The following is a 57,172-nucleotide window of genomic DNA, read 5'->3' as shown; positions in this document are numbered from 1 at the left end:
CACGAACTCGGCGCTGTGGCCGCGCGGTGCCAGCCAGGCCTCAAGAATAAAGGCGGCAATGGCAATCATCGAGCCGACAAAGGCAACGCGCCAGACGGCAAAGGCATCCATCACGTGCTGGCCAGTTTTACGCGGCGGCCGGTTCATTACGTTACGCTCAGCGGCTTCAAAAGCGAGGCCGAAGGAGAGCGTGGCGGAGGTTGCCATGTTCATCCACAGAATCAACACTGGGGTCAGCGGGATGATGTTCCCTGCCAGCAGGGCGATGATAATCAGCAGCCCCTGCGCCAGGTTGGTCGGCATGATGAACAGAATCGTCTTCTTCAGGTTGTCGTAAACGCGACGCCCCTCTTTGACCGAACTGGCGATGGTCGCGAAGTTATCGTCGGTCAGGACCATATCGGCGGCCTCTTTGGTCACCTCGGTGCCTTTAATACCCATCGCGATACCGACATCTGCCTGACGCAGCGCGGGCGCATCGTTTACGCCGTCGCCGGTCATGCCGACGATTTCGCCGTTCTCCTGCAGGGCTTTCACCAGGCGCAGCTTATGCTCCGGGCTGGTGCGGGCGAAGATGTCGTACTCCACCGCCGCTTTTGCCAGCTCGGCGTCATCCATGTGCTCCAGCTGGTAGCCGGTCATTGCTTCGCTGCTGTTGCGGATCCCCAGCATCTGGCCAATGCTCATGGCGGTTTGCGGGTGATCGCCGGTGATCATTTTCACGCGGATCCCGGCATTCTGGCAGGTGTGGATCGCCTCTACCGCTTCCGGACGCGGCGGGTCCATCATCCCGGCAATGCCGAGGAAGATAAGGCCTTCCTGCAGGTCGCTATGGTCGAGGGTTTTCGCCCCCGGCGCGGCGGGCTTGGTCGCCGCGGCCACCATACGCAGGCCCTGGCTGGCAAAACGCGCCATCTCCGCTTCCCAGTAGCCGCGGTCAAACGGGGCGACGCCGCGTGCGGTTTGCTGCTGCTGGCAAAGGGCGAAGAGCACATCCGGAGCGCCGGTCACCATCACCACTTCTTCATCAGCAAGCTGGAAGTGGGTGGACATGTATTTGTACTGCGAGTCGAACGGGATCTTCGCAATCAGCTGGGTACGCATCGGCTCAAGGTTGGCCTTCGCTGCCAGCACTTTAAGCGCACCCTCAGTTGGACCGCCGGTAATGCCCCAGTGGCCCTGCGCATCCTGAATCAACTGGCTGTCGTTGCACAGGTCGATGGTGCGCAGGTATTTCTCCAGCACGGTGTACGGCTGTACGTTGACCGGCTCGTTGCTGCCTTCCAGATAGATATTGCCGTGCGGCTCGTAGCTGTTGCCGTCAACGCGGTAGCAGCTGTCGGCGGTAATGATCGCTTTAACGGTCATTTCGTTCATGGTCAGGGTGCCGGTTTTATCCGAGCAGACCACGGTCATCGCGCCCAGGGTTTCAACGGTCGGCAGCTTGCGGATAATCGCCCGCTTACGCGCCATCGCCTGCACGCCCAGCGACAGAATAATCGAGATAATCGCCGGCAGACCTTCCGGTACCGCGGCAACCGCGAGGCTAATCAGCGACAGCAGCAGCTCGCCCAGTGGAATGTCGCGTAGCACCATGCTGAAGACAAACAGCGCGCCCATCATCGCCAGGATGATGGCGAAAATCGCTTTGCCGAGCTTGTCCATCTGCACCAGCAGCGGCGTGCGGTGCTTTTCAATACCGGCCATCATCTGGTTGATGTGGCCCAGTTCGGTCTCCTGCCCGGTCGCCACGACCACGCCCACGCCGCCACCGGCGCTGACGGTGGTGCCAGAGAAGACCATATTAGTACGGTCGCCCAGCGGCAGTTCGCCGTGCAGCACGTCGGTGTGCTTATCAACCACGGTGGATTCGCCGGTGAGGATCGCCTCTTCCACGCGCAGGTTGTGCGCTTCAATCAGGCGCATGTCCGCCGGAATACGGTCGCCCGCACGCAGTACCACGATATCACCCGGCACCAGGTCGGTGGTCGCCACCGTTTTATGGCTGCCGCCGCGAATGGCGCGCGCGTCGCTGGAGAGCATATTGCGGATGCTTTTCAGCGATTTCTCTGCGTTACTTTCCTGAATGTGGCCAATCAGGGCGTTAATCACCGTGACGCCGAGAATGACAAAGGTATCGACCCAATGGCCCATCACGGCGGTCAGCGCCGCCGCGGCCAGCAGGACGTAAATAAGGACATCGTTAAAGTGGGCAAGGAATCGCAGCCACGCGGGTTTGCCTTTTTTCTCCGGCAGTGCGTTCGGGCCGTAGGTGTTCAGACGCGCGGCGGCGTCGTCCATGCTCAGACCGTCAGGCTGGCTGTTCAGGTGTGACAGCACCTGCTCGGAGGTCTGCTGGTAGGCGTGCTCATGCGGGTCGTGACCCGCGTGCGGCACATTCTGGGCGTTCATCATTTTAGACACAATAAGGTTTCCTTTTAAATTCCTGCGAACGGAAAGCCCGAATTCCATTTCTGGCCAAGGCGATATCACTGAATAATATTTTCGAGCAAAAATATTTATTGAATCACAATATTTTTTGCTTTTTAAATTTTCAGAATGACATTAAGCTGAATTACTAATATTAATATTACAGAATGTTCCTAAACCCCATCTAAACGAGGTCATTATGTTTGGAATCTACAAAGGGCGCCGCCTGGCGCTGTACGTAGCGCTGGCTATCGTGATTGCCACGCTGGTTGGATATAGTACTTATACTTTTGTAAAAATATTATCTGGAGCATGACGTTAATTTACGAAAGCTATATTTAATTTAAACCAGAACATTATTTCATTTATCAATGTACGATTATTATCGTAGGTCTGGTGATTTATATTAATTATTCACTAAGGGATTTGTTTAATTAGAAACATTGCGTTCTATTAAAAATTACCGGACAATAATATCTTTAACCAAAGATTAACATTATATGAAGCATCCGCTCGAATCCCTGATGACCGCTGCCGGTATTTTATTGCTGGCGCTCCTCTCCTGCCTGCTGCTGCCTGCGCCGTCGCTGGGGCTGACGCTGGCGCAAAAGCTGGTTGAGACCTTCCATTTTATGGATCTGAGCCAGCTGTACACCGTACTGTTCTGCGTGTGGTTTCTGGCGCTGGGGACGATTGAGTATCTGGTGATTCGTTTCGTATGGCGGCGCTGGTTTTCGCTGGCGGATTAATGGCCGTGATTCCCCGGCGTCGCTGCGCTCGGCCGGGCTACGGGGTATGAGATGGTTGGGTAGCCCGGGCGAGGCGTTTACGCCGACCCCGGGGCCGAATCAATGCGTCTGCGGACGATGATTCTCTTTGCGGTAGGCACCCGGCGACTGATGGAACGTGCGGGTGAAAATGCGGGTAAAGGTCTGCTGGGAATCAAACCCGTACTTCAGGCAGATGTCGTAAACCTTTTGATCGGTCGTACACAGCTCATCGGCCGCCAGATTCAGCTTCCGGTGGCGAATGTAACGCCCCAGACTCTCCCCTTTGTGCTGCAGGAAAATACGCTGTAAATGCCATTTTGAGTACCCTGCCCGACGGGCAATTTCATCAATACGCAATGGCTGATGCAGATTGTCGTCAATCCATTCGACCAGTGTGTCGACAACCTGAGTGGCTAATTCGGTCATACACCCTCCCCTCGTTTAACGACTGCCGGTGGTTATTCCCACCAGGCACCAAATGTTTGTGCGGTATCAGCAAGCCACACCGGCTCGCCCTGCATCGGCGTCAGCAGCCGATACGCTTTGTCTTTGCTGGCCTGCGCCAGACGTTTGTACGGATCATCCCAAGTGTGTTTCGCCAGCACGAAGCGCCCGGCGTGGCCCGGCAGCACACGGCGAGCGTTGAGATCCGCCGCCGCCTGCGCCGTCTGTTCCGGCATCATGTGGATGTAGCGCCAGTCCTGGTCGTACTGACCGTCTTCCATAATGGCGACGTCCACATGACCAAACTGCTCGCCAATCGCTTTAAAGTGCGGGCCATAGCCTGTGTCGCCGCTGTAGTAGATATTCTGCGTCGGCGTCACGAACATAAAGCTCGCCCATAGGGTCTGGTTACGCTTCAGGCCGCGGCCAGAGAAGTGACGCGCGGGCAGCACGTGCACGCTCAGCGCATCGCTGATGGTGACGCTCTGCTGCCAGTCAGCTTCGGTAATCAGCTCATCTTTCATCCCCCAGTAACGCAGGTGTGAACCCACGCCAAGCGGCACCACGGCATGTTTGATCTTCGGCATCAGCCCCTTGATGGTGGCGTAATCCAGGTGATCGTAGTGGTCGTGAGAGATGATCAGCAGGTCTATCTCCGGCATGTTCTCCGCGCGCCACGGGTAGTTGCCCTCAAACGCCTTATTCAGAAACGAGAACGGCGCGGCATAGCTGCTGAACACTGGATCAATCAAAATACGTTTGCCTGACAGCTGCAGGTACCACGAGGAGTGGCCGAGCCAAATCATGGTGTCCTGCCCCAGCGGTAGGCTGGCAAGATCGGTCGGCACCATCGGCAACGGCTGCATCGGGCGGGCATTTTCGCGTTTGGCGGTTAAAAACTCCCACCACGCCATCACCATGTTTTTGTCACCGGTAAAGCCAGGCGTTGGCAAGGCGTTCTGGAACGCGCCGTCACGATAGTTCGGCGAACGTTCAATCTGACTTTTCTCAACCCCTTGCGGCGCCTGACCAAAACCGGCGTTCAGGACAAAGGGTAAACTTGCAGCACTGGCAATAAGCATGATGGCAACCACACTGATGATAAAAGGTTTCATATCCTGACCCTGGACCGGCTTCATCCAGGAAGCCACACTAAAAAGGTTGATTATGAGTGAGTAGGCACTCATTATAGAAAGGCGGGGAAAAAATCGTCAAGCAATTTTCAAAATTTGACAATCGACGTTGAAGTCCCTGGGGTCGGCATGTTTCAATCACGTTTTTTACAGTCAGAGAGGTAAAGTGTAGTGGCTCGTCCGAAGAGTGAAGATAAAAAACAAGCGTTACTGGACGCTGCGACCAGCGCCATTGCCCAATCCGGCATTGCCGCATCGACTGCGCTAATTGCACGCAGTGCGGGGGTTGCTGAGGGTACGTTGTTTCGCTATTTCGCCACCAAAGACGACCTGCTTAATGCGCTTTATCTGCATCTGAAAACCGGCCTGTGCGAGGCGATGAAAGCCGGGCTGGTGGATACCGAAGTACCAAAAGACTTTACCCATAGCATCTGGAACAGCTACATCGACTGGGGCGTACGCAACCCGACCGGACACCACGCGCTGCGACGCATGGCGGTGAGCGAAAAAATCACCGAAGAGACCACCGCTCAGGTGAAAGCGATGTTCCCGGAGCTGCAAAAGCTCTGCCAGCGCTCGGTGCGCCCGGTCTTTATGTCCGATGACTTCCGCGCCTTTGGCGATGCGCTGTTCCTGTCGCTGGCGGAAACCACGATTGAATTTGCTAGCCGGGAACCGCAGCGTGCCGATAAGTTCAAAGCGCTGGGCTTCGAAGCGATGTGGCTGGCCCTGGCGGAAGGTGAGTAATGGACGGTAAAACGCTGCATGAACGGGCGCACGAGTTTGCGCTAACCCTGCCCTTCTCCGACATCTACTGGCCTTTCGGCCCGGAGTACGATGTTTTTACGGTTGAGGGCAAAATGTTTATGCTCAAGGCCTATCTGCGCGGCGAACCTATCATCAACCTGAAGGTTGACCCGGAACAATCGTTGCTGCACCAGGCTATCTACCCGCACATCAAGCCGGGCTATCATATGAACAAAAAGCACTGGATTTCGGTTCATCCTGGCGATGAGATCACGGTCGATCTGCTCAACAGTCTGATTGAAGATTCGTGGAATCTGGTGGTGAACAAGCTGCCAAAACGCGTGCAACAGCGCGTGCGTCCCGTTTGATTTTGCGTTAAATGCGATAAGTGTTATCGCATTTTACACCCTTCTCATTTGTTAAATCGCGCGGTACCCTGCTTTGATACGACGCACCGATTTGCGGTGCTTTTTATCATTCAGGAGTGTTTATGGACATCGTTTCCGTTGCTAAAGCGCGCTATTCCACCAAAGCCTTTGATGCCAGCAAAAAGCTGACCACCGAGCAGGCTGCTGCTCTGAAAACCCTGCTGCGCTATAGCCCTTCCAGCACCAACTCCCAGCCGTGGCACTTTATCGTCGCCAGCACCGACGAAGGCAAAGCGCGCGTGGCGAAATCCGCAGCGGGCGGTTACGTGTTCAACGAACGCAAAATGCTGGATGCTTCCCACGTGGTGGTATTCTGCGCAAAAACCGCGATCGACGATGCCTGGCTGGAAAAAGTGGTGGATCAGGAAGATGCCGATGGCCGTTTTGCGACGCCAGAAGCCAAAGCCGCTAACCACAAAGGCCGCACCTTCTTCGCCGACCTGCACCGTAAAGAACGTCACGACGACGCGCAGTGGGCAGCTAACCAGACCTATCTGAACGTGGGTAACTTCCTGCTGGCGATGGGCGCAATGGGCCTCGACGCAGTACCGATCGAAGGCTTCGACGCCGAGATCATGGACGCCGAGTTTGGCCTGAAAGAGAAAGGCTTCACCAGCCTGGTCGTGGTGCCGGTTGGCCACCACAGCGTGGAAGACTTCAACAAAGCGCTGCCAAAATCTCGTCTGCCGGAAGAAGCGGTGATTACCGAGATCTAATTTAGCCGCCGTGCCTTCCCGGCGGCGCTTCGCCTGGCCGGGCTACAATATTCGAGTAGCCCGTCCAGGCGAAGCGCCGCCGGGGAATCTCAATACAGCAAGATCTGCGGATGTTTCACCCCGCAAGCTAGCGCATAACGCGTCAGCGTATCGAGGCTTGCTCGTGTTACGTTGGCTTCCATCCTGGACACCGTCGGGGCACTCACACCCATTCGCTGCGCAACCTGCGCTCGCGTCAGGCCCGCACGGCTACGCCACTGCGCCAGCATGTCTCGCAGACGTTCCTGCCGTTCCTGCGCATCAAACGCCGCCTTCACGTCTGACCGTTCCAGCATTTCGGCTCTCAGGTCATCCCAATCAATTACCTTCTTACTCATCCTGCATCTCCTGTAGCCGTTTTAATGCCAGACGGAGTTCCGCTGGAGGTGTTTTTTGCGTTTTTTTAATAAATACGCGCAGTAAGAAAATCGTCTTCCCCTGCTGAAAAGCATAGATACCGCGACAATGAATCATCCCTACCGTACGTATTTCAAAAAGGCCGTGAGGTAGAGGTTTACTGTCTGGCTCTCGTAGAGCAGTTGGATTTAGCCGAAGTTTTTCTATCTTGCCGATCATCTTCGCTTGCGCAGAAGCAGGCAATGCCAGCAATTCCTCTCTGGCATCTACATGAACAAGAATTCTGAACACGATTTTCGTCCCTGAATATTAGCATATAAGGCAAATTGCATTAAAGGTTAATTCACCCGTTTTGCATCACCCTACTCCTGCTAGCATCAAAGTTCAGATTCCGGTTTTAAACATGGATAGCGGATCGTAAAACGCATACACCAGGTAGCCCATCCAGGCAACGTGCCGCCCCCGTACTACAACCTCGCCAACACCCCTTCCCCTACCTCATCTACCGGTAAATAAACCAGCAGACGCGAGCCGTTGCGCGGCGCGGAGTACCAGTACATCTGCTGTAGCTGGAATTCGCCAAAATCAGGGTGGCGGAACGTTTTGATCTGGTTTTCGACGCCGCGTACTTCGTAGCGCTGGTGCCAGAGGGCTTCAAACTCGGCGGAGGCGGCGAAGAAGCGAGCAAGCTTGTTCTCCCACGCCGGTTCTCCCCGGTGTTCCGCCATCGCGGCGCGAAAATAGGAGACGAAGTTGCCCAGTACGTCAGGATTAGCCAGTCGACTACGCCAGCCGGGATGGGTCAGATACAGGTAGATACAATTTCGTTCATCTTCGGGAATGATGGAAAAATCGACGCCCATCAGCCGACAAAATGCCTCATTCCACGCCACGATATCAAAATTGGGCTTCTGAATACTGGCCGGTTGAGGCAGCAAACTGTCCAGCATACGGCGCGTGCCGGGGCTGATGCCCTCGCACTGAGGAACATTGGCGGACTCCAGCGGCGTCAGCCCCGCCAGCACGAACAGGTGGCGCGTCTCAAGTTCGCTGCACTGGAGCGCCTCGGCGACCGCTTGCATTACCGCCACCGACGGATTAACCTCGCGCCCCTGCTCAAGCCAGGTATACCAGGTCACGCCAACGTCCGCCAGCATCGCCACCTCTTCGCGACGCAGGCCCGGCGTGCGCCGTCGCCCGCTGCGCGGTAACCCCAACCGCTGCGGGTCGAGACTTTCCCGTCGCGCCCGAAGAAATGCACCCAGCTGCTTACGGTTATCCATCTGCCGTGTCTGCAATACGTCCATTTCACTGTGGCTGATGAGGCTCATGGTATCTCCAGCATAGTAGTGCCAGTACCAGTATAACCAGGAACTGGTACCCGTTTATTTAATCAGCGATGCTACGTCCAATCGCTGAATGACGCAATGGAGTCACCATGAAAACGTCTGCTGTTTCACCCGGTCGCGCAGGGCTTTTCCTGCTGCTGACCGGCCTGATGTTGCCCCAAATCGATACCTCGATTACCAACGTCGCGCTGGATTCCATCACCGAGTCTTTGCATGCCAGCCCCACCCAGCTAGAGCTCATTGTGGCGCTGTACGGCGTGGCGTTCGCCGTCTGCCTGGCGATGGGCAGCAAGCTTGGCGACAACTATGGTCGCCGCCGTCTGTTTATGTGGGGCGTGGCGGTTTTTAGCCTCGCGTCACTGCTGTGCGGAGTCGCTAACTCAATCACCGCCCTGCTCGCCGCCCGTACGCTTCAGGGCGCTGGCGCGGCGCTTATCGTGCCGCAGATCCTCGCCACGCTGCACGTCACGCTGAAGGGGACGGCGCATGCTCGCGCCATTAGTCTGTACGGCGGCATTGGCGGTATTTCGTTTATCGTCGGGCAGATGTTCGGCGGCTGGCTGGTGTCGGCGGATATCGCCGGGATGGGCTGGCGTAACGCCTTCTTTATCAACGTGCCCATTGGCCTGCTGGTGCTGGCGTTCAGTCGCCGTTACGTACCAGAAACCCGCCGTGATGAACACTCCACCATCGACTGGCAGGGCACCTTCAGCCTTGGGCTTATTCTCTGCTGCCTGCTGTTCCCGATGGCGCTGGGGCCGGAGCTGCACTGGCCGTGGTCGATGCGCCTGATGCTGCTGGCGATTATCCCGCTGCTGTTCTGGATGCGCGCCACCGCGCTGCGCAAAGAACAGCGCGGCGAGCATCCACTGCTGCCGCCGCGTCTGCTTCAACTGGCAAGCATTCGCTTCGGTATGGTGATTGCGCTGCTGTTTTTCAGCGCCTGGTCCGGGTTTATGTTCTGTATGGCGCTGACCATGCAGTCCGGCCTCGGCATGGCACCGTGGCAGTCGGGCAACAGCTTTATCGCCCTTGGCGTGGCCTATTTCCTGTCGGCAATGTACGCGCCGAAACTGATTGCACGCCACAGCATGGGGCGCATCCTGGTTGCCGGTCTGGTGGTACAAATTAGCGGCCTGCTGTTGCTGATGGAGACCTTTCATCATTACGGCCAGGCGACCACCACGCTGACGCTGGTACCCGCCACGGCGCTGATTGGCTACGGCCAGGCGCTGATTGTGAACTGCTTCTACCGTGTGGGAATGCGCGATATTACCGCTAACGATGCGGGCGCGGGCAGCGCGCTGCTGAGTACGCTGCAGCAGGCCACGCTGGGGCTGGGCCCGGCGGTATTTGGCTCGTTGCTGCTGATGCTGATGCGTAACCATCACGGCAGCTATCCGCAGGCGATGATCGGTTTTCTCGGCGTAGAGGCGGTGATGATGCTGCTGCTGGCGGTCATTGCCATTGGCCTGCGCCATCATTTAAACCGTAGCCCGACAATGGCAACTTCCTGATTATTAAGTTCCTGTATACCTGTTTGCATATTATAGCCAGCCTGGTCATTATTAAAGGCTGGCTATATAGGAGACGTTATGCAGGAACTCATTTCCCAGATAGAAGAGATGGGCATTGAAATAAACCATACCAATTCGCTGGTGATCATCTTTGGTATTATTTTTCTCACTGCCATCATTGTTCATCTGATTTTACACCGTCTGGTGCTGCGCACCTTCGAAAAGCGGGCGCAGGCCAGCAGCCATTTATGGCTGCAAATCATCACGCAGAATAAGCTGTTTCACCGACTGGCGTTTACGTTACAGGGGATCATTGTTAACGTGCAGGCCGTGCTGTGGCTGCAAAAAGGCAGTGAAGCAGCGGAAATATTAACCACGGTGGCGCAGCTGTGGGTGATGCTATATGCCCTGCTGTCGTTCTTCTCGCTGCTGGACGTTATTTTCAATCTGTCACAGAAGCTCTCCTTCTCCTCTCAGCTTCCGCTTAAAGGCATATTCCAGGGCGTAAAACTGGTGAGTGCGATTCTGATTGGCATCCTGATGATCTCCCTGCTGCTGGGGCAGTCACCGGCGATTCTGATAAGCGGTCTGGGGGCCATGGCGGCGGTACTGATGCTGGTCTTTAAAGACCCGATCCTCGGTCTGGTGGCCGGTATTCAGCTGTCGGCGAACGATATGCTGAAGCTCGGCGACTGGCTGGAGATGCCGAAATACGGCGCCGATGGTGCGGTCACCGATATTGGCTTAACCACGGTCAAAGTGCGTAACTGGGATAACACCATTACCACTATTCCCACCTGGTCGCTGGTCTCCGATTCGTTTAAAAACTGGAGCGGCATGTCGGCTTCCGGCGGACGTCGAATTAAGCGCAGCCTGAACATTGATACCACCAGCGTCCATTTCCTCGATGAGCAAGAGCAAGAGCGCTTAATTCAGGCGCGACTGTTAAAGCCGTATATGGACTCTCGTTATCAGGAAATTAGCCTGTGGAACCAGGAGTACGGCAGCGATGATTCGGTGCTTAACCTGCGCAAAATGACCAATATCGGCACCTTCCGCGCCTATCTCAACGAATATCTTCGTAACCATCCGAAAATTCGCAAGGATATGACGCTGATGGTACGCCAACTGGCACCGGATAATAACGGCCTGCCCATTGAGATATATGCGTTTACCAACACCGTTATCTGGGCGGAATATGAAAGTATTCAGGCCGATATCTTCGACCATATTTTTGCCGTGGTCGAAGAGTTTGGCCTGCGGATACATCAGTCGCCAACCGGTAATGATATTCGCGCCCTCGCGGGTGCTATCGGGCAGTAATCACGCCACCTCAGGCGTCTGAATCAGGGCGATAAACTTGTCAGCCAGCGGATTTTTCCGGCTGGCTGACCAGGCCACCGCCGTGGTGATCACCTCAATCGTCTGGTCGAGCGGCACCGTGACCACGTTGGCCGGTGACAGACGCTCCAGCGAGTCCGGCACCAGCGCAATCCCCTGCCCACAACCGACAAAAGCAATCTGCGAAGAGACCGAACGGACGTGGTGGATAATTCGCGGCGAGAAACCTTCGCTGCGACAGGCAGCGGTAATGCTGTCGAAATAGACCGGGCTCAGGTGACGTGAAAACATCACCCACTCTTCCTGCATCAAATCACGCAGCGCAATCCGAGGCTCGGCTGCCAGCCGATGCTGACGAGGCAGCGCCACCACCAGTTCGGCGCTGGACAGCGGCAACAGCGTAATCCCCTCGCCCATCTCCCCGGTGAGCCGTGCAAAGGCCAGATCGATCTCGCCGTTTTGCAGCGCCAGCACTGCTTCAGCGCTGTCGATCTCTTTAATGGAAATCACGATATCCGGGTAGCATGCCTTCATCTTATCAATCAGCGGCGGCAGCACGTCGAGCATCGCGGTGCTGATAGCGCCAATGGTCAGCATGCCGGTATGCCCGGCCACCGCTTCGTTCACCGCCAGCTCCAGCCGTTCAACCTGCTCGGCAAAACGTTTGACCGCCGGCAGAATGGCCAGCCCGACGGGCGTGAGCTGAACGTTACGCTTTGAACGGTCAAACAGCTGCACCTTTAGCGACTGCTCCAGCACCTGAATCTGCTGGGTTAAGGGCGGTTGCGTCATGCCAAGCCGCTTCGCCGCGCGGCCAAAATGTTTCTCCTCCGCCACGGCGAGAAACAGCCACATATGGCGAATAATGCGAAAATTGATCATCTCTGCATGGCTCCCTTCAATGCTTGCGCCAAACGATATTAAAAATATATCAGAGCATTACTTTAATACGATTTTACATATCAGAGAATCACGGCGACGATAGCCATCCCACGAATGAATAAGAAGAGTAACTATGCACCACGAATTTCACCGCGAGCGCCTTTCGCTAACGGTACAAGCGACGCCGATGCAGGTAGCCGCCATTCATCGCACCGGTAATCGTGAACCGATTGTATTTCTCCACGGCTTCGGTTCAACCAAAGAAGACTACGCCGATATCGTGCGTCACGCCGCCTTCGACGGGCAACCGTTTCTCGCCTACGACGCCCCCGGCTGCGGGGAGACGCAATGCCCAAACCTGCAAAAAATTTCGATTCCATTTTTAGTCGAGACGGCGCTCGCGCTGATTGACCAACTGGGCTTCCAGCGCTTTCACCTCGTCGGCCATTCCATGGGCGGCCTGACCGCATTGATGCTGGCGCACGCCCACCCCGAGCGGGTACTCAGCTTTGTTGATATCGAGGGTAATATCGCCCCGGAAGATTGCTTCCTGAGCCGCCAGGCGATTGATTATCCGGACGGTGACGATGAACAGTTCTTCGCCGATTTTATCGTCCGTACTCATCAGTCTCCGGCGTGGGCCAGCGCGCTGTATGCCGTCAGCCTCAAGCATAAAGTGCGAGCAGCGGCGGTCAGGCCCATTTTTACCTCGATGGTGGACTATTCCGACCACGGCGACCTGATGGCGAAGTTTTTAAATCTGCCCTGCCCGAAAATGTTTATGTACGGCGAGCAGAACAACACGCTGAGCTATCTGGCGGATATCGAACAGCGCGGCGTAACGCTTGCTGAAATTCCCCACTGCGGGCACTTCCCGATGTACTCCAACCCGGTACTGATGTGGCAAAAAATCAGCAAGCACCAGGAACAGGCACGGTGAAGCTGCATCTCACCTCCCGGGTCGCCGGGTTTTCGCTGGCGATACTCGCGGCGTTCGGCTTTTCGTTTAAAGCGATATTCGTCAAGCTGGCTTATGAGGTCGCACCGGTTGACCCGGTCACGCTGCTGATGCTGCGTATGTCGATGTCGCTGCCGCTGATTGCCCTCACCGCGCTGCCGGTACTGCGTAAAATACCCACGCTACATCGCCAGGATTACGCCCTGCTGGTGGTGCTCGGGGTGGCGGGTTATTACGCTTCGGCGATGCTCGATTTTATGGGCCTGCAGTACATTACCGCCGGTCTGGAGCGGCTGATTCTCTTTACCTACCCGATGCTGACCATCTTGATTGGCGTCTTTTTTCTCGGCAAAACCTTTGAGAAGAAGCTGCTGCTGGCAATGCTGCTCTCTTACGGCGGTATTCTGATTGCCTTTGTGCACGACCTCGGCCTTACCGCCGATAGCCATTCGGTACTGATCGGCGGGTCGCTGGTGTTTGGCTGCGCTATCACCTACGCCATTTACAACGCCGGGGCGGAGGTGGCTATCGGGCGCATGGGGGCGATCCCGTTTTCGATGCTGGCGCTGCTGGTGTCGATTGCGGCGACGCAGGTGCACTTTTTTGCCACCCGCCCCGTCGCTACGCTCAACCTGCCGTGGCAGATATATGCCTACAGCGCAGGGATGGCGGTATTTTCCACGGTGATGCCGATATTCTGGCTGTCGTCGGCTATTCACCGCATCGGGGCGGCGAAGGCGGTGCTGATTGGGTTAATCGGGCCGATTCTGACCATTCTGTTTAGCTGGTGGCTGCTGGACGAGCCGCTGTCGGTGGAGCAGTTGCTGGGGACGGGGCTGGTGGTGTGCGGGCTGCTGGTGGTTATCAGGCGGTAGGAGAAACATTGCCGGATGGCGGCGAAACGCCATCCGGCAACGCTAATATCAGGCACTGGCGCGAGGAATAAAACGCCACTCCAGCATCACCCGTTCCGGGGCAACGTCCGGGTTATCGATTTTATTGAGCAGCAACGTGACCGCTTTAGCGCCAATCTCCCTTGAGGGTTGCTGCACGGTGGTGAGCTGCGGCGAGACCATTTCCGCCAGCTCCGTGCCGTCGAAACCCACCACGGCGATATCTTCCGGTACGCGCAGTCCAGCCTGCTCGATGGCACGAATAGCGCCTGCTGCCAGTGAATCCGAGATGGCAAACACCGCATCCGGGCGCGGGTTCATCGCCAGCAGGTTTTTCATCGCCGCCTTGCCCGCCGCCGCGCTGAGATCGTCGGCATATTCCACCGCCACGAAACCGAGCCCCTGCTGTTGCCGCACGTCCTGATAGCCCTGCTCACGCAGGCGGGCATATTTATAGCTTAAATCATGGTTAATCAGAGCAATACGTTGATGCCCCTGCGCCGCCAGATAGCCTACCGCATGCTGGGCCGCATCAACGTCGTTAATACCCACGCAGGAAACGTCCCCCGCATCGGCATATTCGGCACACTGCACCCACGGCGCGTCGCCAATCACCGTGGTCAGTTCCGGCAAGCGAGCAAACGCATCCATGGTGATAATGCCGTCCACCATCTTGCCGGTCAGCAGACGCAGGCCAGACTTCGAACGTTCGATATCAGAGCCGGAATTACACAGCAGAATGCGATAGCCGTTTTTCTCCGCTTCCTCTTCAATGCCCTTTACCACTTCCGCACAGAACGGGTTGGCGATGTTTGACACCATCACCAGGATCATCGAGCTACGCGCCGTGCGCAGCTGGCGCGCCAGCAGGTTCGGTTGATAGTTACTCTCTTTGATAGCCTGAAGCACCCGCTCGCGGTTCTTCGCTTTCACCGTTTCGCTGTTGTTCAACACCCGCGATACGGTGGCTACCGACACGCCCGCCAACTGGGCGATTTTCTGAATTGACATGCTATGCCGTTCCCTGCAATTAACGCTTTGCGTGCAGGCTACCATAAAAACGGGCCCGGCGTACCGGGCGCACAGTTATTGTTCGACGCTGACCCAGCGCCGCTGCTGATGGCTTTTCACAATAGCGTCAATGAGATACATCACGTTCTCCCCCTCGCTGAACGACGCAAAGCGGCGCTCATGCTCCTGCGGCATCCTCCCTGCACGCACCGCCTGGTAGAAATTGAGCATCATGTTTTTAAACGCGTCCGGCCAGCCTTCGTTGTGCCCACCGGGGAAGTGCGCCTGCCCGGCGACGTCGCGGTTCAACAGACTGGGGTCATCGCTCAGCAACTGGTTGGGCTGGCTGCGGTGGCCAATCCACAGCTGCTGCGGCGTTTCCTGATCCCAGGCCAGTGAGCAGGCACTGGCGTTGATATCAAAGTGGAGGCGGTTTTTGCGCCCCGCGCTCACCTGCGAGACGCTAAAACAGCCTTTGCTACCGTCGTCAAAGCGGAACAGCACCGACCCCGCGTCTTCGGTGGTTACCGGCACGTCCTGGTATCCGGAGGAATCAGGCTGATCGCTGAAGGTTGCCTGCGACCCGAGGCTGGCTTTGCGCGTCGGCCAGACGATCGCGAGGTCGGCCATCACCTCGACGATGCGCCGCCCGGTGACAAACTGCACCGTATCGCACCAGTGCGAGCCAATATCGGCCACCGCCCGGGAAACCCCGCCCTGCTGCGCGTCCACGCGCCAGTTGAAGTCGTTTTCCAGCAGCATCCAGTCCTGATGGTAGCCACCGTAGGCGGAGAAAAGCCGCCCGGCACTGCCGTCACGCATCATGCTCGCCGCCTGCTGCACCATGGCAAACTGGCGATAGACGAAGCTCACGCCGTGCACCACGCCCGCTGCTTGCGCCATCTTAACCAGCTCGCGCGCCTCATCGGAGGTCATACATAACGGTTTTTCAGAGAAGACATGTTTCCCCGCCCGCAGGATCTTCCGGTTCACCTCGGCATGTAAAAAGTTCGGGGTGCAGTTATGCACCACCTGTAACCCAGGGTGCGCCAAAAGTGCATCAACGTCGCCATAAGCGTGCGGAATATTAAGCTGTCGCGCTTTCTCCTGCGCCTGCTCCAGCGAAGCGTCGCACAGCGCCACCACCTCAACAAACCCCAGGCGGCGCAGCGCTTCAATATGCGCCGGGCCAATAAAACCTGAGCCAACAATACCGACCTGAATCATCCGCGTACCTCGCTGCCCGCGGCAAAGTCATCAAAGGCCCGGGCGGATACGGGAATGATATGCCGTTTGATAAATTCGCTGCCTTCGCGCGCCCCGGTCTGCGCGTCCTTCAGGCAGCACTCCCACTCCATCACCGCCCAGCCATCAAAATCGTACTGGCTGAGTTTGCTGAAAATCTTTTTAAAATCGATATCGCCGTCGCCGAGCGAGCGAAAACGCCCGGCACGCTCCAGCCAGTTCTGATAACCGCCGTAGACGCCGCTGCGCCCGTTGCGCTCGAACTCCGCGTCCTTAACGTGGAACGCCCGAATGCGCGAATGGTAGATATCGAGATACGCCAGGTAGTCGATATTCTGTAGGTGCAGATGGCTCGGGTCGTAGAGCATGTGGCAGCGCGGGTGGTTATCCACCTTCGCCAGGAAACGCTCGAAGGTCACACCGTCGTGCAGGTCTTCACCGGGGTGAATTTCGTAGCACAGATCGACACCATGCTCGTCAAAGCAGTCCAGGATTGGCCGCCAGCGGCTAGCCAGTTCGTTAAACGCCTCGTCCAGCAGCAGCGCGTTATGCGGCGGCCACGGGTAGAAGTAAGGCCACGCCAGCGCCCCGGAGAAGGTGGCATGCGCCTTCAGACCCAGACGCGCCGACGCTCGCGCCGCATTTTTCACGCTCTCAACCGCCCACTGCTGACGCGCCGCCGGGTTACCGCGTAGCGCCGCTGGGGCAAAAGCGTCAAACGCGCTGTCGTAGGCCGAGTTCACGGCTACCAGCTGGCCTTCCAGGTGCGTAGAGAGTTCGCTAATGACCAGCCCACGCTCGGCAAGCCTTCCGGTGATGTCGTCACAGTAAGTCTGGCTGGTCGCCGCCTGCTGTAAGTCAAAAATTGCCGGATGGTTGCACGGCAGCTGTAGCGCCTTAAACCCCAGCCCTGCGGCCCATTCAGCTAGCCCATCGAGCGTATTAAACGGCGGCTCTGCGCCAATAAACTGCGCCAGAAAAATACCCGGTCCCTTGATGGTTTTCATACCCCCTCCTTTCAAAAAAATTACGCCTGCGCTTTCTCGTTATATTTGAACGAGACAAGGAAAATCAGTGCAATAACCACCGCGGCCACCGCCGGGATCCACCAGAAGTTTACCCAGGCTGCCGGAATGGTTTGCCCGGCAACCAGATGGTTGTAGAGCGAGCCGGAAATCTGCGAGCCCAGCAGCATGCCGATACCGTAGGTGAACATCACCACCATGCTCTGCGCCTGCCCTTTCACCTTTTCGCCCGCCACGCGGTCGGTGTAGATAAAGCCCACCACGAAGAAGAAGTCATAGCAGACACCATGCAGCAGGATGCCGAGGTACAGCAGGAAGCGCGTCTCTTCGTTGATGCCCAGCGCAAAGAACATATAGCGCACAAACCACGCCAGCATGCCGATGAGCAGCATGTACTTCACGCCCAGGCGGCGGAACAGCAGCGGAATAATCAGCATGAAGAAGATTTCCGACATCTGGCCGAAGGACATGGCGGTACTGACATCCGCCACGCCCGCGTCCGCCAGGAACGAGGCGGTGTAGGCGTAGTAGGTGCCGAGCGGGACAGAAATCAGCGTGGCGCAGACGGCAAACACCAGGAAGTGACGGGTTTTCAGTAACGCAAAAGCGTCGGCACAGAACAGGTCGCGTAGCTTAAGCGGCTGCCCTTTCGCCGGTGCTGGCGTGTGCGGCAACGTGAGGCTATAGACCGCCAGCACCACCGAGCACAGCGCCGCCAACGTGAAGATACCGGTAGTGTCGGAGATACCGGTCACACCGATGAAGATCCCGGCAACAATCCAGCCAATGGTGCCGAACACACGTACCACCGGGAAGGTTTTGTCAATATTGGTCAGACTGTGGAACGCGATGTTGTTGGTCAGCGCCAGCGTTGGCATGTAGCACAGCGTGTAGCCGAACAGCAGCGCAATCAGCAGCGCGCCGTTTTCCGCCACCAGCGCCTGCGGCACAAACCACAGAATCGCCGCGCCGAGCAGGTGCATCACCGCCATCACCTTTTGCGACGGGAAGAAGCGGTCAACCAGCATGCCGAGGACGAACGGCGACAGGATCGAGGCAATTGGCCCCGCCGAGAAGGCATCGCCAATCAGCAGCGACATGTTGTACTGGGTCATCACCAGCCCAAGCGTCACCGACCAGCTTCCCCAGATAAAAAACTGCATAAACATCATTAACGACAGGCGCGGGACTAACAGCCGGTGCTGTACGCCGCTTTCGACACGACTTTCCGTTGTAGACACCATGTTTTCACCCTCAAAAGTAATCGATTACAAAACTAACTCAGGAGAAAAGTAATCGATTACAAAAAGAAGATCCCGTCTGCCGTTGTCAATTTGGGAGAGGCGTCACGATTAAAAAACAGGCGGCTGTCGGAAGGGAATCGCTGGGGGATATGAACACGACAGAAATGGGCGGTGCATTCCCGGGGTCGCATGCGCTCGCCCGGGCGGGAAAACTTACGCTTTGCGGCGCAAGGTTTTGAAGGCAACGAACAGGAACAGCACCCACACTGGCAGCAGAATCGCCGACAGGCGCATGCCGTCCATGGTGCACATCAGCACGAGGATCATCAGCAGGAAGGCGATACATACGTAGTTGCTGGCCGGCGCCCATAGCGCTTTGAACTTCGCTTCACGACCTTTACGGCGCATGGCGGCGCGGAACTTGAGGTGCGCCATGCAGATCATGATCCAGTTCAGCAGCAGCGTTGCCACCACCAGCGCCATCAGCAGGCCAAAGGCTTTTTGCGGCAGCAGATAGTTGACCAGCACCACCAGCGAGGTGATAGCCCCGGAGAGCAGCAGTGAGTTCACCGGCACGCCGCGTTTGCTCACTTTGGTCAGAAAGCGCGGAGCATTCCCCTGCACGGAGAGGCCAAACAGCATGCGGCTGTTGGAGTAAACGCCGCTGTTGTAGACCGACAGCGAGGCCACCAGAATGACGAAATTCAGCGCCGATGCCACCACGTTACTGTCAAGATTGTGGAAAATCATCACAAACGGGCTGCTGTCAGACTGAATACCCTGCCACGGGTAGAGCGCCAGTAGCACAATCAGCGAGCCGATATAGAACAGCAAAATACGGTACACCACCTGGTTAACCGCTTTCGGGATCGTGGTCTCCGGGCTACGCGCTTCCGCCGCCGTAATCCCGATAAGCTCCAGCCCGCCGAAGGAGAACATGATCACCGCCAGCGACAGAATCAGCCCTTTCCAGCCGGTGGCGAGGAAGCCGCCGTCACGCCAGAGATTATCAATACTGGCATGCTCGCCGCCGTTGCCGGTCGTCAGCATCCAGATACCGAAGCCAATCATGCCGATAATCGCCAGCACTTTAATCAGCGCAAACCAGAACTCGGTCTCGCCGTACAGGCGCACGTTGACCAGGTTCACGGCGTTAATCAGCACAAAGAAGCCCGCCGCCCAGATCCAGGTTGGAACGTGCGGCAGCCAATATTGCATATAGATCCCGGCGGCGGTCAGTTCTGCCATGCCCACCAGCACGAACATGACCCAGTAGTTCCAGCCAGAGAGAAATCCGGCGAACGGCCCCCAGTATTTATAAGCAAAATGGGCGAATGAGCCGGATACTGGCTCTTCCACCACCATCTCGCCAAGCTGGCGCATGATCAGAAAAGCGATAACGCCGGCGATGGCGTAACCCAGCACGACCGCCGGGCCTGCCATTTGAATGGCCGGGCCAATGCCGAGGAACAGACCAGTGCCGATGGCACCCCCGAGGGCGATTAATTGAATATGGCGGTTCTGTAATCCGCGGTGAAGCGTCGGGCTATTATCCGACGATGCATCCGGTTGATTCTGGCTGGATGCTGCTGACGCGTTTTTCACGTCTAACCCCTTAGCATTTTTATGAAGGGGCACCTTTTAACACTTAGCGCCGCTTGCCGCAAGGCCATCAGCACCGGCTCCCCAGATGTAAAAAGCCCCGAAACGCACGCGTCTTCGGGGCAATAACCCTATTTTAGCAATGACTTAGAAGTCGTAGCTAACCGAGACTTTTAAGGTACGCGGTTCACCCTGGTAGAGGTAGACGCCAAGGTCATCGACACCGGACCAGTATTTTTCGTTCGTCACGTTAGTGACGCCCACTCGCCAGACCAGATCGTTCTGCTCCTGATTCAGATGCATGCGGTAGCGCATACCCAGATCCAGCGTCGTATAGCTGTCGAGCTTCTTGGTATTGGCCGAATCCGCGTACTGCGAACCAGTATGGTTCACGCGCGCCGTGGCCGTTAAGCCTTCCACCGGTTTGATGTCATATTCCGCGCCCAGTACAGCATAGAAGCGAGAGACACCAATCGCATCGTTGCCATCGTACTGGCCCCCTTTCGTTTTGGTCATCTCTGGGTCAATCCACAGCGTACTACCAGTCAGACGCAGGCCGAGCACCGGTTCGCCAAAGACGTTCAGTTCCAGGCCACGGTTACGCTGTTCGCCATCCATGCCGTAGTAACCGTCGCTATTCAGCACGCCTGAAGGTTTCTTAATTTCGAACAGCGCCAGAGAGCCACCCACGCGCTCGTAGTCAACCTTCACGCCCACTTCATCCTGCTTCGAGTGGGCAATGCCGATGCTCTGGCCGAAGTTTTTCGCCGTGCTTGGCGCATTACCGCCCGGCTGCAGCGCTTCGGTGTGGTTCGCGTAGAGCGACACCGACTCCCATGGCTTGTAGACCAGACCAAAGGTTGGCATCCAGCGGCTTTCGGTAAAGCGTGATGTTGTGGTTTCCAGCCCGGTCGCGTTGCTGTAGTTACGAATCACCACCTTATGGTTACGCGCTGCGGCGGTAAACAGCACCTTGTCATCAAAGAAGCCTAGCGTATCGCTGAACAGCCAGCCCTGAGTGCGGTTACGCGCTGTCGTCAGCGGGTCGTGGTAGTTGCCGCCCGTTGATGAGTAGTCCGGCATCACTACGCCGTTATTATCATAAATGTTAGTGGTCGGGTTATTCGCCGCTTTGGACATACGCCAGGCCGTGGCATCGCTACGCATCAGCGCGGAGTAACCGATATTCACTTTATGGGATACGACGCCGGTATCGAAATTACCGCGGATGCCGCCCATGCCGCTGAAGCTATCGATAATACGGTTGGTATCCAGACGGCCTACGGTGGCATCGCCATTCACATTGGTCAGTTTTGGCGTCGCGTAGATCCCTATTTCATGAGCATGCTGTGCGCCAAGACCGGCGTAGGTGGTCCAGTTATCGGTGAGATCGTATTCGGCTTTTACCATGCCAAATTCGTTTTCGATATCGCTGTAGCCCCATTTCTGGCCGGTAGTTTTGGTATTGCTCGGCACCGCAGGGATCTCGCTTATCGCAGCGAACCCAACGCCCATCTCACCGCCGTGGAAGGTCTTTTTCTGGTAGCCGAAATCAAGGGAGGACCGGAAGCGATCGCCGCGGTAGTCCAGCCCCAGAGAGGCGAGCGTCGTGCGACGTTTATCATTTTCGATGCGGGTTTCACCTTCACGATGCAGCACGTTCACGCGCGCGCCAAACTGGTTTTCATCACCAAAGCGGCGGCCGACATCGAGCGAGCCTCCAACCTGCGAATCACCGGTATAATCCACGCCAATACGCGTAGTCGGTATGTCTTCAGCGCGTTTAGGCTCAAGGTTAATCATCCCACCCACGCCGGAACTTGCCGCACCGTTCACCAGCGCGTTCGCCCCTTTAAAGACTTCAACACGTTCCAGCATCTGCGTGTCGACCACCTGACGCGGCACCACGCCTGACAGCCCGCCCATGGTCATATCATCACCGTCTAGCTTCAGGCCACGAATGCGGTAGGTTTCCGCAAAGTTACCGTAGCCTTGCACCGCCTGAACGCCCGCGTCGTTTTTGACCACGTCAGCAATGGTTTTAGCCTGTTGATCCTGCACCAGCTTCGAGGTGTAGCCGATGACGTTGAACGGCACGTCCATCGCCTTCTGCTCACCGAGCATCCCCAGGCGACCGCCGTGGGCAATTTGTCCATCAAGGTAAGCGGGTACCAGTTCTTCGCCACCGGCTTTGAAATCGCTACCGTCAACGCCCTGAACCACTATCGTTTCAGGCTGATTTTTCTGAGGTGTTTTAACGTCGGAGGTTGCAGCGTAGGCCGCAGGCAGCACGGTGCTTATCGCCAGTGCCAGCACGGAGAGTTTTGTTTTCATGAGAGCATCCCTTGGTATCGAATAAAAAATTCATTGTCGGTCCCAACGGGTTTCTCGCTTCTCACGCCTCAGAATCCCCCTGTGAAATACGCTCACCGATTACTGAGCCAGCCGGATAACAACAATGAATAAAAATGAGATCGAGAACTATACGCATTATCATGATGTGATCAAGTATCAATCAGTAGTAGCAACGGGAAATAACCACAAAATTTCATGTTGTTGTTAGCGGGCCAGCGCACAAAACAATATGCCGCCGCCGTGTGGCTTCATGCATAATTATTCCATCGCCCTCAGAGGACTCTTCCGTGCTGCTCAAAATTATCCTGGCTATGGTCGCCTTTGCCGCCAACTCTCTGCTTTGTCGGCTGGCGCTGAAGGGACTGCATATGGATGCGGTATCGTTTAGCAGCGTGCGCCTGCTGAGCGGGGCGATAGCGCTTTTTCTGCTGCTACAGCTCCCGGGGATTCGCCGCAAGCCTGAGTTCAACTGGCTTAATGCCGCGCTGCTGGCGACTTACGTGTTTGCCTTCTCGCTGGCCTATTTGTCGCTAACCACCGCCGCAGGGGCACTGCTGCTGTTCGGCACCGTACAGTGCGTAATGACCGGCTGGGGGCTGATGCGCGGCGAGCGGCTGACCGCGCTGAAAAGTCTCGGCATGTTATGGGCGATGGGCGGGCTGGCGCTGCTGCTGCTGCCCGGTGCGGGGCATCCTTCCGGCAGCGCGTCGCTGTTGATGATCCTGTCCGGCGCGGCGTGGGCCGTTTACTGCATTACCGGCAAGAGGGTACAGAATGCGGCAGCGGCCACTACCGGGAATTTCATGCTGGCGGTTCCAATGGCGCTGGCGGTGCTGCTGCTCAGTGGTTTTCACGTCCAGGCGGATGCCGTGGGGCTGATGCTGGCAGTGCTCTCCGGGGCGCTGATGTCCGGCGGGGCCTATCTGCTCTGGTATTCGCTATTGCCTCAGCTCAGCCCCACCACTGCCAGTACGCTGCAACTCAGCGTCCCCTGCCTTGCCGCTCTGGGCGGGCTGGTCTTTATGGGCGAAGCCATTGATATGCGCATGCTGTTGGCGATTGTTATCACCCTGTCCGGCATTGGCCTGGTGATTGTGGCGGATAGACGGCGGTAAACGACGTAGTTTAACCCGCTCGTGCGTTCACCTCCCGCCACAGCGCAGACAGCCGGGCGAGCGTGTCATCAATCAACATCCGCTTTTCGCTCCCCGGACGCCAGAGGGTCACCATGGTCTGGCTGATGCCTTCATTGCCCACCACCGTAGGGATCGTCGAAATATTTTTCCAACGCGCCGCCTCAAAATGGGTCGGTAAAAACCCCCATCCGCACCCGGCCTCCATCAGGCTACGCAGCATTTCAAGTTCGTTGGCCACAATGATATTGCCGGAGATTTGCAGCCGCCGCGCCATAGGCACATCGCTTGTGGAATGCATCACCACCTGCGGCGTTAAAGAGAGGTCAAGCAGTGAGCAGGGACGCGCAACATCGGCAAACAGCGACTCTGCGGCGTAAAAATCCATGTCGATGGCCCCGAGCGCACGCCACTCCATGTCGCTGCCGACGCTGTGGTTGTTGGCCTGAAAGAAGCCCAGATCGGCCTGCCCGCACGCCAGCGCTTTTTCACCTTCAGCGCGTGAAGTGCATCTCAGGCTCAGGCGGATCCCCCGCGCCGCCATTTGGGTAATTAACGCCTGCAAAAAACGGCGCGGCGTAAAGGGATCGTAGGCAACGCCCAGTTCCTGCACCTCCGTTGATGGCACCTGACGAGCAAACTGTTCAAACGCCCTGGCCTGACGCATCAGCAGGTGCGCCTGGCGATGAAGCTGTTCGCCTTCTGTCGTCAACTGCAACGATCGTCCCTGACGAACAAACAGCGGGTAGCCAAGGCCATCTTCCAGCAGATCGATAAGATCGCGAAGCGTAGTGCGATCTTTTCCCAGCTTCATCGCGGCCTTCATCAGGCTGCCCTGCTCTGCGACGGCGGTAAAGGCTTCAAGCTGAGAAAATGAGTAGGACAATGACGGCACGCTGGCTCCTTTTGCAGTACATGCGGGGGTTTTTCCCCCATTACGCGTTTTTTATTATAGTGCGGCGATTTTTATACTGCACCCCTCCCGTCACCCCGCCGGGACAACATGTCTATGGGTATAACTAAAATCGAGAACGCTATGAATAATAAACATAAATCCTTACCTGCAAAGTACTGTCTGCTGGCAAGCCTGGTCGCAGGAGCACTCCTCTCTTCTCCTGCCATGGCGGCCTGTGAAGGCACGGAGCTCACCGCCTGCCCGGCTCCTTTTGATACCACGCTGCCCGATACCAAAACCATGCTGACCTGGGATCAGGCCGAGCGCGTTATCGGTTTTCGTAACGACTACCGCAACTATCAGGGCGATGTTTTCCATCACGGGAAATCCGTGCCGTTAGTGGCGGCGGAAAAACCGCTGACGCAGGCGAGCTATCAGGTCAACGGCAAACAGTGGACGCTTCAGGACTACCTGAAACGCCAGAACGTCAGCGGCATGCTGGTGCTGAAGGACGGTAAAATTGCCTGGAAATACCTTGGCGCAGGCAACACCGACACCACGTTGTGGACCTCCCGTTCGGTCGGGAAATCGGTGGTATCTACGCTGGTAGGCGTGGCGTTAAAAGAGGGAAAAATTCACTCGATGGACGATCTGGTTACCCAGTATGAACCCGATCTGAAGGGCACCGCCTGGGACGGCGTGACGCTGAAACAGCTGATTCAGCATACCTCCGGCGTGGCATGGAATGAAGATTACGCCAACCCGCAGTCGGATTTCGCGAAACTCACGCAGTGTGAAGCACACGCGGGTACCTACGACTGCGTCCGCACGCTAGTCTCAGGCCTGAAACGCGCTCACCCGGCGGGTGAAGTCTGGTCTTACTCCTCCGGCGGCGCCTGGCTGCTGGGCGACGTGCTGGAGCGCGCGACGGGCATGACGCTTGCCGCTTACCTTGAGCAAAGCATCTGGCAGCCATACGGCATGGCGAGCGATGGCGTGTGGCACGCCTACAGCAAAAACCAGCATGATGTTGGCGCACACGGTTTTAACGCCACGCTGGAAGACTGGGGCCGCTTCGGCGAATTCGTGCTAAACAACGGCCGCCTGCCGAACGGTAAGCAGATTCTGCCGGAGCACTGGGTTGCTCAGTCGGCCGACTGGAATCAGGCGAAAAATTCTGTCTCCGTGGCGCATCCGCAGGGGCTTTATGGTTATCAGTGGTGGAATAACGAAGTGCCTGCCAACGCCAAAAACGTGGTGCCAGCACCTCAGGATTCGTTGAAAGGATCCATGTGGGCGCTGGGGATTTATGGCCAGATGATCATGGTCAACCGCGCGGAAAATCTGGTGATCGTCCAGTGGTCAACCTGGCCACAGGCGGAACCGTCGTTCAGCGCCCAGCCGCTGGAAGCCTCGCTGATGTTCAGCGCGATTGCGAAGGCATTGCATTAATCACCCGCGATACAGGGCGTTCGCCAACAGATGACCACGCCAGAGCCGCACTTTACGCTCTGGCGTTTTCAGGTCAGGCCTTCGGCTCTACCGCGATAAACATTTCGATATCCCAGTAGCCCTCTTCCGCCCCGTTATTGTGGTAAATCTCAAAGCAGGGCTTTGGTGCCCACTGATGGGTTTCGTCCTTCATGACGCTATCAAAGAACTGATACCAGGGCGTGGCGAAGTCGTGGTTGATAACGCGAGCCTGCGCGACGGCATACAGCCCACCCGCCACTTCCGCCAGCATCACCCCTTCGCTGTTGGCAGGGATAACGAAATCATCAGCCACCGACACTACGGTATCGCAGCGCAGCTTCTCAGCGGGCACTTCATCCGGGTTGTCATAATAGACGGCAAGCCACTCCTGAGCAGGAATTTGCTGGCCGTCGACCCACATCATCAGCTGCTCAAAACCCTGTTTGACCGTCTGCTCCCATGGGCCAACCATATGAAAACCGGCAATTTTACGTTGCTTAACCTGCTTAATCTCGTAGTCCATACTGCCTCCGCTAACATACTGTAATTTCATACAGTATAATTGACGTGTTTTGGTTTCGACAAACGAACAGTGAACATTATGTGAGCAGATTCGCACTCTTGCCAGGGGAAGAATGTAGGGGGAATTTCAGGAAAATGGTGCGCCCTGCAGGATTCGAACCTGCGGCCCACGACTTAGAAGGTCGTTGCTCTATCCAACTGAGCTAAGGGCGCACTGGGGAAGTCAAAACTTCATGGTGGGGTGAAACGCGTGGAATTATACGGTCACTGGCAGGTGAGTCAATCCATTTCCTTGCGAAACCTGCGCGTGATGAGGCAGTGAACAAAGAGCAGCCAACTATCGTTCAACTCTTCAACAAAATCACTTTCCGCGGAAAACTCGCAAACGATACCTGACAGCGAGGCTCGCATCTGACAAAATATGTCCATCCCCCCTTCGTTAATGACAGATGGAAAATTTTCCCTGATGGCAGCAAAGATTATTGACGGTAAAACGATTGCGCAGCAGGTGCGCTCTGAGGTTGCGGAAAAAGTGAAGGCCCGAGTTGCGGCCGGAAAACGCGCCCCTGGGCTTGCCGTTGTCCTGGTAGGCAGCAACCCTGCATCGCAAATTTATGTCGGCAGCAAGCGCAAAGCCTGCGAAGAGGTGGGTTTCGTCTCCCGCTCCTACGATCTGCCGGAAACCACATCAGAAGCCGAACTGCTGACGCTGATTGATACCCTGAACGCCGACAGCACCATCGACGGTATTCTGGTGCAGCTGCCGCTGCCTGCGGGCATCGATAACGTCAAAGTGCTGGAACGTATCGATCCGGACAAAGACGTGGACGGCTTCCACCCTTACAACGTTGGCCGCCTGTGCCAGCGCGCGCCGCGCCTGCGTCCATGCACCCCGCGCGGTATCGTCACGCTGCTAGAGCGCTATAACATCGATACCTACGGCCTGAACGCCGTGGTGATTGGCGCCTCCAACATCGTTGGTCGCCCGATGAGCATGGAGCTGCTGCTGGCTGGCTGCACCACCACCGTGACCCACCGCTTCACCAAAAACCTGCGCCATCACGTTGAGAACGCGGATCTGCTAATCGTCGCGGTCGGCAAGCCTGGTTTTATTCCAGGTGAGTGGATTAAAGAAGGAGCCATCGTCATTGATGTCGGGATTAATCGCCTCGAAAACGGTAAAGTAGTCGGCGATGTAGTGTTTGAAGATGCCGCCGCGCGCGCGTCTTACATCACCCCGGTACCGGGCGGCGTTGGTCCAATGACCGTCGCAACCCTGATTGAAAACACCTTACAGGCGTGTGAAGAGTATCACGACGTGGAGAAGGCATAAGATGGCAACATTTTCTTTGGGTAAGCATCCGCATGTGGAACTCTGTGACTTACTGAAACTGGAAGGCTGGACCGAAAGCGGCGCGCAGGCGAAAATCGCTATCGCCGACGGTCTGGTTAACGTTGACGGTGCGGTAGAAACCCGCAAGCGCTGCAAAATTGTGGCCGGTCAAACCGTCAGCTTTGAAGGTCAGAGCATCACCGTGACGGCGTAAGATACTGGCACAGTTGTAGGCCGGATAAGGCGTTATGCCGCATCCGGCAATCCGCACTGAATGGCCTGATGGCGTTTTGCTTATCAGGCCGACAAGACCCGCATCGCTGCACTGCGACGCCGGGCCTCATCCCTCCCCCATTTTCCCGTATTGCTCCCTGCAGTATATAGAGGATCCCGGCGTCGCTTGCGCTCGGCCGGGCTACGATGAGTGACTTATTTACGGCGCCAGGTGGTACCCTGCGGGCCATCTTCCAGCACGATGCCCATCTCGTTGAGACGGTCACGCGCGGCGTCGGCTGCCGCCCAGTCTTTGGCCTTACGCGCATCCAGACGCTGCTGGATTAACGCTTCAATTTCCGCCACTTCACCGTCATCAGCCTGCGCGCCGCTTTGCAGGAACGCTTCAGGCTCCTGTTCCAGCAGGCCCAGCACCGAGGAGAGCTTACGCATATGCGATGCCAGCGCGTTGGCGGCATGCATATCTTCGCTCTTCAGGCGGTTAACTTCGCGTGCCATATCAAACAGCGCGGAGTAGGCTTCCGGGGTGTTGAAGTCGTCGTCCATCGCTTCAATAAAGCGCGCTTCGAACGCTTCGCCGCCCGCTGGCGCGACGGATTTGTCGGTACCGCGCAGCGCGGTGTACAGACGTTCCAGCGCAGAACGTGCCTGCTTGAGGTTCTCTTCGCTGTAGTTCAGCTGGCTACGATAATGGCCGGACATCAGGAAGTAGCGCACGGTCTCGGCGTCGTAGTACTTCAGTACGTCGCGCACGGTAAAGAAGTTGCCCAGCGATTTAGACATTTTCTCGCGGTCCACCATCACCATGCCGGAGTGCATCCAGTAGTTCACGTACTCGCCATCGTGCGCACAGGTAGACTGCGCGATTTCGTTTTCATGGTGCGGGAACATCAGGTCCGAACCGCCGCCGTGAATATCGAAATGGTTGCCCAGCTGTTTGCAGTTCATGGCGGAACATTCGATGTGCCAGCCTGGACGGCCTTCGCCCCACGGGGATGGCCAGCTTGGCTCGCCCGCTTTGGACATTTTCCACAGTACGAAATCCATTGGGTCGCGCTTCACGTCAACCACGTCAACGCGAGCACCGGCCTGCAGTTGATCCAGATCCTGACGCGACAGCTTGCCGTAGTTCGGATCGGTCGGGACCGAGAACATCACGTCGCCGTTGTCCGCCACGTAGGCGTGACCTTTAGCAATCAGCTGCTCGGTGATTTCGATGATCTCGTGAATATGGTGCGTTGCGCGCGGTTCGTTGTCCGGGCGCAGAATATTCAGCGCGTCGAAGTCTTTGTGCATTTCGACGATCATGCGGTCGACCAGCGCGACAAAGCTCTCGCCATTTTCGTTAGCGCGTTTGATGATTTTATCGTCGATATCGGTGATGTTACGCACGTACTTCAGCTTGTAGCCAAGAAAACGCAGGTAACGTGCGACGACGTCAAAGGAGACAAAGGTGCGGCCGTGGCCGATATGACAGAGATCGTAAACGGTGATACCACACACGTACATGCCAACTTCTCCGGCATGAATGGGCTTAAATTCCTCTTTCTGGCGAGTCATTGTGTTGAAGATTTTTAGCATCGAGAATTCCATGTTTACGTGTGTGAGCCGGGCTTTCGCCTTAAACGGTATATTCTACCCATAATTCAACCCGGAAGCAGCACACAATGCAAGATGATCGCGCCGCCCGGTTATGCTATAACAGATGCCTATGTGCAGCCCACAGGCGGGCTGAAGCACCACTCTAAACGGAACAGGATGCAGAAATGGTTACTTTCCACACTAATCACGGCGACATCGTCATCAAAACCTTCGACGACAAAGCGCCGGAAACAGTTAAAAACTTCCTGGACTACTGCCGCGAAGGTTTCTACAACAACACGATCTTCCACCGTGTTATCAACGGTTTCATGATCCAGGGCGGCGGTTTTGAGCCAGGCATGAACCAGAAAACCACCAAAGAAGCTATCAAGAACGAAGCGAACAACGGTCTGAAAAACACCCGTGGTACGCTGGCAATGGCGCGTACTCAGGCTCCACACTCCGCCACCGCTCAGTTCTTCATCAACGTAGCAGACAACGACTTCCTGAACTTCTCTGGCGAAAGCCTGCAGGGTTGGGGCTACTGTGTCTTCGCCGAAGTGGTTGAAGGTATGGACGTGGTCGACAAAATCAAAGCGGTCTCTACCGGTCGCAGCGGTATGCATCAGGACGTTCCTAAAGAAGACGTTATCATCGAAAGCGTGACCGTCAGCGAGTAATTGGTGGCGACACTCTTTATTGCAGACCTTCATCTGCAAACAGAAGAACCGGCGATTACCGCCGGTTTTCTGCGTTTTTTAGGCGGCGAAGCCCGTCAGGCCGATGCGCTGTACATCTTAGGCGACCTGTTTGAAGCCTGGATTGGCGATGACGATCCGAACCCGCTGCACCGTGAAGTCGCTTCTGCCATCAAATCGCTGGTCGATGACGGCGTGCCCTGCTACTTCATCCACGGCAACCGTGATTTTCTGGTCGGTAAACGCTTTGCCCACGAGAGTGGTATGCAGCTGTTGCCCGAAGAGAAGGTGCTAGACCTCTACGGTCGTCGCATACTGATTATGCACGGCGACACCCTTTGCACAGACGACCCGGGCTACCTCGCCTTTCGCGCCAAAGTGCATACCCCGTGGATCCAGAAACTGTTCCTCGCCCTGCCGCTGTTTATCCGCCGCCGTATTGCCCAGAAGATGCGCAATGACAGCAAGGCCGCCAACAGCAGTAAATCAATGGACATCATGGACGTAAACCCGCAGGCCGTCGTCGACGTGATGGAGAAACATCACGTGCAGTGGTTGATTCACGGGCATACTCATCGTCCGGATATCCACGCTCTTGAGGCTAACGGCGACGCGGCATTTCGCGCGGTGCTCGGTGCCTGGCATACTGAAGGATCGATGATTCGCGTCACCAAAGAAGACGTTACGCTTATCACCTTCCCATTTTAATTTTTCCCCCTTATCCCCCTGTCGTGTGGCGACGCAACCGTTTTCCTCGCCCGTTTTCCGTGTTATTCTCTGTGGCCTCTAACGTCGTGTGCAGCACACCCACAGGAGTTTTAAGACGCATGTCTTCCCGCAATAATCCGGCACGTATCGCCATCGTGATGGGGTCCAAAAGCGACTGGGCTACCATGCAGTTCGCCACAGAAATCCTCGATATTCTGAACGTTCCTCACCATGTTGAAGTGGTTTCCGCCCACCGTACGCCCGATAAGCTGTTCAGCTTTGCCGAAACGGCAGAAGAGAACGGTTACCAGGTGATTATTGCCGGTGCCGGTGGTGCAGCGCATTTACCCGGAATGATTGCCGCCAAAACCCTGGTGCCGGTACTCGGCGTACCGGTGCAAAGCGCTGCATTAAGCGGCGTAGACAGCCTCTACTCCATCGTACAGATGCCGCGCGGTATTCCGGTAGGGACGCTGGCTATCGGTAAAGCCGGTGCTGCTAACGCCGCCCTGCTCGCCGCACAGATCCTGGCTCAGCACGACGCTGAACTGCACCAGCGCCTTGCCGACTGGCGCAAAGCGCAAACCGATGAAGTGCTGGATAACCCAGACCCACGAGGTGCGGCATGAAGCAGGTCTGCGTGCTGGGCAACGGTCAGCTAGGCCGCATGCTGCGTCAGGCCGGCGAGCCGCTGGGCATCGCCGTCTGGCCGGTAGGTTTGGAAGCTGATCCGGCCGCCGTGCCGTTTCAGCAAAGCGTGATCACCGCAGAGATTGAACGTTGGCCGGAAACCGCGCTGACCCGCGAACTGGCCGAGCACACCGCGTTTGTTAACCGCGACGTCTTCCCGATTATCGCCGACCGTCTGACGCAAAAGCAGCTGTTCGATAAACTCAATCTGGCAACTGCCCCGTGGCAACTGCTGGCAAGTGCCGACGAGTGGCCTGAAGTATTCGGTCGTCTGGGCGAGCTGGCTATCGTCAAGCGCCGCACCGGCGGCTACGATGGCCGCGGCCAGTGGCGTCTGCGTCAAGATGACACCGCGCAGCTGCCTGACGAGTGCTACGGTGAATGCATCGTTGAGCAGGGCATTAACTTCTCCGGTGAAGTGTCGCTGGTTGGCGCGCGCGGCCATGACGGCAGCACCGTGTTCTACCCGCTGACCCATAACCTGCACCAGGACGGTATTCTGCGCATGAGCGTCGCCTTCCCACAGGCGGACGCGCAGCAGCAGGCTCAGGCCGAAACCATGCTCGGCGCGATTATGCAGGAGCTGAACTACGTCGGCGTCATGGCAATGGAGTGTTTCATCACCCCGGCCGGATTGCTGATCAACGAGCTGGCCCCACGCGTGCACAACAGCGGTCACTGGACGCAGAATGGCGCATCCATCAGCCAGTTCGAGCTGCACCTGCGTGCGATTACCGACCTGCCGTTACCACCACCGGTGGTAAACAGCCCATCGGTAATGGTGAACCTGATTGGCACCGACCTGAACTATGACTGGCTGAAGCTGCCGCTGGTGCACCTGCACTGGTATGACAAAGAGGTGCGCGAGGGCCGTAAAGTGGGCCACCTGAACCTCAATGACAGCGATACCGGCCGCCTCAGCGCCACGCTGGAAGCGATGGTACCCCTGCTGCCGCCAGAGTATGCAAGCGGTATTGCCTGGGCGCAATCACGCCTGAATTAAGCCTTAAATGCCGGGGAAAGTAACTTATCCTTCCCCGGCCCCCTCTCTGAAGCGTAAAATCCCGCCATAACCGCATGACCCCCGATTTAAATAAGAAGGATTTCCCCATGAATAATGGGACGGATTACTGCGCGATTCTGCGCGCGGAAACGCCCATCATTGACGTGCGAGCCCCCGTTGAGTTTGCTCAGGGCGCGATGCCCGCCGCCGTCAATCTGCCGCTGATGAACGACGATGAGCGCGCTGCGGTCGGTACCTGCTATAAACGTCAGGGGCCCGAAGCCGCAATGGCGCTGGGGCATAAACTGGTCTCCGGGCAGACGCGCCAACAGCGTATTGACGCCTGGCTCGATGCCTGTCGCCGTGCGCCGCAGGGCTATCTGTGCTGTGCCCGCGGCGGCCAGCGCTCGCATATCACACAAAGCTGGATCAAAGAAAACGGTATTGATTACCCGTTGATCGTCGGCGGCTATAAGGCGCTACGTCAGGCGGCGATTCAGGCCACCGAGGAGCTGGTACGCCATCCGATCGTGCTGATCGGCGGTTGCACCGGTAACGGCAAAACGCCGCTGGTGCGCCAGCAGCCGTTGGGGATCGATCTTGAAGGGCTGGCTCACCACCGTGGCTCGTCGTTTGGTCGCACGCTGACGCCCCAATTTTCTCAGGCAACCTTTGAGAACCACCTGGCGACCGCGCTGCTGAAAGGCGCGTATCAGCGGGACAAGGTTCGCTGGGTGCTGGAAGATGAAGGTCACATGATTGGCGCTAACCACCTGCCGGAGTGCCTGCGCGATCGCATGGCTCAGTCGCCGATCGCGGTAGTGGAGGATCCGTTTGATCTGCGTCTTGAGCGTCTGCGCGAAGAGTACTTTGCCCATATGCATCACGACTTCACCGCCGCATTTGGCGAAGAGAAAGGCTGGGAGGAGTACAGCGCCTGGCTGCATCACGGCCTGTTCGCGATTCGTCGTCGCCTGGGGCTTCAGCGTTTTGCCGAATTGACCGCCACGCTCGACGCTTCGCTGACCGAGCAGAAGCGTACCGGCTCAACGGAGGTGCATTTTGCCTGGCTGGTGCCGTTGCTGGAGGAGTATTACGACCCGATGTACTGCTATCAGTTGGAGAAGAAGGCGGGCAAGATTGTGTTTCGGGGAACGTCGGAAGCGGTCACGCAGTGGTTGGCGGAAACACAAGAGTAGGTTTGGTGCTATTCCCGGCGGCGCTGCGCTTGGCCGGGCTACACGGTTTGCAATACCGGTAAAGGGCGGCAATTGCCGCCCTTTTTGACGATTAGAAATCGTAACGCAGACGAACCAGGTTCATATCACCCAGGTCATCGGTGCTGGAGGTGAACACGTGTTCGTAGTCAACACGGAAACCGTAATCCAGCTGGAAGCTGATACCCACGCCGTTGTCGATGCGCTGGTAGTTGCGACCATTCACGTATTCAATACGGTCACCCATGAAGTATGGCTGAACGGATTTAAGCGCGTACTGACCCACTGGGATTTTGTAGCCCGCGAAGTATTCCACGCCCCACGCATCGCCCGCGAAGTAATCATGTACGGAAGATTTTTTGGTGGTCATGAAGTTCTGGTACCAACCACCGCCAACGGAGAAGGTCCAGTTGTCCGGCGTCCAGCTCAGCGCGGTACCCAGGATGTTCTGATCGTAGGTTTTGCTTTCGCTGCTGTAGGTGGTGTTCATATCAGCACGGGTGTAGTTCCATGCCGTCCCCCAGCTCAGGTCGTCGGTGATATGGTAATCCACACCCAGTGAACCGCCGCCTTTACGTTTGTACAGCAGGCCGTTGTTCAGGTTCAGATCATCGCTGAAGAGATAAGAAGCATACAGGTCTACATCACCTACGGTTTTCTTATACTTCAGTGATTTACGAGTACGGTAAGAACCATCGTAGTCACCGTTGATACCGTTACCTGGTGCCTGACCAATCATGTCATAGTCCCAGATATCGGTTTTCGCACCGACCACATCGTAGTAGATGCTGTTCTGTTGACCGAAGGTCAGCGTACCCCAGGTATCGCTCTTCAGACCGGTGTAGAGCATACGGCGAGTGGTGTCGTTCGCGCCTTCAGCATAGTGGTTATCCCAGTCGAAGACCGCTGGAATGTTGACACCTAGCTCGTAGTAGCTGACCCAACTGATGTCATCAAATAGGTAGTAGTCAGCAGCGAAACGGAAACGGGTACCACCGTCAAAGCCATTACGTTTGTAAGAGCCTTTGTCGCCGTCGCCGGTCATCATGTTGAACTGCGGACGAATACTCCCGCCCACGGTGAAGTTCAGACGGCTCAGCGGGTTACCAGCCTGAGGATCCTGCTTAAGCAGGGTAATTTCAGCCTGGGATGCGAAAGACGTCAATGCCACTGCAGCGCCGATCGAGATCGCCAGCGCTTTCATTTTTATAGTCATTATTTTTCCTTGATAGATTACGTGCCATCTATTTGGCAAATAAATCTTATCGTTTATTAATAAATTGCACCTGACTGATTTTTAATGAAACGTGCGACTTAGCGCAGCAGAATTACCGAATGGTGCCCTAATGCGGGCATGTTGATGAAAGGATGAGCAATTTTGTGAGGACGGAGAGAAACCCGGCGGCGCTGCGCTTGGCCGGGCTACGGGCCATCAGTAGCCCGGCCAAGCGCAGCGCCGCCGGGAAAATAGCTAGCTGGAAAACTGGCGGAACAGCGCCCTGCCCTTCAGCAGACGCAGCCCTAACCCTCCACCGCACAGCGACAGTAACAACGCCCCGCACAACGGTAGCGCCACCCACAGCCGCCAGTCCGGTGACCATGGGAAATCAAACACTTTTGTTTGCAGCATCGCCAGCGCCGTTTCCGCGCCGATGGCCGCCACCAGACCGGAAATCGCCCCCAGCAGAGCAAACTCCGCCCATAACGTCAGGCGCAACAGAGACTTTCCGGCACCAAGGGTGCGATAGACCACCAGCTCCTGGTGACGCTGGCGCATGCCAACCTGAACCTGCGCCAATAGCAGCAGCACGCCGCAGGCGGTGACCAGCACCACCATCACCTCCAGCGCCCGGCTGACCTGCGCCAGCACCTGACCAACCTGTTTTAAGATAGCGCCAATATCCAGCAGGCTCACCGTCGGGAATTCACGGTTTAGCTGAGTCAGCAGCGTCGTACCGTGGTCCCAGCGGAAGCTGGTGAGCCAGCTCTGCGGCTGACCGTCCAGCGCGCCGTCCGGGAAGATAAAGAAGAAGTTCGGCCGCAGGCTTTCCCAATCCACCTTGCGAATGCTGCTCACCTTCGCCGTAAAGTCCTGAGTATCGCCGGTGAAGGTTACGCTATCGCCGAGGCCAATGTTCAGCCGCTGCGCCAGCCCTTCCTCAATAGAGACTTCCCCGGTTTTCGGCGGCCAGACGCCCGCTACCAGCGGGTTATGCTGCGGCCGTTGGTTTTGCCAGGTGAGGTTCAGCTCGCGGTTCAGCGATTCATCTTTATTACCTTCGGTGCTATGACCGTTGATCTGCGTGAGGCGCGCGCGGACGATCGGGTAAAACGCCGTCGGGATCACCTGATGCTCCGCCAGGAAGGTTTTCACCTCACTGACTTGTTCCGGGGCAATGTTGATCAGAAAATAGTTCGGGCTTTCCGGCGGTAGCTGCTGCTGCCAGCGATCCAGCAGATCGCCGCGCAGCACCAGCAGCAGCGCCAGTAGCATAAATGAGAGCGAGAACGCTGCCAGTTGGCTAAGCGTCGACCACGGCTGGCGCAGCAGACGATTCACCGCCAGACGCAGCGGCAGCGCGCGCAGGGTGAGGCGCTTCAACACCTTCAGCAGCAGCCAGCCCACCAGCCCACACAGCGCCGCCAACACCACCGCGCCCGCTAGCACCGACCACAGCAGCGGGCTACCGCCCATCAACCATGCCAGCAGCACCACCGTGACGATACAGACCAGCGGCAGATAGATTTTCAGCGGCCAGACGTTGGCGACGATATCCTGACGCAGCACGCGCAGCGGCTGGGTTGCCAGCAGCAATCGGTACGGACGTAACCCGACCAGCAGCGAAATCACCGTCATTGACCCCACCGCCCACAGCCACGGCCAGGCGCTGGCGGCAGGTAACGCCGCCGGCAGCACCGGCTTGAGTAGCGCCAGCAGCACCGATTCAAACAACAGCCCCATCGCACCGCCCGCCAGCGCCGAAAGCGCCAGCAGCAGCACCCACTGGCCGATAATCAGCTTACGCAGCTGCGCCCGCCCGGCACCTAAGGTTTTCAACACCGCCACCAGATCATAGCGACTGCGGCAGTAGTGACCCATGGCCACCGCCACGGCGGCTACCGCCAGCAGCAGCGTCAGCAGCGCGGAGAGCAGCAGGAACTGCTGGGAGCGCTGTAGCGATTTGCCTAACGCGCCGTCGTCCTGATCCGGGCCAATCCAGCGATGCTCCGGCTTGAGCTGGGGCAGCAGCCAGCTTTCATAGCTGGCAAGCTGCGCGGGGGTGCCGGCAAATTTATAGCTCCAGCTTACCCGGCTGCCGGGCTGTACGGCGCCGGTTTTCGCCACGTCGGCCAGGTTCATCATCAGCCGGGGCGCCATCTGGAACGGGTTAAAGCCGCTATCAGGCTCCTGCACCACTTCACCGGCAATGCGCAGCGTGGCATCGCCAACGTCAAGGTTATCGCCGGTTTTCAGATTCAGCAGCGCCATCAGCCGGGGCGCCAGCAGCACCGTTCCCGCCTGCGGTTTGAGGCCCGCGGGTGCGGTTTGCAGGTCGCCATAGAGCGGGTAACTGTCATCGACTGCCTTCACGTCGGCAAGCTGCGGCGTATCGCCCGCCCAGGTCATGGTGGAGAAGTTGATCTGTTCACCAACCGTCAGCCCCTGAGCGCGCGCGCGTTCAATCCACTGTGCCGGTATTTCGCGCGAACTGCGCAGCACCCGATCGCCCGCCATATATTCGCGGCTTTGTTGATTGAGCCCTTTGTCCATGCGGTCGCTGATGCTGCCCAGCGCCAGCACGCAGGCCACCGCCAGGCTCAGCGCCAGCCAGACAATCAGCAGCGACGGCGAGCGCCACTCCCGCCAGAACCAGCGTAAAATCATGCTTCCTCCCGTAGCTGCCCGTCGACCAGCCGCAGCCGTCGGTCACAGCGCGCGGCAAGCTGCGCATCGTGGGTGACCAGAATCAGCGTGGTGCCGTGTTCACGGTTGAGCGAGAACAACAGGTCGGCGATTTTATCCCCGGTCTGACGGTCGAGGTTGCCGGTCGGTTCGTCGGCAAACAGCAGATCCGGGCGACCGTTAAAGGCGCGAGCCAGCGCCACGCGCTGCTGCTCGCCGCCGGAAAGCTGTGCCGGGAGGTGGTGCAAGCGCTTGCCTAGCCCCAACTGTTCCAGTAACGCCTTCGCCCCCTGGCGGCTTTGGCCGTCGCTTTCACCGCGCAGCAGCGCGGGCAGCTCGACGTTCTCCAGCGCGTTCAGCGTGGGGATCAGCATGAAAGACTGGAAAACAAAGCCTATATGCTGGGCACGCAGCCGCGCTCGCGCCTCTTCATCGAGCTTATCCAGCGGATGCCCCAGCAGCTTCACCTCGCCGCTGCTGCCATCGTCCAGCCCGGCCAGAATCGCCAGCAGTGTCGACTTCCCGGACCCCGACTCGCCAATTAAAGCAAGGGTTTGTGCCGGTTTGACAATCAGGTTAACTCCGGTAAGGATGGAAAGCTCATGCTCCCCCTGACCGACGGATTTCTTAAGATGATGCACTTCAAGTACGTTTTCCGCTGGCATTTGCCTGTCCTGTTTTTGATTCTGTTTAGCCTGCGCGCCGCGGCGGCGGACACGCTGTTAGTGCTTGGCGACAGCCTTAGCGCGGGCTATCGCATGGCGGCCAATACGGCCTGGCCGGCGTTGTTGAATGATAAATGGCAGCCTGACATTACGGTGGTGAACGCCAGTATTAGCGGCGATACCTCAGACCAGGGGCTGGCACGCCTGCCCGCACTGCTGCAACAGCATAAGCCGCAATGGGTGCTGGTTGAACTCGGCGGCAACGATGGCCTGCGCGGTTTTCAACCACAGCAAACCGAGAAAACACTGCGCACTATTTTGCAACAGGTAAAGGCCGCCCATGCCCAACCGTTATTAATGCAAATTCGTCTGCCAGCAAACTACGGACGCCGCTATAATGAGGCGTTCAGCGCTGTATATCCGCAGCTCGCCAGCGAGTTTTCTATCCCACTGCTGCCCTTCTTTATGGAAGAGGTCTATCTCAAGCCGCAGTGGATGCAGGATGATGGCATTCATCCCAATCGTGACGCCCAGCCGTTTATTGCAGACTGGATGGCGACACGCCTGGCTCCATTAGTTAATCACGATGCCGGAAAGTAAAGCGGTGTCTTCAGGTAAAGTTATGCAAAAATCGGTCTTAATTACAGGATGTTCCAGCGGGATTGGCCTCGAAAGCGCGTTAGAACTGAAACGCCAGGGCTTTCGCGTACTGGCCGCCTGCCGCAAACCCGATGATGTGAAGCGCATGAACGGCATGGGGTTTACCGGAATATTACTCGACCTCGACAGCCCGGAAAGCGTGGATAACGCCGCGGAGCAGGTCATCGCCCTGACCAATAACCGCCTGTTTGGCCTGTTTAATAACGCCGGATATGGCGTCTATGGTCCGCTGGAGAGCATCAGCCGCGCGCAGATGGTGCAGCAGTTTTCCGCCAACTTTTTCGGCGTCCACCAGCTGACTATGCGCCTGTTGCCGGCGATGATCCCGCACGGCGAAGGCCGTATCGTCATGACCTCATCGGTGATGGGGCTGATTTCCACCCCGGGCCGTGGTGCCTATGCCGCCAGCAAATATGCGCTGGAGGCCTGGTCCGACGCGCTACGCATGGAGTTGCGCCATACGGGCGTGAAGGTCAGCCTGATTGAACCCGGCCCGATTCGCACCCGCTTTACCGAGAACGTTAACCAGACCAGCGATAAGCCGGTGGAGAATCCCGGCATCGCCGCGCGCTTTACCCTCGGCCCGGATGCGGTGGTGGAGAAAGTTCGCCATGCGTTTATCAGCGATAAACCGAAGCTGCGCTATCCGGTCACCCTGGTCACCCACGCGGTAGGCTGGCTGAAACGCCTGCTGCCGGGGCGCGCGATGGACAAAATTCTGCAGGGCTAAGTTGAAGCCGACGCTTTTGCCCCCATCTCGAATACAAACCGACTACAGAGAAAGACTTATGTCCGTACAGAATATCGTCAACATTACCGAAGCTAATCTCCACCAGACGCTGGAGCAGTCCGTTACCACACCGGTGCTGTTCTACTTCTGGTCAGACCGTAGCCAGCACTGCCTGGATCTGACGCCGGTGCTGGAAAATCTGGCCGCGCAGTACAACGGTCAATTTATTCTGGCGAAGGTCGACTGCGACGCCGAGCAAATGGTCGCCTCTCAGTTTGGCCTGCGCTCCATCCCGACCGTTTACCTGTTCCAGAACGGCCAGCCGGTTGACGGCTTCCAGGGCCCACAGCCAGAAGAAGCGATTCGCGCGCTGCTTGATAAAGTGCTGCCGCGTGAAGAAGAGCTGAAGGCGCAGCAGGCGCTGGCGCTGATTCAGGAAGGCAACCATGCCGACGCACTGCCGTTGCTAAAAGATGCCTGGCAGCTCTCCGGTCAGGACAGCCAGATTGGTCTGCTGCTGGCGGAAACACAGATTGCGCTTAACCGTTCAGAAGAGGCGGAAGCGGTGCTGAAAACCATTCCGCTGCAGGATCAGGACACCCGTTATCAAGGGCTGGTTGCGCAGATTGAGCTGCTGAAGCAGGCGGCGGACACGCCGGAAATTCAGCTACTGCAGCAAGAGGTCGATGCCAACCCGGACGACGCGGCGCTGGCCTCGAAGCTGGCGCTTCAGTTGCATCAGGTGGGTCGTAACGAAGAGGCGCTGGAGCTGCTGTTTAGCCATCTGCGCAAAGATTTAGGCGCGGCGGACGGTCAGGCGCGCAAAATGTTGCAGGAAATTCTGGCGGCGCTGGGTACCGGTGATGCGTTGGCGTCGAAGTATCGTCGTCAGCTTTACTCGCTGCTGTACTAACGGTGCTATTCCCGGCGGCGCTTCGCTTGGCCGGGCTACGATTGTAGGTAGCCCGGCCAAGCGAAGCGCCGCCGGGAAATCTCACATTATGTGCGTTTCTTCAACTGCGTCACCACCAGCTGATGGCGGGCGTTGTAAAACTTCCGGTAGGTCAGATAACAGGCAATAATGGTCGACAGGCTGGCGGTTGAGAGCAGCATAAACGTCACCATAATCTGATACTTAATCGCTTTTACCGGGTCGATACCGGCAAAAATCAGCCCGGACATCATCCCCGGCAGACTCACCAATCCCACGGTTTTCGCCGAGTCCACGGTAGGGATCAGCGACGCGCGAATACTTTCGCGAATCAACCGCGCCGATGCCATTTTTGGCGTAGCCCCCAGGCTTAGCTTCTCCTGAATCTGCTGCTGCTCGGCGCTAAAACGCTGCCCCAGATTGTTGTAGCACAGCCCCACCGCAATCATCGCGTTACCGGCAATCATCCCGGAAATCGGGATTACCTGCATCGGTACAAACGCAATCGAGCCGGAGAACACCAGCACTGCCAGCGTTAGCCCTGCGCCGGTGGTAATGGCGATAAACGATGACACAAACGCTTTGTCGATATATTTGCTGCGCTTTTGCGCGTTGTACGCCGCGTTGAAGCAGATGAACAGCACCATGCATAGCGTCAGCACCGCATGGTTAACGTTGAAGATATACTTCAGCACGTAGCCAACGATAATCAGCTGCACCACCGCCCGGCAGATACTCCAGATAATATCTTTTTCCAGCGCCAGCTTTTCCCGGTAGCTCACCAGGATGGCAACCAGCACCAACACCATTGATAGCGCCAGCGACTGGTTAGTGATGATATGTTCGCTATTCATTGACCGTCTCCTGATGCGAAGGCAGCGTCACCACTTCATCCGCATGGCTAATTTCATCTTTATCATGGGTCACCCACAGCACCGCAACCTGCTGGTCACGCACATACTGATGAATAATCTCGTTCACGTTCTTTTTATTTTGCTCGTCCAGTGCGCTGGTAATTTCATCCAGCAGCAGCACCTTGGGTAAAAATTGCAGGTTACGAATGAGCGACACCCGCTGCTTTTCCCCGCCGGAGAGATCGTTAATCGATTTCGACAGCGTCTCTTCCGGCAGGCCAAACTGCGCCAGCTGCGTCAGAAAACGATCCGGCTCAGGATTTTGATTGCGTATCTGCCAGGGGAAAATAAAGTTGTCGTAGACCGTATCGCCAAACAGCGCCGGGGTTTGCGCGCAGTAGGAGACCTGCTGGCGGTAAGCCTCTGGGGTCAGCGCGTTGATATCTTTACCCTCAAACAAAATCGTCCCGGAGGTAGGCGACAGCAGCGAGGCGATAATTTTTAATAAGGTGCTTTTACCGCAGCCGGAGGGCCCGGTAATCAGCTTAAATTCGCCGGGGGCCACGCTTAAGTTAATCTTATCAAGGACCGTTTTCTCGCCAATACGAAAGCTCACCTGCTCCAGCTGTAAAATCGCGCTATTTTCCTTCATTGCTTTAAATTGTCCTGATACTGACTTTCTGTGCCTCTAGTGTAACCCCAATTAATTTCGGGGGGCGAATTTCCCCCACATAGCCGATATACTTGAATACGTTACGGACAGTTAAACAGGAGGTTTTATGCTGATATTTATCCCGGTTCTTATCTTCGTCGCGCTGGTGATTGTCGCGGCGGGCGTCAAAATTGTGCCGCAGGGCTACCAGTGGACGGTCGAACGTTTTGGCCGCTACACCAAAACCCTGCACCCTGGCTTAAGCCTGGTGGTGCCGTTTATGGATCGCATCGGCCGCAAAATCAATATGATGGAGCAGGTGCTCGATATTCCTTCCCAGGAAGTCATCTCTAAAGATAACGCCAACGTCTCGATTGATGCCGTTTGCTTTATTCAGGTGATCGATGCGCCAAAAGCGGCCTATGAGGTCAGCAACCTTGAGCTGGCCATCATCAACCTGACGATGACCAACATTCGTACTGTCCTCGGGTCGATGGAGCTCGACGAAATGCTCTCCCAGCGTGACAACATCAACACGCGTCTGCTGCATATCGTCGATGAAGCGACCAATCCGTGGGGCATCAAAATCACCCGTATCGAGATTCGCGACGTACGCCCACCGGCAGAACTTATCGACGCTATGAACGCGCAGATGAAGGCCGAACGTACCAAGCGTGCCTATATCCTCGAAGCGGAGGGGATTCGCCAGGCGCAAATCGTCAAAGCCGAAGGTGAAAAACAGGCGCAGATCCTCACCGCAGAAGGTGAGCGTCAGTCGGCGTTCCTGCAGGCGGAAGCGCGCGAACGTTCTGCACAGGCGGAAGCCACGGCAACGAAGATGGTGTCCGAGGCAATTGCCGCCGGTGACATTCAGGCGGTGAACTACTTTGTGGCGCAGAAATATACCGATGCGCTGCAGCAGATTGGCTCCGCCAATAACAGCAAAGTGGTGATGATGCCGCTGGATGCCAGCAGCCTGATGGGATCAATCGCCGGGATCGCCGAGCTGATTAAAGACAGCGCCAGCGAACGGAAATCATCATGATTGCCCTGGTGCTCACGCACCCGCATCTCTTCTGGCTGAGCCTGGGCGGCCTGCTGCTGGCGGCAGAAATGCTCGGCGGCAGCGGTTACCTGCTGTGGAGCGGCGTGGCGGCGGCGGTCACCGGCGTCATCACCTGGCTGCTGCCTATCGGCTGGGAGTGGCAGGGCACGCTGTTTGCCGTGCTTACGCTGCTGGCAGCCTGGCTGTGGTGGAAGTGGTTGAGCCGCCGCACGAACCGCCAGCGCCCGGCTGAAGGCCAGCTTAACCAGCGCGGCCAGCAGCTGCTGGGCCAGCGCTTTACGCTGGATAACGCGCTGGTTAACGGTCGTGGTCATATGCGGGTCGGCGATAGCTCCTGGCCGGTTGCCGCCGATGACGACCTGCCTGCCGGCAGTAAAGTAGAGGTGATTGCGGTGGAAGGGATCGTCCTGCGAATCAGGCTCTCCCTTCCTCGCTAATCGTCAGGCCTGGGTTTTACGGTGGCAGCAGCCGGAAAGATTATCAATAATCGGACAATCGGCGCTGTCATCTCCCGGGCAGGACGCTGCCAGCGAAAGCAGCTGATCGCGCATCGCCTGCAGGTCGCTGATATGGCGTTCGATATCCGCCACCTTTTGCAGCGTATAGGCCTTCACGTCGGCACTGTGACGCTTTGGATCGTTAAACAGATTCACCAGCTCGCCGCACTCTTCCAGATTAAATCCGACCTGCCGCGCCTGGCGCAGCAGCGTAAACTCATCAAGGTGTTTCTGCGTGTAGCTGCGGTAGCCGTTTTCACTACGCAGCGGCGGCGTGACCAGCCCCTTCTCTTCATAAAAGCGAATCGCTTTGCTGGTTAAACCGGTTTTTTTGGCAACATCACTGATATTCACATTTCCCCCTTGACATTCCCCTTGCTGGAAGGTTTAACCTTCACAACTGTAGACCATAAGGTGAATTTGGTCATCCATTATTGAGGAAAGTGATATGTCTCAAACCATCGATCTAGCCCTGGACGGTCTGTCCTGTGGCCACTGCGTGAAACGCGTGAAAGAGAGCCTGGAGCAGCGTTCTGACGTTGACCATGCGGAAGTGACTATCGAAGCCGCGCACGTGACCGGTAGCGCCAGCGCTGAAGCGCTGATCGAAACCATTAAACAAGCCGGTTATGGTGCGGAGTTAAGCCACCCAAAGGCTAAACCGCTGGCAGAGTCATCACTCCCGTCGGAAGCACTGACAGCGGCCACCCCTGAGCTTCCGGCAGCGCAGGAACTGGATGACAGCCAACAATTGCTGATCAACGGTATGAGCTGCGCCAGCTGCGTTTCCCGAGTACAAAATGCGTTGCAGGCCGTACCGGGTGTCGTACAGGCACGGGTAAACCTGGCGGAGCGCACGGCCCTGGTCATGGGTAGCGCCTCCGCCGGTGATTTAGTCCAGGCGGTGGAAAAAGCCGGCTACGGCGCGGAAGCGATTGAGGACGATCTCAAGCGCCGCGAACGTCAGCAGGAAACCGCGCTGGCCACCATGAAGCGTTTTCGCTGGCAGGCGATTGTCGCCCTGCTGGTCGGCATTCCGGTGATGGTCTGGGGGATGATCGGCGACAACATGATGGTCTCCGACGATAACAGCTCCCTGTGGCTGGTTATCGGTCTCGTCACCCTGGCAGTGATGGTGTTTGCCGGCGGTCATTTTTACACCAGCGCATGGAAAAGCCTGAAGAACCGTACCGCAACGATGGATACTCTCGTCGCCTTAGGGACCGGCGTCGCGTGGCTCTACTCGATGAGCGTCAACCTGTGGCCGCAGTGGTTCCCGATGGAAGCCCGCCACCTCTATTACGAAGCCAGCGCCATGATTATCGGCCTGATAAACCTCGGGCATATGCTGGAAGCGCGCGCACGTCAGCGCTCCTCCCGGGCGCTGGAAAAACTGCTCGACCTCACACCGCCGACCGCCCGCGTGGTCACGGAAGACGGTGAAAAAACCGTGCCGCTGGCCGACGTTCAGCCGGGCATGATCTTGCGTCTGGCAACCGGTGACCGCGTTCCGGTTGACGGTGAAATTACCCAAGGCGAAGCCTGGTTTGATGAAGCCATGTTGACCGGTGAGCCAATCCCGCAGCAAAAAGGCGACGGCGACAGTATTCATGCCGGTACCGTCGTAGAAGATGGTTCGGTACAGTTCCGCGCCAGCGCCGTCGGCAGCCACACCACGCTGTCGCGCATTATTAAGATGGTGCGTCAGGCGCAGAGCAGCAAGCCGGAAATCGGCCAACTGGCAGATAGAATCTCCGCCGTGTTCGTGCCGGTGGTGGTGGCGATTGCGATTTTCAGCGCCGCTATCTGGTACTTCTTTGGCCCGGCACCACAGATTGTCTACACCCTGGTTATCGCCACGACGGTACTGATTATCGCCTGTCCGTGTGCGCTAGGTCTGGCAACGCCGATGTCGATTATTGCCGGCGTCGGCCGCGCCGCAGAGTACGGCGTACTGGTACGTGATGCCGATGCACTCCAGCGCGCCAGTGAGCTAACCACCCTGGTGTTTGATAAAACCGGTACCCTGACTGAAGGCAAACCGCAGGTCGTTGCGGTCAAAACCCTCGGGGCAATTAGCGAAGCCACCGCCCTGCGTCTCGCCGCCGCATTGGAACAGGGCTCGAACCACCCGCTGGCCCGCGCGATTGTGGAGAAAGCCGCCGAGAAATCACTGCCGCAGGTTAGCGCCTTCCGCACCTTACGTGGGCTGGGCGTGAGCGGTGAATCCGACGGTCACACTCTGCTGCTCGGCAACCAGGCGCTGCTGCATGAACATCAGGTCGTGACCCGCGAACTGGACGATGAGATGGCTCAGCAGGCCGCTCAGGGCGCCACGCCGGTGCTGCTGGCGATCGACGGTAAAGCCGCTGCGCTGTTCGCTATTCGTGACCCGCTGCGCAGCGATAGCGTTGCCGCGCTGCAGCGCCTGCACCGCGAAGGCTATCGCCTGGTGATGCTGACCGGGGATAACCCCGTCACCGCCAACGCCATTGCCAAAGAAGCCGGTATTGATGAGGTGATTGCCGGGGTACTGCCGGACGGTAAAGCGCAGGCGATTAAAGATCTGCAGGCGCAGGGCCAGAAGGTCGCGATGGTCGGTGACGGTATCAACGATGCGCCAGCGCTGGCGCAGGCCGACGTCGGTATCGCCATGGGCGGCGGCAGCGATGTGGCGATTGAAACCGCGGCGATTACGCTGATGCGCCATAGCCTGGTCGGCGTCGCCGATGCGCTGGCCATTTCCCGCGCCACGCTGCGGAATATGAAGCAGAACCTGCTCGGGGCGTTTGTCTATAACTCGCTGGGCATTCCGATTGCCGCCGGGATCCTCTGGCCGCTGACCGGCACGCTGCTGAATCCGGTGGTTGCCGGGGCGGCAATGGCGCTCTCGTCCATTACGGTGGTGAGCAACGCCAACCGCCTGCTACGCTTCAAACCTAAGCAGTAACCCCACCGTCCCTCCCGCCATCGGGAGGGACGCGTTTGCACCTTTCCCCCCATCGCGCTAGCATGAGATTTTCCTTCCAGGGAGCGCGGATGAGCCTGTTAAATCAACTACAACGCCTGTGGCGCACGCTGCGCGGTTCACCCTACAGCTGGCCTGCGCTGGACGTCACCTTGCCCGGCGGCCGCCACCTGCATCTGGTGGGTAGCATTCATATGGGGACCCGCGACATGGCCCCCCTTCCCGCTAAACTACTGAAAAAACTTCATCAGGCCGATGCGCTTATTGTTGAAGCAGATATCTCGGGTAACGAAACGCCCTTCAGCGATCTGCCAGAATACCCGCCGCTGCGCGAACGACTCAGCGAAGCGCAGTTTAGCCAGCTTGAAAAACTCAGCGACGAGCTGGGCGTGCCGCTGTATCGCTTTGATACCCAGCCGCTGTGGCAGGTGGCGATGGTGCTACAGGCCACTCAGGCGCAAAAGCTAGGGCTGCGCCCGGATTACGGCATTGACTACCAGTTGCTGCAGGCGGCCCGCAAAACCTCGCTGCCGGTGCAGGAGCTGGAAGGGGCCGACAGCCAGATAGCGCTACTTTGTGAACTCCCCGACGGCGGCATGGCGCTGCTCGACGATACGCTGACGCACTGGCACACCAACGCTCGGCTGCTGCAGGTGATGATCGGCTGGTGGTTAGAGCAGCCACCGTCCAACGGTACGGCTTCGCTGCCCAATACCTTTAGCCAGTCGCTGTATGATGTGTTGATGGTGAAACGCAATGAAGCCTGGCGCGATGCGCTACTGGCGCTGCCGCCGGGGCGCTACGTGGTAGCCGTCGGGGCGCTACATTTGTACGGGGAAGGCAACCTGCCGCAGATGCTGGGATAAAAAAATGGCCAATATCTCTATTGGCCCGTCAAAGAGGAATTTCATCATTATTATTATCCCGGAGTTCGCACTCCGGATCTTTCGATTGTCGCTCAAAGTTGCCGCAACTGCCAATACCTATTGCGCAAGATTATACTATTTTTTAGTGCGTTTTAGGGCGTATGCTGGCTGCATATCACGTCTGTAGTAAGAAGGAACGTTATGACTCCCGCAGTTAAGCTACTCGAAAAGAACAAGATCCCGTTCAACATCCACGCCTACGACCACGATCCGCATGAGACCAACTTTGGCGACGAAGTGGTGCGTAAATTAGGACTGAATGCCGACCAGGTTTATAAAACCCTGCTGGTGGCAATGAACGGCGACATGAAACAGCTCGCCGTGGCGGTGACGCCAGTTGCCGGGCAGTTGGATCTGAAGAAAGTGGCCAAAGCGTTAGGCGCCAAAAAGGTCGATATGGCCGACCCGATGGTGGCGCAGCGCGTGACCGGTTATCTGGTGGGTGGCATTAGCCCGCTGGGGCAGAAGAAGCGTCTGCCAACGGTGATTGATGCGCCGTCGCAGGAATTTGCCACTATCTATGTTTCCGGCGGCAAGCGCGGGCTGGACATTGAACTGGCGGCGGTGGATTTGGCGAAGATTCTTGGCGCGACGTTTGCGGATATTGCGCGTCGGGATTGATCGTGCGGCCGGTTTCCCCGGCGGCGCTTCGCTTGGCCGGGCTACCACCAACATGTAGCCCGGCCAAGCGAAGCGCCGCCGGGAACGGCTCAACGCCTTACTGCCAGCTCACTTCTCCTTTCGGTTCGTAAGCATTCACATCTAACGGTGAGTTTTGCTCAATATACTGCTTGAGCACCTCGGCATCGATAAACCCGGTATTCACATACCCCGGTTTGCTATCAATCTTCGGATAGCCATCGCCGCCGGTGGCATTAAAGCTCAGGGTCGCCATGCGATAGGTTTTCGCTGGGTCGACCGGTTCACCTTTGATTTTCAGATCCTGAAGCTGCCCGTTTTTGGCCACAAAGCTCACGTTAGCAAACTGCGGATAAGCACCGGAATCTGGCTTCATCTGAGCGACCGCGGTCAGATACTCAGTGACCTCTTTGCCGTTCATATCGGCGTATACCACCACGTTGCCAAACGGCTGCACTTTCAGCACGCTCTTGTAGGTGATATTTCCCTCTTCAATGGAATCACGAATGCCGCCGCCGCTCATCACGCCAAAGTCAGCGCCAGTGCGCGCCATCTGTGCGGCGAGAATCAGTCGTCCCATATTGGTTTGCACAAAGCGAACCTTGCTACGATCGCCCTCCAGATGCCCGTTGACGCTGCCCACTTTTACATCCAACTGTGCTTTGCCTTTACTCTGGAACGGCGTTAACAGCGAGAGCATCTGCGGATTTTCCGGGATTTGTGGCGTGTAAAGTACGCGCTCACTCTGCCCGTTATCGTAGGTCACCTTTTTCTTCAGGTTCACCGGGATCAGCTGATAGTGCACCAGCTTCATCTCACCATTGCGGAACTCAAAGTCGGCGCGACCAACGTATTTGCCCCACTCATGGGCCTGCACAATCCAGATACCGTTCTGTTTGTCCGGCGCGCACGGGGTGCCGGGCACGTAGTCGACCTGCTTTTTATTCTCCGATGCCATGCAGACCGGATCCTGTGAGTGACCACCCACAATCATCGCCAGCGAACCCGCGGGCAGGCTGCGCGCCATTTCGACATCGCCCGGCGCGTTGGAACCGTGCTCGCCGTTATCGTAATGGCCCATATGGGTCGTGGCCAGAATCAGATCCGGCTTCTCTTTTTGCTGCAACTCCTGAATCACAACTTTGGCTTCTTCCGCCGGTTTGCGGAATTCAATATCGGTGAAATATTCCGGGTTGCCAATTTTAGCGGTGTCATCGGTGGTTAAGCCAATAACGGCAATTTTAAGATCCTGGCGTTTGAAAATCGCCCAGGGTTTAAACAGGCGTTCGCCGGTGCTTTTCTGATAGATGTTGGCAGAGAGGAACGGGAATTTGGCCCATTTTTCCTGCTGGCGCAGCACGCTCATCGGATTATCGAATTCGTGGTTACCCACGGCCATCGCATCGTAGCCCACCAGGTTCATGCCGCGGAAATCTGGCTCGGCGTCCTGAAGGTCGGACTCCGGAACCCCGGTGTTAATATCGCCGCCGGAGAGCAGCAGCACGCTTCCCCCTTCAGCCGCCACCTCTTTACGAATGCCGTCCACCAGCGTTTTTTGCGCCGCCAGTCCATATTCGCCGTATTCGCTGCGCCAGAAATGGCCGTGATGATCGTTGGTATGCAGGATGGTGATTTTATAGGTTTTATCTTGCTGATAAGCCTGAGAAGGTAAGCTGACTAAAGACAATGCAGACAGCATCGCCAGCGCCACGCCCCGTTTGACGAAATGCATGTTTCTCTCCCTGAGTGAATAACCATCGCCGAAATTACAATGCTCTGAAATATTAGTCTAATTTGTTTTCAGAAATGAGACTTCCTTCAAACGTCTTAGGCAGGTATCTTAGTCTGATAATTATTATTAAAGCGTATATCCCCAACATCGCACTCTTAAATACAAGTGGAATCTATGGCAATTTCTGAAACCAGCCCTACGCGGCCAGGCCCGTCTGCGTCTTCGCAGAAGGGTCGTACCTCATTTGGTATTCTGGGGGCGATCAGCCTCTCCCATCTGCTCAACGATATGATTCAGTCGTTGATTCTGGCGATCTATCCGCTGCTCCAGTCGGAGTTTTCGCTCAGCTTCGTGCAGATTGGGATGATTACCCTGACCTTCCAGCTCACCTCATCGCTGTTCCAGCCGGTTATCGGCTATATCACCGATAAACGCTCTATGCCGTGGTCGCTACCGGTCGGCATGTGCTTTACCCTAAGCGGTCTGGTGCTGCTGGCGCTGGCGAGCAGCTTCGGCGGGGTTCTGCTGGCGGCAGCGCTGGTCGGCACCGGTTCATCGGTGTTCCACCCGGAATCCTCCCGCGTGGCTCGTATGGCTTCCGGCGGTCGTCACGGCCTGGCGCAGTCCATCTTCCAGGTGGGCGGCAACTTCGGCAGCTCGCTGGGGCCATTGTTGGCGGCGGTGATTATCGCGCCTTATGGCAAAGGCAACGTCGCCTGGTTCGTACTGGCCGCGCTGCTGGCAATCGTTGTTCTGGCGCAGGTTAGCCGCTGGTACGCGGCGCAGCATCGTTTAGCGAAAGGTAAACCTAAAACCGTTATCGTTAATCCGCTGCCGAAAAATAAAGTGGTGCTGGCCGTTTTCATTCTGCTGATGCTGATTTTCTCCAAATACTTCTATATGGCGAGCATTAGCAGCTACTACACCTTTTATCTGATGCAAAAATTCGGATTATCGGTACAAAACGCCCAGATTCACCTCTTTGCCTTCCTGTTTGCGGTTGCCGCAGGGACCGTGATTGGCGGGCCAGTGGGTGATAAGATTGGCCGTAAATATGTTATTTGGGGCTCTATCCTCGGCGTAGCGCCGTTTACCCTCCTTTTACCCTACGCCACCCTTTGGTGGACGGGGATTTTGACGGTGATTATTGGATTTATCCTCGCCTCGGCGTTTTCCGCCATCCTGGTGTATGCGCAGGAGCTGTTACCGGGCCGTATCGGCATGGTTTCTGGGCTGTTCTTCGGTTTCGCCTTTGGGATGGGTGGCCTGGGTGCCGCGGTTCTGGGGCTGATTGCGGACCACACCAGCATCGACCTGGTGTATAAAATATGCGCCTTCCTGCCGCTTATCGGTATGTTGACCATATTCTTGCCTGATAACCGCCAAAAACACTGATTTTTGGGCAGCCAAACATCTGTTTTGGCTGCCTTCTTTCTCCCCGCAAGCACACGTCTCCTCTGACTTCCCGCATTCAACTTTCTTATTTGTGCCATTTACTCCTAAAAATTCAAATTTTTAGTTAAATTCAAGAATTATTCACAAACAAAATGACCGGAATTGTCATAAACTATTACAAGGCTTTTTGGTTTTCAGGCTGTTCCGGCATTCTGCGCCAAAAATGGGACCACGCATCACGACGAAAGGAGACGGAATGCATCACGCCACACCGCTAATCACCACCATTGTTGGTGGCCTTGTGCTCGCTTTTTTCCTTGGCATGATTGCCAATAAGTTAAGAATTTCTCCACTGGTAGGATATTTGTTAGCGGGCGTACTGGCCGGACCATTTACTCCAGGATTTGTCGCTGATACCAAACTGGCTCCTGAACTGGCGGAACTAGGCGTTATTCTGCTGATGTTTGGCGTGGGTCTCCATTTCTCGCTCAAGGATCTGATGGCGGTAAAGTCAATAGCCATCCCCGGAGCGATTGCGCAGATAGCCGTCGCCACCCTGCTCGGTATGCTGCTCTCCACCTTCTTAGGCTGGTCGATGATGACCGGTATCGTCTTTGGTCTGTGTCTCTCCACCGCCAGTACCGTGGTGCTGTTACGCGCGCTGGAGGAACGACAGCTTATCGATAGTCAGCGCGGGCAAATCGCCATCGGCTGGCTGATTGTTGAAGACCTGGTGATGGTGCTGACCCTGGTGCTGCTGCCAGCGGTCGCTGGCATGATGGAAAAAGAGAATATCGGCTTCGCTTCACTGGCGATTGATATGGCCATCACCATCGGTAAAGTGGTGGCGTTTATCGCCATTATGATGCTGGTTGGTCGCCGTCTGGTACCGTGGATCCTCTCCCGCAGTGCCGCAACCGGTTCTCGCGAACTGTTTACGCTGTCGGTACTGGCGCTGGCGCTGGGGATTGCCTTCGGCGCGGTCGAGTTGTTCGATGTCTCCTTTGCGCTGGGCGCGTTCTTCGCCGGGATGGTGCTGAACGAGTCAGAGCTGAGCCACCGTGCTGCCCACGATACCCTGCCGCTGCGTGATGCGTTCGCGGTCTTGTTCTTCGTCTCCGTCGGTATGCTTTTCGACCCGCTGATTCTGATTGAGCAGCCGCTGGCGGTGTTGGCAACGCTTGCCATTATCATCTTCGGCAAATCACTGGCGGCCTTCGGCCTGGTGCGTCTGTTCGGTCACTCGCAGCGTACGGCACTGACCATCGCCACCAGCCTGGCGCAGATTGGTGAATTCGCCTTTATCCTTGCCGGCCTCGGCATGGTGCTGGGCCTGCTGCCGCAGTCGGGGCAGAATCTGGTGCTGGCAGGTGCCATCCTCTCCATTATGCTGAACCCGGTGCTGTTCTCGGTGCTGGAAAAATACCTCGAGAAAACGGAAACCCTTGAGGAGCAGACGCTGGAAGAGGCGCTGGAAGACGAGAAGCAGATCCCGGTGGATATCTGTAACCATGCGCTGCTGGTCGGCTACGGTCGCGTTGGCAGCCTGCTCGGCGAGAAGCTGATGGCGCAGGGCATCCCGCTGGTGGTTATCGAAACCTCGCGTACCCGCGTGGATGAGCTGCGCGAGCGCGGCATTCGTGCGGTGCTGGGCAATGCGGCGAACGAAGAGATTATGGACCTGGCGCATCTGGACTGCGCCCGCTGGCTGCTGCTGACTATTCCGAACGGCTACGAAGCCGGGGAGATTGTCGCCAGCGCCCGCGAGAAGTACCCTCACCTTGAAATCATCGCCCGTGCGCACTACGACGATGAAGTGGCGTATATCAGCGAGCGTGGTGCCAATGAGGTGGTGATGGGCGAGCGTGAAATTGCCAAAACGATGCTGGGGCTGCTGAGTGAGCCACCGTTGAGTGAGGCGGTTAGCGGGTAGATATGACGATCCCGGCGGCGCTTCGCTTGGCCGGGCTACATGATGAAGTAGCCCGGGCGAGCGCTAGCGACCCCGGGAATCCGCCGAATTACCGTTCCCAGTACGCCTCTTCGAGGCTATCTTCTTTCTCCGGCAGGCCGCGCGTCAGGCGCGGTGAATGCTGGTTCAGCACCTGATAGCTTACCCGGTTTGCATACTTACACACCTGCGCTAACGACGAGTAGGTCAGCCAGCTATGCTGGTGCTTACTGGAGTTCGGCACGTTGGTACGGTGGTAGGCGTTGGCGGTAATGTCGTGCAGCAGCGCGGCCAGCGCACCGTCGCCCGCGCCGTTGGTGTTCATGATTTTCTCAGGCCCCCCCATAAACGGCGCGATGTGCGAGTAAATACGCAGCGGATCCTGACAATCTTTAAAGCGTACCGCGCGGCTGAATTCGTACTGGTTGAATTCGGCAATCGCCCCCGGCAGCAGCGGGTGCTGCGTTTTACGCTTGGCATCGTTCTCGGTGAAGCCCGCCATATACAGCCCGGTTGGCCCGGCCGTGCACAGCACCAGATCCACCCAGTCGAGCGCCTTATCCGACGCCTGCAGCGGATCGCTAAGGCCGGTTAACGCTTCCGCCTCTTCTTCATTCATCGCCAGAATCGACACGTGCTCTTTGATAAAGCTCTGCCACCACGCCGGGCTTTCGGCGATCACGAATTTGGTCCCCAGCGTCAGCACCACCGGCACATCATATTTCTTCGCATAGGCGATGGCCTGCATAGTCGCTTCAGGCATCGGTTCGCCCGGCTTACAGCGTACCAGATAGGAGGTCAGCACCAACGCAGACGCACCGGCAATCACCGATTCAGGTACGCTCTCCGGGCGCAGTTTGTTCATATGGCCCGGGCTGATGGCGAAGGTACGCTCGCCGGAATCACTGATAAGCGTAAAGCAGCGGCCAATCGGCCCTTCAACGCCCTGCAAGTAGTTCAGGTCGGTACGACTTGAGGTGTTGCACAGATAGCGGTAGGCATAGCCGCCGATTTCAATGTTGCTGCACATCACGCCCAGCAGCACCGAGCGGTCATCCGCCAGTACCGAGTAGTTGTGCATGGTGTTGCCGATGGTGCCACCGGCAAACTGATGGGTAATGAGACCTTCGCGCACCAGTTCCTGATACAGCGCTTCAGCAACGTCATCTTCAATCACCAGAGAATGCCCTGCGCTCAAGCCGTAGCGCTGAATAAACGCATCGTCGACTTTGGCTTCAATATCCACTAGCGTCTGGTCGATACCGACAACCCAGGCGGCGCTGGTTTCACTTTCGGGTTGAATCTGCTTTAGCAGCGGATCGCGAGCGTCCACCGGGAAATAGTGTTTAGATTTGCGTTTACCGGGAAATTTCATGGTTTTTCAGGAGTGGCTGTGAACAGGCGGTGAATAGTAGCACATTCATCCGCCTGCTTGCGATCAGGTATAGGGCGCGGTCAGATTGACCATCATCGCGATATGCGCTTCGTCGTCATTCAGCGCAGGAATGTATTCATACTGCTGACCACCGGCCTCCATAAAGACCTCGCGGTTCTGCACCGCAATCTCTTCCAGCGTCTCCAGACAGTCCGCCGAGAAGCCCGGGCACATCACCTGGATATGCTTCACGCCCTTCTCACCGAGCATTTTCAGCGTTTCGTCGGTGTACGGCGTGAGCCAGGGTTCACGGCCAAAGCGCGACTGGAAGGTCATCATCACTTTATCCGGCGAGATGCCAAGGGCCGACACCAGTTCGCGGGTGGTATCGCGACAGCGCTGCGGGTAGTCATCGCCTTCCTGCGCAAAGCGCTGAGGAATGCCGTGATAGGAGAGCAGCAGCACATCCGGCTCACCGTGACGGGCAAACGACGCGCGCGCGCTGGCCGCCAGCGCCTGAATATAGCCGTGGTCGGTGGCGTAGTCGCGGATAAACGAAACGCTTGGGATCGCCCGTTTGGTCGCCAGAATACGTGCCAGCTCGTCCCACACCGCCGCCACCGTCGAACAGGAGTATTGCGGGTAGAGCGGCAGCACGATGAGATGGTCAACGCCCTGCGCCAGCAGTTCATCTACGCCGCTTTGCAGTGACGGCGTACCGTAGCTCATCCCCAGCACCACCGGAATCTCCGGCAGGCGAGCGGCAAGTGCACGCTGCTGGCGACGGCTGAACACCATCAGCGGCGAGCCCTCTTCCATCCATACGGACTGATAGAGTTTGGCCACGCGCGGCGCGCGGATAGGCAGGATCACACCGCGTAGCAACGGCCACCAAAGCAGACGAGGGGTATCAACGACGCGCTTATCGCTGAGAAACTGTGTCAGGTAGCGTTTTATCGCTTCAGGCGTTGGAGCATCGGGGGTGCCGAGATTGACCAGCAGAATACCGGGGTTCTTATGATGCATTACCGCCTCTTATCGATTCAAATTGTTGATAATTGTAGCGGAAAAGTGAGGAAGAAAAACTAATTGCTGCAAGAGGTAAGGAGAGAATTTGCCTGATGGCACTGCGCTTTTCAGGCCTACGGTACGATGTAGGCCTGAAAAGGCGTTTACGCCGCCGTCCGGCACGCTCGGTGCCGGAAAACGAGGTTAACCGAGGATCTTCGCCAGCTCAGCGCGTACGTCAGCAACGGCTTTGGTGCCGTCAACTTTTGCGTACTTGGTGTTACCTGCCTGCGCTTCTTTGGAGTAGTAGCCGATCAGCGGAGCGGTCATCTGATGGTATTCCACCAGGCGCTTACGAACGGTCTCTTCCTGGTCGTCTTTACGGGTGGTCAGCTCTTCGCCGGTCACGTCGTCTTTACCTTCAACCTTAGGTGGGTTGAATTTGATGTGGTAAACACGGCCAGATGCCGCGTGTACGCGACGGCCAATGATACGGTCAACGATCAGCTCGTCCGGAACGTCGAATTCCAGAACGTAGTCAACGTTGATGCCCGCTTCTTTCATGGCATCAGCCTGCGGGATAGTGCGTGGGAAGCCGTCCAGCAGGAAACCGTTACGGCAGTCTTCCTGAGCGATACGCTCTTTGACCAGCGCGATAACCAGTTCATCAGTGACCAGCTTACCTGCGTCCATGATGTCTTTAGCCTGTTTGCCCAGCTCGCTGCCGGATTTTACAGCGGCGCGCAGCATATCACCGGTGGAAATTTGCGGAATGCCATATTTCTCCATGATGAACTGTGCCTGAGTTCCTTTACCCGCGCCCGGTGCGCCAAGCAGAATGATACGCATTGCGAAAATCCCCTCAAAGGTTGTCGATATTTTTTAAAAAGCGCTAAAAGATACCACCAGAACGGCGCTGGCTCAAGGAAGGCGGGACGGCTGAAACGGTTAATGGTCAGATATTTTGCGTAGCGGGAGATTTAAGGGCGCTCGCCCGGAGAAGTAGCCCGGGCGAGGCATTTATGCCGACCCCGGGGGAACCGGAGCCGAACCCGGCGTCGCGTTGGTACAAACCGGAAACATAGGTAACACTTTAGACCGGATACATGGGTAACAGTTATAACTGGCATAGAAGAGGAGACTCGCTATGCCCTGGACTGAGACCCAACCTATGCAACGTCTTGATTTTATCCGTGCCAGCCAGGCTGGCACGATGTCTTTCTCCGCACTCTGCCGTCTCTTCGGC

The 57,172-nt window shown here is 57.0% G+C and carries 53 protein-coding genes and 1 tRNA gene (1 of these 54 cut by a window edge); 27 read left to right on the top strand and 27 right to left on the bottom strand.

Features of this window, described 5'->3' with window-relative positions; genetic code table 11:
- Nucleotides 1-2,415, bottom strand: partial view of a cation-transporting P-type ATPase gene (locus V6944_RS13070; protein WP_333499367.1) — the 5' portion only. Its footprint begins 303 nt before the window's first position; 2,415 of the gene's 2,718 nt are visible here — the first part of the coding sequence; the start codon lies at nucleotides 2,413-2,415; its stop codon lies off the left edge, out of view.
- Nucleotides 2,416-2,930: 515 nt separating this feature from the next.
- On the opposite strand from V6944_RS13070, the gene V6944_RS13065 reads away from it, so the two are divergent.
- Nucleotides 2,931-3,179: a DUF1158 domain-containing protein gene (locus V6944_RS13065; RefSeq protein ID WP_185669556.1), complete on the top strand. Its 249-nt coding sequence runs from the start codon at nucleotides 2,931-2,933 to the stop codon at nucleotides 3,177-3,179.
- 99 nt (nucleotides 3,180-3,278) lie between these two features.
- Here V6944_RS13065 and V6944_RS13060 read toward each other — a convergent pair whose 3' ends face one another.
- Nucleotides 3,279-3,626 (bottom strand): RamA family antibiotic efflux transcriptional regulator, encoded by a 348-nt coding sequence (locus V6944_RS13060; protein WP_185669555.1) that lies wholly within the window; start codon nucleotides 3,624-3,626, stop codon nucleotides 3,279-3,281.
- Nucleotides 3,627-3,658: 32 nt separating this feature from the next.
- Complete coding sequence (locus tag V6944_RS13055) at nucleotides 3,659-4,783, bottom strand: MBL fold metallo-hydrolase (RefSeq protein ID WP_442910740.1); 1,125 nt, start codon at nucleotides 4,781-4,783, stop codon at nucleotides 3,659-3,661.
- 165 nt (nucleotides 4,784-4,948) lie between these two features.
- Here V6944_RS13055 and V6944_RS13050 point away from each other — a divergent pair, with 165 nt between their 5' ends.
- From V6944_RS13050 to nfsB, 3 genes are all read left to right on the top strand, one after another.
- On the top strand, nucleotides 4,949-5,524 hold the full coding sequence (locus V6944_RS13050; RefSeq protein WP_185669553.1) for a TetR/AcrR family transcriptional regulator: 576 nt from the start codon (nucleotides 4,949-4,951) through the stop codon (nucleotides 5,522-5,524).
- On the top strand, nucleotides 5,524-5,892 hold the full coding sequence (locus V6944_RS13045; protein ID WP_185669552.1) for an MmcQ/YjbR family DNA-binding protein: 369 nt from the start codon (nucleotides 5,524-5,526) through the stop codon (nucleotides 5,890-5,892). The genes V6944_RS13050 and V6944_RS13045 overlap by 1 nt, the downstream gene beginning before the upstream one ends.
- Before the next feature lie 122 nt (nucleotides 5,893-6,014).
- On the top strand, nucleotides 6,015-6,668 hold the full coding sequence (gene nfsB / locus V6944_RS13040) for an oxygen-insensitive NAD(P)H nitroreductase (protein ID WP_185669551.1): 654 nt from the start codon (nucleotides 6,015-6,017) through the stop codon (nucleotides 6,666-6,668).
- Nucleotides 6,669-6,757: 89 nt separating this feature from the next.
- Here nfsB and V6944_RS13035 read toward each other — a convergent pair whose 3' ends face one another.
- The 3 genes from V6944_RS13035 to V6944_RS13025 form a co-directional block, all read right to left on the bottom strand.
- Nucleotides 6,758-7,045 (bottom strand): helix-turn-helix domain-containing protein, encoded by a 288-nt coding sequence (locus tag V6944_RS13035; RefSeq protein WP_333499270.1) that lies wholly within the window; start codon nucleotides 7,043-7,045, stop codon nucleotides 6,758-6,760.
- Nucleotides 7,038-7,355, bottom strand: coding sequence for a type II toxin-antitoxin system RelE/ParE family toxin (locus tag V6944_RS13030; RefSeq protein WP_333499269.1), 318 nt, complete (start codon nucleotides 7,353-7,355; stop codon nucleotides 7,038-7,040). The genes V6944_RS13035 and V6944_RS13030 overlap by 8 nt, the downstream gene beginning before the upstream one ends.
- Nucleotides 7,356-7,531: 176 nt before the next feature.
- Nucleotides 7,532-8,371, bottom strand: a complete 840-nt coding sequence (locus tag V6944_RS13025) for a helix-turn-helix transcriptional regulator (RefSeq protein ID WP_333499366.1) — start codon at nucleotides 8,369-8,371, stop codon at nucleotides 7,532-7,534.
- Between the two features lie 131 nt (nucleotides 8,372-8,502).
- On the opposite strand from V6944_RS13025, the gene V6944_RS13020 reads away from it, so the two are divergent.
- Together V6944_RS13020 and V6944_RS13015 are read left to right on the top strand one after the other, a co-directional pair.
- Nucleotides 8,503-9,930 (top strand): MFS transporter, encoded by a 1,428-nt coding sequence (locus V6944_RS13020; RefSeq protein WP_333499268.1) that lies wholly within the window; start codon nucleotides 8,503-8,505, stop codon nucleotides 9,928-9,930.
- Between the two features lie 78 nt (nucleotides 9,931-10,008).
- A complete protein-coding gene (locus V6944_RS13015; RefSeq protein ID WP_333499267.1) occupies nucleotides 10,009-11,253 on the top strand; it encodes a mechanosensitive ion channel family protein in 1,245 nt (414 codons plus the stop codon).
- Here V6944_RS13015 and V6944_RS13010 read toward each other — a convergent pair whose 3' ends face one another.
- Nucleotides 11,254-12,153 (bottom strand): LysR family transcriptional regulator, encoded by a 900-nt coding sequence (locus tag V6944_RS13010; protein ID WP_185667056.1) that lies wholly within the window; start codon nucleotides 12,151-12,153, stop codon nucleotides 11,254-11,256.
- A 133-nt stretch (nucleotides 12,154-12,286) separates the two neighbouring features.
- Between V6944_RS13010 and V6944_RS13005 the strand changes: the two genes are divergently transcribed.
- On the top strand, nucleotides 12,287-13,093 hold the full coding sequence (locus tag V6944_RS13005) for an alpha/beta fold hydrolase (protein WP_333499266.1): 807 nt from the start codon (nucleotides 12,287-12,289) through the stop codon (nucleotides 13,091-13,093).
- Nucleotides 13,090-13,986, top strand: a complete 897-nt coding sequence (locus V6944_RS13000) for a DMT family transporter (RefSeq protein ID WP_333499265.1) — start codon at nucleotides 13,090-13,092, stop codon at nucleotides 13,984-13,986. Before V6944_RS13005 ends, V6944_RS13000 begins: the two co-directional genes overlap by 4 nt.
- 48 nt (nucleotides 13,987-14,034) lie before the next feature.
- On the opposite strand, the gene V6944_RS12995 is transcribed toward V6944_RS13000, so the two are convergent.
- The 6 genes from V6944_RS12995 to V6944_RS12970 form a co-directional block, all read right to left on the bottom strand.
- Entirely contained in the window at nucleotides 14,035-15,015 is a 981-nt protein-coding gene (locus V6944_RS12995) for a LacI family DNA-binding transcriptional regulator (protein ID WP_333499264.1), read from the bottom strand.
- 75 nt (nucleotides 15,016-15,090) lie between these two features.
- Complete coding sequence (locus tag V6944_RS12990; protein WP_333499263.1) at nucleotides 15,091-16,242, bottom strand: Gfo/Idh/MocA family protein; 1,152 nt, start codon at nucleotides 16,240-16,242, stop codon at nucleotides 15,091-15,093.
- Nucleotides 16,239-17,267 carry a sugar phosphate isomerase/epimerase family protein gene (locus tag V6944_RS12985; RefSeq protein ID WP_333499262.1) on the bottom strand — a complete coding sequence of 343 codons (1,029 nt, stop codon included), beginning with the start codon at nucleotides 17,265-17,267 and terminating at the stop codon, nucleotides 16,239-16,241. The genes V6944_RS12990 and V6944_RS12985 overlap by 4 nt, the downstream gene beginning before the upstream one ends.
- A gap of 20 nt (nucleotides 17,268-17,287) precedes the next feature.
- Nucleotides 17,288-18,529 (bottom strand): MFS transporter, encoded by a 1,242-nt coding sequence (locus tag V6944_RS12980; protein ID WP_333499261.1) that lies wholly within the window; start codon nucleotides 18,527-18,529, stop codon nucleotides 17,288-17,290.
- Nucleotides 18,530-18,742: 213 nt separating this feature from the next.
- Entirely contained in the window at nucleotides 18,743-20,134 is a 1,392-nt protein-coding gene (gene pheP / locus V6944_RS12975) for a phenylalanine transporter (protein WP_333499260.1), read from the bottom strand.
- 144 nt (nucleotides 20,135-20,278) lie between these two features.
- Nucleotides 20,279-22,465 (bottom strand): TonB-dependent receptor, encoded by a 2,187-nt coding sequence (locus tag V6944_RS12970; protein ID WP_333499259.1) that lies wholly within the window; start codon nucleotides 22,463-22,465, stop codon nucleotides 20,279-20,281.
- A 308-nt stretch (nucleotides 22,466-22,773) separates the two neighbouring features.
- On the opposite strand from V6944_RS12970, the gene V6944_RS12965 reads away from it, so the two are divergent.
- Nucleotides 22,774-23,601, top strand: coding sequence for a DMT family transporter (locus V6944_RS12965; protein ID WP_333499258.1), 828 nt, complete (start codon nucleotides 22,774-22,776; stop codon nucleotides 23,599-23,601).
- A 10-nt stretch (nucleotides 23,602-23,611) separates the two neighbouring features.
- Here V6944_RS12965 and V6944_RS12960 read toward each other — a convergent pair whose 3' ends face one another.
- The gene (locus V6944_RS12960) at nucleotides 23,612-24,514 is read right to left on the bottom strand and encodes a LysR family transcriptional regulator (protein WP_333499257.1); all 903 of its coding nucleotides are present in this window, start codon (nucleotides 24,512-24,514) and stop codon (nucleotides 23,612-23,614) included.
- A gap of 141 nt (nucleotides 24,515-24,655) precedes the next feature.
- Between V6944_RS12960 and V6944_RS12955 the strand changes: the two genes are divergently transcribed.
- A complete protein-coding gene (locus tag V6944_RS12955; RefSeq protein WP_333499256.1) occupies nucleotides 24,656-25,966 on the top strand; it encodes a serine hydrolase domain-containing protein in 1,311 nt (436 codons plus the stop codon).
- 73 nt (nucleotides 25,967-26,039) lie between these two features.
- Here V6944_RS12955 and sbmC read toward each other — a convergent pair whose 3' ends face one another.
- On the bottom strand, nucleotides 26,040-26,510 hold the full coding sequence (gene sbmC / locus V6944_RS12950) for a DNA gyrase inhibitor SbmC (protein WP_333495100.1): 471 nt from the start codon (nucleotides 26,508-26,510) through the stop codon (nucleotides 26,040-26,042).
- Nucleotides 26,511-26,645: 135 nt separating this feature from the next.
- A tRNA-Arg gene (locus tag V6944_RS12945) sits at nucleotides 26,646-26,722 on the bottom strand.
- 253 nt (nucleotides 26,723-26,975) lie between these two features.
- On the opposite strand from V6944_RS12945, the gene folD reads away from it, so the two are divergent.
- On the top strand, nucleotides 26,976-27,842 hold the full coding sequence (gene folD / locus V6944_RS12940; RefSeq protein ID WP_185667068.1) for a bifunctional methylenetetrahydrofolate dehydrogenase/methenyltetrahydrofolate cyclohydrolase FolD: 867 nt from the start codon (nucleotides 26,976-26,978) through the stop codon (nucleotides 27,840-27,842).
- 1 nt (nucleotide 27,843) lies between these two features.
- On the top strand, nucleotides 27,844-28,056 hold the full coding sequence (ybcJ, locus tag V6944_RS12935; RefSeq protein ID WP_333499255.1) for a ribosome-associated protein YbcJ: 213 nt from the start codon (nucleotides 27,844-27,846) through the stop codon (nucleotides 28,054-28,056).
- A gap of 215 nt (nucleotides 28,057-28,271) precedes the next feature.
- Here the strand turns inward: ybcJ and cysS are convergent, their stop codons facing one another.
- Nucleotides 28,272-29,657, bottom strand: coding sequence for a cysteine--tRNA ligase (gene cysS, locus V6944_RS12930; protein WP_333499254.1), 1,386 nt, complete (start codon nucleotides 29,655-29,657; stop codon nucleotides 28,272-28,274).
- Nucleotides 29,658-29,842: 185 nt separating this feature from the next.
- Between cysS and ppiB the strand changes: the two genes are divergently transcribed.
- The 5 genes from ppiB (at nucleotide 29,843) to mnmH (ending at nucleotide 33,955) form a co-directional block, all read left to right on the top strand.
- Nucleotides 29,843-30,337 (top strand): peptidylprolyl isomerase B, encoded by a 495-nt coding sequence (gene ppiB, locus V6944_RS12925; RefSeq protein ID WP_035891791.1) that lies wholly within the window; start codon nucleotides 29,843-29,845, stop codon nucleotides 30,335-30,337.
- Between the two features lie 3 nt (nucleotides 30,338-30,340).
- Entirely contained in the window at nucleotides 30,341-31,063 is a 723-nt protein-coding gene (gene lpxH / locus V6944_RS12920; protein ID WP_333499253.1) for a UDP-2,3-diacylglucosamine diphosphatase, read from the top strand.
- A gap of 119 nt (nucleotides 31,064-31,182) precedes the next feature.
- The gene (gene purE / locus V6944_RS12915; protein ID WP_185667073.1) at nucleotides 31,183-31,692 is read left to right on the top strand and encodes a 5-(carboxyamino)imidazole ribonucleotide mutase; all 510 of its coding nucleotides are present in this window, start codon (nucleotides 31,183-31,185) and stop codon (nucleotides 31,690-31,692) included.
- The gene (gene purK / locus V6944_RS12910) at nucleotides 31,689-32,756 is read left to right on the top strand and encodes a 5-(carboxyamino)imidazole ribonucleotide synthase (RefSeq protein ID WP_333499252.1); all 1,068 of its coding nucleotides are present in this window, start codon (nucleotides 31,689-31,691) and stop codon (nucleotides 32,754-32,756) included. Before purE ends, purK begins: the two co-directional genes overlap by 4 nt.
- A gap of 107 nt (nucleotides 32,757-32,863) precedes the next feature.
- On the top strand, nucleotides 32,864-33,955 hold the full coding sequence (mnmH, locus tag V6944_RS12905) for a tRNA 2-selenouridine(34) synthase MnmH (RefSeq protein WP_333499251.1): 1,092 nt from the start codon (nucleotides 32,864-32,866) through the stop codon (nucleotides 33,953-33,955).
- Nucleotides 33,956-34,046: 91 nt separating this feature from the next.
- Here the strand turns inward: mnmH and V6944_RS12900 are convergent, their stop codons facing one another.
- The 3 genes from V6944_RS12900 to ybbA form a co-directional block, all read right to left on the bottom strand.
- Nucleotides 34,047-35,189, bottom strand: a complete 1,143-nt coding sequence (locus tag V6944_RS12900) for a porin (RefSeq protein WP_333499250.1) — start codon at nucleotides 35,187-35,189, stop codon at nucleotides 34,047-34,049.
- A 255-nt stretch (nucleotides 35,190-35,444) separates the two neighbouring features.
- Complete coding sequence (gene ybbP, locus V6944_RS12895) at nucleotides 35,445-37,859, bottom strand: putative ABC transporter permease subunit YbbP (RefSeq protein ID WP_333499249.1); 2,415 nt, start codon at nucleotides 37,857-37,859, stop codon at nucleotides 35,445-35,447.
- Nucleotides 37,856-38,542 carry a putative ABC transporter ATP-binding protein YbbA gene (gene ybbA, locus V6944_RS12890; protein WP_185667078.1) on the bottom strand — a complete coding sequence of 229 codons (687 nt, stop codon included), beginning with the start codon at nucleotides 38,540-38,542 and terminating at the stop codon, nucleotides 37,856-37,858. Before ybbA ends, ybbP begins: the two co-directional genes overlap by 4 nt.
- On the opposite strand from ybbA, the gene tesA reads away from it, so the two are divergent.
- Genes tesA through V6944_RS12875 form a run of 3 tightly spaced genes read left to right on the top strand, consistent with a single transcriptional unit; the run spans nucleotide 38,510 to nucleotide 40,845 of the window.
- On the top strand, nucleotides 38,510-39,142 hold the full coding sequence (tesA, locus tag V6944_RS12885) for a multifunctional acyl-CoA thioesterase I/protease I/lysophospholipase L1 (RefSeq protein ID WP_185667079.1): 633 nt from the start codon (nucleotides 38,510-38,512) through the stop codon (nucleotides 39,140-39,142). The genes ybbA and tesA overlap by 33 nt on opposite strands.
- Nucleotides 39,129-39,932 (top strand): SDR family oxidoreductase, encoded by an 804-nt coding sequence (locus V6944_RS12880; protein ID WP_223883158.1) that lies wholly within the window; start codon nucleotides 39,129-39,131, stop codon nucleotides 39,930-39,932. The genes tesA and V6944_RS12880 overlap by 14 nt, the downstream gene beginning before the upstream one ends.
- A gap of 58 nt (nucleotides 39,933-39,990) precedes the next feature.
- Nucleotides 39,991-40,845, top strand: a complete 855-nt coding sequence (locus tag V6944_RS12875; RefSeq protein ID WP_333499248.1) for a co-chaperone YbbN — start codon at nucleotides 39,991-39,993, stop codon at nucleotides 40,843-40,845.
- An 86-nt stretch (nucleotides 40,846-40,931) separates the two neighbouring features.
- Here V6944_RS12875 and fetB read toward each other — a convergent pair whose 3' ends face one another.
- Nucleotides 40,932-41,717 carry an iron efflux ABC transporter permease subunit FetB gene (gene fetB / locus V6944_RS12870; protein WP_185667082.1) on the bottom strand — a complete coding sequence of 262 codons (786 nt, stop codon included), beginning with the start codon at nucleotides 41,715-41,717 and terminating at the stop codon, nucleotides 40,932-40,934.
- On the bottom strand, nucleotides 41,710-42,369 hold the full coding sequence (gene fetA / locus V6944_RS12865) for an iron efflux ABC transporter ATP-binding subunit FetA (protein ID WP_333499247.1): 660 nt from the start codon (nucleotides 42,367-42,369) through the stop codon (nucleotides 41,710-41,712). The genes fetB and fetA overlap by 8 nt, the downstream gene beginning before the upstream one ends.
- A 127-nt stretch (nucleotides 42,370-42,496) precedes the next feature.
- On the opposite strand from fetA, the gene V6944_RS12860 reads away from it, so the two are divergent.
- Nucleotides 42,497-43,414, top strand: coding sequence for an SPFH domain-containing protein (locus tag V6944_RS12860; protein ID WP_333499246.1), 918 nt, complete (start codon nucleotides 42,497-42,499; stop codon nucleotides 43,412-43,414).
- A complete protein-coding gene (locus tag V6944_RS12855; protein WP_333499245.1) occupies nucleotides 43,411-43,872 on the top strand; it encodes an NfeD family protein in 462 nt (153 codons plus the stop codon). The genes V6944_RS12860 and V6944_RS12855 overlap by 4 nt, the downstream gene beginning before the upstream one ends.
- 3 nt (nucleotides 43,873-43,875) lie before the next feature.
- Here V6944_RS12855 and cueR read toward each other — a convergent pair whose 3' ends face one another.
- On the bottom strand, nucleotides 43,876-44,286 hold the full coding sequence (gene cueR, locus V6944_RS12850) for a Cu(I)-responsive transcriptional regulator (RefSeq protein ID WP_185667085.1): 411 nt from the start codon (nucleotides 44,284-44,286) through the stop codon (nucleotides 43,876-43,878).
- 94 nt (nucleotides 44,287-44,380) lie between these two features.
- Here cueR and copA point away from each other — a divergent pair, with 94 nt between their 5' ends.
- The 3 genes from copA to ybaK all read left to right on the top strand — a co-directional run bounded on the left by copA (nucleotide 44,381) and on the right by ybaK (nucleotide 48,447).
- The gene (gene copA, locus V6944_RS12845) at nucleotides 44,381-46,882 is read left to right on the top strand and encodes a copper-exporting P-type ATPase CopA (protein WP_333499244.1); all 2,502 of its coding nucleotides are present in this window, start codon (nucleotides 44,381-44,383) and stop codon (nucleotides 46,880-46,882) included.
- 89 nt (nucleotides 46,883-46,971) lie between these two features.
- Nucleotides 46,972-47,766 (top strand): TraB/GumN family protein, encoded by a 795-nt coding sequence (locus tag V6944_RS12840; RefSeq protein ID WP_333499243.1) that lies wholly within the window; start codon nucleotides 46,972-46,974, stop codon nucleotides 47,764-47,766.
- A 201-nt stretch (nucleotides 47,767-47,967) separates the two neighbouring features.
- On the top strand, nucleotides 47,968-48,447 hold the full coding sequence (gene ybaK, locus V6944_RS12835) for a Cys-tRNA(Pro)/Cys-tRNA(Cys) deacylase YbaK (protein ID WP_185667088.1): 480 nt from the start codon (nucleotides 47,968-47,970) through the stop codon (nucleotides 48,445-48,447).
- Between the two features lie 97 nt (nucleotides 48,448-48,544).
- Here ybaK and ushA read toward each other — a convergent pair whose 3' ends face one another.
- Nucleotides 48,545-50,197, bottom strand: a complete 1,653-nt coding sequence (gene ushA, locus V6944_RS12830; RefSeq protein ID WP_333499242.1) for a bifunctional UDP-sugar hydrolase/5'-nucleotidase UshA — start codon at nucleotides 50,195-50,197, stop codon at nucleotides 48,545-48,547.
- 174 nt (nucleotides 50,198-50,371) lie between these two features.
- On the opposite strand from ushA, the gene V6944_RS12825 reads away from it, so the two are divergent.
- The gene (locus tag V6944_RS12825) at nucleotides 50,372-51,592 is read left to right on the top strand and encodes an MFS transporter (protein ID WP_185667090.1); all 1,221 of its coding nucleotides are present in this window, start codon (nucleotides 50,372-50,374) and stop codon (nucleotides 51,590-51,592) included.
- A gap of 256 nt (nucleotides 51,593-51,848) precedes the next feature.
- The gene (ybaL, locus tag V6944_RS12820; protein ID WP_333499241.1) at nucleotides 51,849-53,525 is read left to right on the top strand and encodes a YbaL family putative K(+) efflux transporter; all 1,677 of its coding nucleotides are present in this window, start codon (nucleotides 51,849-51,851) and stop codon (nucleotides 53,523-53,525) included.
- An 88-nt stretch (nucleotides 53,526-53,613) separates the two neighbouring features.
- On the opposite strand, the gene V6944_RS12815 is transcribed toward ybaL, so the two are convergent.
- The 3 genes from V6944_RS12815 to adk form a co-directional block, all read right to left on the bottom strand.
- The gene (locus tag V6944_RS12815; RefSeq protein WP_333499240.1) at nucleotides 53,614-54,918 is read right to left on the bottom strand and encodes an inosine/guanosine kinase; all 1,305 of its coding nucleotides are present in this window, start codon (nucleotides 54,916-54,918) and stop codon (nucleotides 53,614-53,616) included.
- A gap of 63 nt (nucleotides 54,919-54,981) precedes the next feature.
- Nucleotides 54,982-55,944: a ferrochelatase gene (hemH, locus tag V6944_RS12810; RefSeq protein WP_333499239.1), complete on the bottom strand. Its 963-nt coding sequence runs from the start codon at nucleotides 55,942-55,944 to the stop codon at nucleotides 54,982-54,984.
- 186 nt (nucleotides 55,945-56,130) lie between these two features.
- Nucleotides 56,131-56,775, bottom strand: coding sequence for an adenylate kinase (gene adk, locus V6944_RS12805; protein ID WP_185667094.1), 645 nt, complete (start codon nucleotides 56,773-56,775; stop codon nucleotides 56,131-56,133).
- Nucleotides 56,776-57,172: the final 397 nt, after the last annotated feature.

This window comes from Kluyvera sp. CHPC 1.2972, from assembly GCF_036759925.1.
Taxonomy (GTDB): Bacteria; Pseudomonadota; Gammaproteobacteria; order Enterobacterales; family Enterobacteriaceae; genus Kluyvera.
This window is presented reverse-complemented; position numbering and strand designations above follow the sequence as displayed.

Coding starts and splice junctions, on each gene's coding strand:
- ybbA (WP_185667078.1), bottom strand. CDS start 38,542: ATGCCAGCGGAAAACGTACTTGAAGTGCATCATCTTAAGAAATCCGTC.
- ybaL (WP_333499241.1), top strand. CDS start 51,849: ATGCATCACGCCACACCGCTAATCACCACCATTGTTGGTGGCCTTGTG.
- V6944_RS12995 (WP_333499264.1), bottom strand. CDS start 15,015: ATGTCAATTCAGAAAATCGCCCAGTTGGCGGGCGTGTCGGTAGCCACC.
- V6944_RS12855 (WP_333499245.1), top strand. CDS start 43,411: ATGATTGCCCTGGTGCTCACGCACCCGCATCTCTTCTGGCTGAGCCTG.
- V6944_RS12900 (WP_333499250.1), bottom strand. CDS start 35,189: ATGACTATAAAAATGAAAGCGCTGGCGATCTCGATCGGCGCTGCAGTG.
- ybaK (WP_185667088.1), top strand. CDS start 47,968: ATGACTCCCGCAGTTAAGCTACTCGAAAAGAACAAGATCCCGTTCAAC.
- V6944_RS12825 (WP_185667090.1), top strand. CDS start 50,372: ATGGCAATTTCTGAAACCAGCCCTACGCGGCCAGGCCCGTCTGCGTCT.
- V6944_RS12875 (WP_333499248.1), top strand. CDS start 39,991: ATGTCCGTACAGAATATCGTCAACATTACCGAAGCTAATCTCCACCAG.
- ybcJ (WP_333499255.1), top strand. CDS start 27,844: ATGGCAACATTTTCTTTGGGTAAGCATCCGCATGTGGAACTCTGTGAC.
- hemH (WP_333499239.1), bottom strand. CDS start 55,944: ATGCATCATAAGAACCCCGGTATTCTGCTGGTCAATCTCGGCACCCCC.
- V6944_RS13055 (WP_442910740.1), bottom strand. CDS start 4,783: ATGAAGCCGGTCCAGGGTCAGGATATGAAACCTTTTATCATCAGTGTG.
- V6944_RS12970 (WP_333499259.1), bottom strand. CDS start 22,465: ATGAAAACAAAACTCTCCGTGCTGGCACTGGCGATAAGCACCGTGCTG.
- ushA (WP_333499242.1), bottom strand. CDS start 50,197: ATGCATTTCGTCAAACGGGGCGTGGCGCTGGCGATGCTGTCTGCATTG.
- V6944_RS13060 (WP_185669555.1), bottom strand. CDS start 3,626: ATGACCGAATTAGCCACTCAGGTTGTCGACACACTGGTCGAATGGATT.
- V6944_RS12815 (WP_333499240.1), bottom strand. CDS start 54,918: ATGAAATTTCCCGGTAAACGCAAATCTAAACACTATTTCCCGGTGGAC.
- purE (WP_185667073.1), top strand. CDS start 31,183: ATGTCTTCCCGCAATAATCCGGCACGTATCGCCATCGTGATGGGGTCC.
- V6944_RS12880 (WP_223883158.1), top strand. CDS start 39,129: ATGCCGGAAAGTAAAGCGGTGTCTTCAGGTAAAGTTATGCAAAAATCG.
- copA (WP_333499244.1), top strand. CDS start 44,381: ATGTCTCAAACCATCGATCTAGCCCTGGACGGTCTGTCCTGTGGCCAC.
- fetB (WP_185667082.1), bottom strand. CDS start 41,717: ATGAATAGCGAACATATCATCACTAACCAGTCGCTGGCGCTATCAATG.
- sbmC (WP_333495100.1), bottom strand. CDS start 26,510: ATGGACTACGAGATTAAGCAGGTTAAGCAACGTAAAATTGCCGGTTTT.
- V6944_RS13015 (WP_333499267.1), top strand. CDS start 10,009: ATGCAGGAACTCATTTCCCAGATAGAAGAGATGGGCATTGAAATAAAC.
- V6944_RS13045 (WP_185669552.1), top strand. CDS start 5,524: ATGGACGGTAAAACGCTGCATGAACGGGCGCACGAGTTTGCGCTAACC.
- tesA (WP_185667079.1), top strand. CDS start 38,510: ATGATGCACTTCAAGTACGTTTTCCGCTGGCATTTGCCTGTCCTGTTT.
- V6944_RS12980 (WP_333499261.1), bottom strand. CDS start 18,529: ATGGTGTCTACAACGGAAAGTCGTGTCGAAAGCGGCGTACAGCACCGG.
- cysS (WP_333499254.1), bottom strand. CDS start 29,657: ATGCTAAAAATCTTCAACACAATGACTCGCCAGAAAGAGGAATTTAAG.
- ppiB (WP_035891791.1), top strand. CDS start 29,843: ATGGTTACTTTCCACACTAATCACGGCGACATCGTCATCAAAACCTTC.
- V6944_RS12990 (WP_333499263.1), bottom strand. CDS start 16,242: ATGATTCAGGTCGGTATTGTTGGCTCAGGTTTTATTGGCCCGGCGCAT.
- V6944_RS12840 (WP_333499243.1), top strand. CDS start 46,972: ATGAGCCTGTTAAATCAACTACAACGCCTGTGGCGCACGCTGCGCGGT.
- V6944_RS13065 (WP_185669556.1), top strand. CDS start 2,931: ATGAAGCATCCGCTCGAATCCCTGATGACCGCTGCCGGTATTTTATTG.
- V6944_RS12955 (WP_333499256.1), top strand. CDS start 24,656: ATGAATAATAAACATAAATCCTTACCTGCAAAGTACTGTCTGCTGGCA.
- folD (WP_185667068.1), top strand. CDS start 26,976: ATGGCAGCAAAGATTATTGACGGTAAAACGATTGCGCAGCAGGTGCGC.
- V6944_RS12860 (WP_333499246.1), top strand. CDS start 42,497: ATGCTGATATTTATCCCGGTTCTTATCTTCGTCGCGCTGGTGATTGTC.
- V6944_RS13010 (WP_185667056.1), bottom strand. CDS start 12,153: ATGATCAATTTTCGCATTATTCGCCATATGTGGCTGTTTCTCGCCGTG.
- fetA (WP_333499247.1), bottom strand. CDS start 42,369: ATGAAGGAAAATAGCGCGATTTTACAGCTGGAGCAGGTGAGCTTTCGT.
- V6944_RS13005 (WP_333499266.1), top strand. CDS start 12,287: ATGCACCACGAATTTCACCGCGAGCGCCTTTCGCTAACGGTACAAGCG.
- V6944_RS13020 (WP_333499268.1), top strand. CDS start 8,503: ATGAAAACGTCTGCTGTTTCACCCGGTCGCGCAGGGCTTTTCCTGCTG.
- adk (WP_185667094.1), bottom strand. CDS start 56,775: ATGCGTATCATTCTGCTTGGCGCACCGGGCGCGGGTAAAGGAACTCAG.
- mnmH (WP_333499251.1), top strand. CDS start 32,864: ATGAATAATGGGACGGATTACTGCGCGATTCTGCGCGCGGAAACGCCC.
- purK (WP_333499252.1), top strand. CDS start 31,689: ATGAAGCAGGTCTGCGTGCTGGGCAACGGTCAGCTAGGCCGCATGCTG.
- V6944_RS12985 (WP_333499262.1), bottom strand. CDS start 17,267: ATGAAAACCATCAAGGGACCGGGTATTTTTCTGGCGCAGTTTATTGGC.
- nfsB (WP_185669551.1), top strand. CDS start 6,015: ATGGACATCGTTTCCGTTGCTAAAGCGCGCTATTCCACCAAAGCCTTT.
- V6944_RS13025 (WP_333499366.1), bottom strand. CDS start 8,371: ATGGACGTATTGCAGACACGGCAGATGGATAACCGTAAGCAGCTGGGT.
- ybbP (WP_333499249.1), bottom strand. CDS start 37,859: ATGATTTTACGCTGGTTCTGGCGGGAGTGGCGCTCGCCGTCGCTGCTG.
- V6944_RS13035 (WP_333499270.1), bottom strand. CDS start 7,045: ATGAGTAAGAAGGTAATTGATTGGGATGACCTGAGAGCCGAAATGCTG.